This window comes from Neobacillus vireti (assembly GCF_036962465.1).
Classification (GTDB): Bacteria; Bacillota; Bacilli; order Bacillales; family Cytobacillaceae; genus Neobacillus; species Neobacillus vireti_B.
Window position 1 is genome coordinate 1 of record NZ_JBALNF010000013.1, and the last position, 57,671, is coordinate 57,671.

Annotated in this window: 46 protein-coding genes and 1 riboswitch (1 of these 47 running past the window's edge); of the genes, 37 read left to right on the forward strand and 9 right to left on the reverse strand. The window is 37.5% G+C overall.

Features of this window, described 5'->3' with window-relative positions:
* The first annotated feature begins 182 nt into the window (after positions 1-182).
* From V7077_RS04970 to V7077_RS05080, 23 genes are all read left to right on the forward strand, one after another.
* A complete protein-coding gene (locus V7077_RS04970; protein ID WP_335498941.1) occupies positions 183-1,418 on the forward strand; it encodes a HAMP domain-containing sensor histidine kinase in 1,236 nt (411 codons plus the stop codon).
* A 229-nt stretch (positions 1,419-1,647) separates the two neighbouring features.
* Positions 1,648-2,595 (forward strand): VOC family protein, encoded by a 948-nt coding sequence (locus V7077_RS04975; RefSeq protein WP_335498944.1) that lies wholly within the window; start codon positions 1,648-1,650, stop codon positions 2,593-2,595.
* Positions 2,596-2,618: 23 nt separating this feature from the next.
* On the forward strand, positions 2,619-3,725 hold the full coding sequence (locus V7077_RS04980; RefSeq protein ID WP_335498945.1) for an alpha/beta hydrolase family protein: 1,107 nt from the start codon (positions 2,619-2,621) through the stop codon (positions 3,723-3,725).
* A gap of 15 nt (positions 3,726-3,740) precedes the next feature.
* The gene (locus tag V7077_RS04985; RefSeq protein ID WP_335498948.1) at positions 3,741-4,649 is read left to right on the forward strand and encodes a fumarylacetoacetate hydrolase family protein; all 909 of its coding nucleotides are present in this window, start codon (positions 3,741-3,743) and stop codon (positions 4,647-4,649) included.
* A 27-nt stretch (positions 4,650-4,676) separates the two neighbouring features.
* Positions 4,677-5,432: a cyclase family protein gene (locus V7077_RS04990; protein ID WP_335498950.1), complete on the forward strand. Its 756-nt coding sequence runs from the start codon at positions 4,677-4,679 to the stop codon at positions 5,430-5,432.
* A 20-nt stretch (positions 5,433-5,452) separates the two neighbouring features.
* On the forward strand, positions 5,453-6,610 hold the full coding sequence (locus tag V7077_RS04995; protein ID WP_335498952.1) for an FAD-dependent monooxygenase: 1,158 nt from the start codon (positions 5,453-5,455) through the stop codon (positions 6,608-6,610).
* A gap of 71 nt (positions 6,611-6,681) precedes the next feature.
* A complete protein-coding gene (locus V7077_RS05000; protein WP_335498955.1) occupies positions 6,682-7,935 on the forward strand; it encodes an MFS transporter in 1,254 nt (417 codons plus the stop codon).
* A gap of 443 nt (positions 7,936-8,378) precedes the next feature.
* On the forward strand, positions 8,379-10,856 hold the full coding sequence (locus tag V7077_RS05005; RefSeq protein WP_335499574.1) for a GH39 family glycosyl hydrolase: 2,478 nt from the start codon (positions 8,379-8,381) through the stop codon (positions 10,854-10,856).
* 211 nt (positions 10,857-11,067) lie between these two features.
* Positions 11,068-11,853, forward strand: a complete 786-nt coding sequence (locus tag V7077_RS05010) for a sugar phosphate isomerase/epimerase family protein (protein ID WP_335498958.1) — start codon at positions 11,068-11,070, stop codon at positions 11,851-11,853.
* Positions 11,854-11,872: 19 nt separating this feature from the next.
* On the forward strand, positions 11,873-12,967 hold the full coding sequence (locus V7077_RS05015; protein WP_335498960.1) for a Gfo/Idh/MocA family protein: 1,095 nt from the start codon (positions 11,873-11,875) through the stop codon (positions 12,965-12,967).
* A 54-nt stretch (positions 12,968-13,021) separates the two neighbouring features.
* Positions 13,022-14,002, forward strand: coding sequence for a substrate-binding domain-containing protein (locus V7077_RS05020; protein WP_335498963.1), 981 nt, complete (start codon positions 13,022-13,024; stop codon positions 14,000-14,002).
* Between the two features lie 69 nt (positions 14,003-14,071).
* Positions 14,072-15,580 carry a sugar ABC transporter ATP-binding protein gene (locus V7077_RS05025; protein WP_335498967.1) on the forward strand — a complete coding sequence of 503 codons (1,509 nt, stop codon included), beginning with the start codon at positions 14,072-14,074 and terminating at the stop codon, positions 15,578-15,580.
* Complete coding sequence (locus tag V7077_RS05030) at positions 15,577-16,524, forward strand: ABC transporter permease (RefSeq protein ID WP_335498969.1); 948 nt, start codon at positions 15,577-15,579, stop codon at positions 16,522-16,524. Before V7077_RS05025 ends, V7077_RS05030 begins: the two co-directional genes overlap by 4 nt.
* 22 nt (positions 16,525-16,546) lie before the next feature.
* Positions 16,547-18,793, forward strand: coding sequence for a beta-glucosidase BglX (bglX, locus tag V7077_RS05035; protein WP_335498971.1), 2,247 nt, complete (start codon positions 16,547-16,549; stop codon positions 18,791-18,793).
* A gap of 380 nt (positions 18,794-19,173) precedes the next feature.
* Positions 19,174-20,580, forward strand: coding sequence for an MFS transporter (locus tag V7077_RS05040; protein WP_335498973.1), 1,407 nt, complete (start codon positions 19,174-19,176; stop codon positions 20,578-20,580).
* A gap of 68 nt (positions 20,581-20,648) precedes the next feature.
* Complete coding sequence (locus tag V7077_RS05045; protein WP_335498975.1) at positions 20,649-23,327, forward strand: glycosyl hydrolase; 2,679 nt, start codon at positions 20,649-20,651, stop codon at positions 23,325-23,327.
* Positions 23,328-23,409: 82 nt separating this feature from the next.
* The gene (locus V7077_RS05050) at positions 23,410-24,351 is read left to right on the forward strand and encodes a helix-turn-helix transcriptional regulator (protein WP_335498978.1); all 942 of its coding nucleotides are present in this window, start codon (positions 23,410-23,412) and stop codon (positions 24,349-24,351) included.
* A gap of 301 nt (positions 24,352-24,652) precedes the next feature.
* Positions 24,653-26,149 carry an ABC transporter substrate-binding protein gene (locus V7077_RS05055; protein WP_335498981.1) on the forward strand — a complete coding sequence of 499 codons (1,497 nt, stop codon included), beginning with the start codon at positions 24,653-24,655 and terminating at the stop codon, positions 26,147-26,149.
* 266 nt (positions 26,150-26,415) lie between these two features.
* On the forward strand, positions 26,416-27,321 hold the full coding sequence (locus V7077_RS05060; RefSeq protein ID WP_335498982.1) for a sugar phosphate isomerase/epimerase family protein: 906 nt from the start codon (positions 26,416-26,418) through the stop codon (positions 27,319-27,321).
* A 60-nt stretch (positions 27,322-27,381) separates the two neighbouring features.
* Positions 27,382-28,509 (forward strand): Gfo/Idh/MocA family protein, encoded by a 1,128-nt coding sequence (locus V7077_RS05065; RefSeq protein WP_335498984.1) that lies wholly within the window; start codon positions 27,382-27,384, stop codon positions 28,507-28,509.
* A 13-nt stretch (positions 28,510-28,522) separates the two neighbouring features.
* Positions 28,523-28,963, forward strand: a complete 441-nt coding sequence (locus V7077_RS05070; protein WP_335498986.1) for a C-glycoside deglycosidase beta subunit domain-containing protein — start codon at positions 28,523-28,525, stop codon at positions 28,961-28,963.
* A 20-nt stretch (positions 28,964-28,983) separates the two neighbouring features.
* A complete protein-coding gene (locus V7077_RS05075) occupies positions 28,984-29,955 on the forward strand; it encodes a sugar phosphate isomerase/epimerase family protein (protein WP_335498988.1) in 972 nt (323 codons plus the stop codon).
* Positions 29,956-30,011: 56 nt separating this feature from the next.
* The gene (locus tag V7077_RS05080) at positions 30,012-30,977 is read left to right on the forward strand and encodes an ROK family glucokinase (RefSeq protein WP_335498990.1); all 966 of its coding nucleotides are present in this window, start codon (positions 30,012-30,014) and stop codon (positions 30,975-30,977) included.
* 63 nt (positions 30,978-31,040) lie between these two features.
* On the opposite strand, the gene V7077_RS05085 is transcribed toward V7077_RS05080, so the two are convergent.
* The gene (locus tag V7077_RS05085) at positions 31,041-32,582 is read right to left on the reverse strand and encodes a DUF5597 domain-containing protein (protein ID WP_335498993.1); all 1,542 of its coding nucleotides are present in this window, start codon (positions 32,580-32,582) and stop codon (positions 31,041-31,043) included.
* A gap of 132 nt (positions 32,583-32,714) precedes the next feature.
* On the opposite strand from V7077_RS05085, the gene V7077_RS05090 reads away from it, so the two are divergent.
* A complete protein-coding gene (locus V7077_RS05090; RefSeq protein ID WP_335498994.1) occupies positions 32,715-33,536 on the forward strand; it encodes an AraC family transcriptional regulator in 822 nt (273 codons plus the stop codon).
* 72 nt (positions 33,537-33,608) lie between these two features.
* Here V7077_RS05090 and V7077_RS05095 read toward each other — a convergent pair whose 3' ends face one another.
* On the reverse strand, positions 33,609-35,042 hold the full coding sequence (locus V7077_RS05095) for a DHA2 family efflux MFS transporter permease subunit (protein WP_335498996.1): 1,434 nt from the start codon (positions 35,040-35,042) through the stop codon (positions 33,609-33,611).
* Positions 35,043-35,372: 330 nt separating this feature from the next.
* Here V7077_RS05095 and V7077_RS05100 point away from each other — a divergent pair, with 330 nt between their 5' ends.
* The 6 genes from V7077_RS05100 to V7077_RS05125 all read left to right on the forward strand — a co-directional run bounded on the left by V7077_RS05100 (position 35,373) and on the right by V7077_RS05125 (position 41,785).
* On the forward strand, positions 35,373-36,266 hold the full coding sequence (locus V7077_RS05100) for a sugar phosphate isomerase/epimerase family protein (RefSeq protein ID WP_335498998.1): 894 nt from the start codon (positions 35,373-35,375) through the stop codon (positions 36,264-36,266).
* Positions 36,267-36,287: 21 nt separating this feature from the next.
* Positions 36,288-36,692: a C-glycoside deglycosidase beta subunit domain-containing protein gene (locus V7077_RS05105; RefSeq protein WP_335499000.1), complete on the forward strand. Its 405-nt coding sequence runs from the start codon at positions 36,288-36,290 to the stop codon at positions 36,690-36,692.
* A 123-nt stretch (positions 36,693-36,815) separates the two neighbouring features.
* Positions 36,816-38,132: a carboxylesterase/lipase family protein gene (locus V7077_RS05110; protein ID WP_335499004.1), complete on the forward strand. Its 1,317-nt coding sequence runs from the start codon at positions 36,816-36,818 to the stop codon at positions 38,130-38,132.
* Between the two features lie 172 nt (positions 38,133-38,304).
* Entirely contained in the window at positions 38,305-38,427 is a 123-nt protein-coding gene (locus V7077_RS05115; protein ID WP_335499006.1) for a hypothetical protein, read from the forward strand.
* Positions 38,428-38,690: 263 nt separating this feature from the next.
* Positions 38,691-40,358: a glycoside hydrolase family 43 protein gene (locus V7077_RS05120; protein ID WP_335499008.1), complete on the forward strand. Its 1,668-nt coding sequence runs from the start codon at positions 38,691-38,693 to the stop codon at positions 40,356-40,358.
* Between the two features lie 194 nt (positions 40,359-40,552).
* Complete coding sequence (locus tag V7077_RS05125; RefSeq protein WP_335499011.1) at positions 40,553-41,785, forward strand: MFS transporter; 1,233 nt, start codon at positions 40,553-40,555, stop codon at positions 41,783-41,785.
* Between the two features lie 355 nt (positions 41,786-42,140).
* Here V7077_RS05125 and V7077_RS05130 read toward each other — a convergent pair whose 3' ends face one another.
* Complete coding sequence (locus tag V7077_RS05130; RefSeq protein ID WP_335499013.1) at positions 42,141-42,533, reverse strand: C-glycoside deglycosidase beta subunit domain-containing protein; 393 nt, start codon at positions 42,531-42,533, stop codon at positions 42,141-42,143.
* A 1-nt stretch (position 42,534) separates the two neighbouring features.
* Positions 42,535-43,554: a sugar phosphate isomerase/epimerase family protein gene (locus V7077_RS05135; protein ID WP_335499016.1), complete on the reverse strand. Its 1,020-nt coding sequence runs from the start codon at positions 43,552-43,554 to the stop codon at positions 42,535-42,537.
* Between the two features lie 329 nt (positions 43,555-43,883).
* Here V7077_RS05135 and V7077_RS05140 point away from each other — a divergent pair, with 329 nt between their 5' ends.
* Entirely contained in the window at positions 43,884-44,765 is an 882-nt protein-coding gene (locus V7077_RS05140) for a carbon-nitrogen hydrolase family protein (protein WP_335499017.1), read from the forward strand.
* Positions 44,766-44,850: 85 nt separating this feature from the next.
* Here V7077_RS05140 and V7077_RS05145 read toward each other — a convergent pair whose 3' ends face one another.
* The gene (locus V7077_RS05145; protein ID WP_335499020.1) at positions 44,851-45,735 is read right to left on the reverse strand and encodes a TetR/AcrR family transcriptional regulator; all 885 of its coding nucleotides are present in this window, start codon (positions 45,733-45,735) and stop codon (positions 44,851-44,853) included.
* A gap of 188 nt (positions 45,736-45,923) precedes the next feature.
* Here V7077_RS05145 and V7077_RS05150 point away from each other — a divergent pair, with 188 nt between their 5' ends.
* The 3 genes from V7077_RS05150 to V7077_RS05160 all read left to right on the forward strand — a co-directional run bounded on the left by V7077_RS05150 (position 45,924) and on the right by V7077_RS05160 (position 49,795).
* Positions 45,924-47,450 carry an MDR family MFS transporter gene (locus V7077_RS05150; RefSeq protein ID WP_335499022.1) on the forward strand — a complete coding sequence of 509 codons (1,527 nt, stop codon included), beginning with the start codon at positions 45,924-45,926 and terminating at the stop codon, positions 47,448-47,450.
* Between the two features lie 135 nt (positions 47,451-47,585).
* Positions 47,586-47,870, forward strand: coding sequence for a hypothetical protein (locus tag V7077_RS05155; RefSeq protein ID WP_335499024.1), 285 nt, complete (start codon positions 47,586-47,588; stop codon positions 47,868-47,870).
* A 224-nt stretch (positions 47,871-48,094) separates the two neighbouring features.
* Complete coding sequence (locus V7077_RS05160) at positions 48,095-49,795, forward strand: AAA family ATPase (RefSeq protein WP_335499027.1); 1,701 nt, start codon at positions 48,095-48,097, stop codon at positions 49,793-49,795.
* 117 nt (positions 49,796-49,912) lie between these two features.
* Here the strand turns inward: V7077_RS05160 and V7077_RS05165 are convergent, their stop codons facing one another.
* Positions 49,913-51,274 carry a hypothetical protein gene (locus V7077_RS05165; protein ID WP_335499029.1) on the reverse strand — a complete coding sequence of 454 codons (1,362 nt, stop codon included), beginning with the start codon at positions 51,272-51,274 and terminating at the stop codon, positions 49,913-49,915.
* Between the two features lie 346 nt (positions 51,275-51,620).
* A riboswitch (glycine riboswitch) is annotated at positions 51,621-51,699 on the forward strand.
* A gap of 162 nt (positions 51,700-51,861) precedes the next feature.
* On the opposite strand from V7077_RS05165, the gene V7077_RS05170 reads away from it, so the two are divergent.
* Both V7077_RS05170 and V7077_RS05175 read left to right on the forward strand, forming a co-directional pair.
* The gene (locus V7077_RS05170; RefSeq protein WP_335499031.1) at positions 51,862-53,226 is read left to right on the forward strand and encodes an amino acid permease; all 1,365 of its coding nucleotides are present in this window, start codon (positions 51,862-51,864) and stop codon (positions 53,224-53,226) included.
* A gap of 220 nt (positions 53,227-53,446) precedes the next feature.
* Positions 53,447-54,208 carry a L,D-transpeptidase family protein gene (locus V7077_RS05175; protein ID WP_335499033.1) on the forward strand — a complete coding sequence of 254 codons (762 nt, stop codon included), beginning with the start codon at positions 53,447-53,449 and terminating at the stop codon, positions 54,206-54,208.
* Between the two features lie 126 nt (positions 54,209-54,334).
* Here the strand turns inward: V7077_RS05175 and V7077_RS05180 are convergent, their stop codons facing one another.
* From V7077_RS05180 to V7077_RS05190, 3 genes are read right to left on the reverse strand one after another with little or no spacing between them, the layout of a single operon-like run.
* Positions 54,335-56,161: a DHA2 family efflux MFS transporter permease subunit gene (locus V7077_RS05180; protein ID WP_335499035.1), complete on the reverse strand. Its 1,827-nt coding sequence runs from the start codon at positions 56,159-56,161 to the stop codon at positions 54,335-54,337.
* An 8-nt stretch (positions 56,162-56,169) separates the two neighbouring features.
* Positions 56,170-56,823: an HlyD family efflux transporter periplasmic adaptor subunit gene (locus V7077_RS05185; protein ID WP_335499038.1), complete on the reverse strand. Its 654-nt coding sequence runs from the start codon at positions 56,821-56,823 to the stop codon at positions 56,170-56,172.
* Between the two features lie 4 nt (positions 56,824-56,827).
* The gene (locus tag V7077_RS05190; RefSeq protein WP_335499041.1) at positions 56,828-57,274 is read right to left on the reverse strand and encodes a MarR family winged helix-turn-helix transcriptional regulator; all 447 of its coding nucleotides are present in this window, start codon (positions 57,272-57,274) and stop codon (positions 56,828-56,830) included.
* A 175-nt stretch (positions 57,275-57,449) separates the two neighbouring features.
* On the opposite strand from V7077_RS05190, the gene V7077_RS05195 reads away from it, so the two are divergent.
* Positions 57,450-57,671, forward strand: partial view of a hypothetical protein gene (locus tag V7077_RS05195; RefSeq protein WP_335499043.1) — the 5' portion only. The gene runs 147 nt beyond the window's last position; only the first 222 of its 369 coding nucleotides appear in the window; its start codon is at positions 57,450-57,452; the stop codon falls past the right edge of the window.

A 57,671-nucleotide genomic window follows, 5' to 3' on the forward strand; every position in this document is an offset into this window, starting at 1 on the left:
CGCCTGGAGCGGAAATCAAGGTTTAAGATTAACACAGCCTTTTGTTAATGGAAAAAAAGAATCATTCAAAAAAGTGATAATTGATATAGAACGAGTATCCAAAAATGTAGTAAAATAATAATCTGGACATTTATATTAGACATTTTTATTTGTGTTTTTAACCGTACGGAAGGGGTTTCATTTTGATTGAATCTTTACTGTTAAATTTTCTGTTTTTACTTTTTCCGGTTTTACTATTTCTGATTTTTTTTGAAAATAAGCTGCATACATATAATAAAAATATCCTTATCCTTCTCTCATCCATTTCAATGGTATTGTGCATGGCCTTTCCAATTAAATTGGAAATTGGATTTATTTTTGATTTACGTTTTATTCCTTTTATTATCGTTGCGCTATTTGGTGGATATAAATATACGATTCCTTTATATATGGTGTTAAACATCTATCGAACTATCATTGGTGGAGCGGGCATACTGCAATCCTTTCTTTTTTCCACTATTGTTTTTATATTAATACCTCTATTAAATAAATGGTTTTTGAGGCAAAATGCTAGGAAACGAATCTTGTGGGCCGTTTTGGTATCCATTTTTACAATGGTGTTCTATTTAATTACTCTTGCTGCCCAATTACCAGCTTTGAACCAAGAATTTTGGATATTAACGATTAATGCTTTACCTACTTACACATTAGTTATGGGTGTTATTATGGTATTAATAGAGAAAATTATTGATAATATTAATACCCTTAAATTATCCATACAATCCGAGCGTCTTAATGTCCTAAGTGATTTATCAGCTAGTGTCTCACATGAAATCAGAAATCCGCTGACCGTTACAAATGGATTTTTACAACTGTTAAATAAATCTGAAACGCTGACCTCGGATGAAAAAACCTATATTGAGTACGCCTTATTAGAGTTAAAAAGAGCAGAAAATATTGTGAGTGACTTTTTAGCATTTGCGAAGCCGCAGTCGGAGAATATGATTTATTCGAATCTAAAGGAAGAAACAGAGTATGTAAAAAATATTATTACTCCCTACGCGAACATGCACCAAGTCGACCTTAAATATACATTTTCTAACTCCTTATCTTTTAAATATGATAAAAATCAAATTCAACAGTGTTTAATCAACTTATATAAAAACGGCATTGAAGCCATGAAAGAAAAAGGCGGGGTTCTTACAATCGATGTTTTCGAGCAAAAAAAAGATATTGTGATTAAAATAGAAGATAATGGGGTTGGAATGACAAAAGAGCAGGTTTTACAATTAGGAAATCCTTATTATTCTACCAAAAAGGAAGGAACCGGTCTTGGAATGCTGATGGTATATAGTACGATCAACAAAGTAAATGGAAAAATACTAGTAGATAGTGAAATTGGCAAAGGGACGTCTTTTACCATTTCTATACCTGTTTAACTTCATTTTTCTTAGAAGGTGCGAAATTATTTTCGTACCTTTTTTTTCGAGGTAGACAACAGAAAGAAACTGTATAAGTATTTAATATTTTCAGAAAAAGATAAAAATTGATATTAATTTTGATAAAAAAGTGAACGTTTCTAAATTTGAATTTCTTTATAATAATCATAAATAAACCGCTTTCATCCAGATGGTTTGTTGATGATTATTTTATTTGGAGGAATTAAACATGTATAAAAATCCACACTTTTTTTCTCATCTAGCGCACGTTGAAATCATTAGTCCAAAACTAGAAGAATCAGCTAAGTTCTTTAAAGATATTATTGGGTTAGAAGAGTCCGGCCGATCAGGTAATTCCGTTTATTTTCGTGCATGGGGGGAGCATTACCATCACAGTTTGAAAATAACAGAAGGAAACGAACCAGGACTAGGTCATATTGGCTGGCGTGCCGATAGTCCGGCAGCACTCGAAGAAGCAGCTGCCCATATTGAAAAACTTGGACAAGGAATTGGCTGGATAGAAGGGGACCTTGGTCATGGACGGGCCTATCAATTTACTTCTCCTGATGGTCACTTAGAGGAGATTTTCTGGGATGTTGAATTATATGAAGCGACAGATCAGAATCGCAGCAAATGGAAAAACCGTCCGCAAAAAAATCCAGGCCGCGGCATTTCACCTCGCCGCATTGATCACATTACCCTTTTTAGTAATGATGTAGCAAAAGACCGCGAATTCTATCAAAACATTGGATTCCGCTATAACGAAGGGATCTTTTTAAACGCTGATGAACCTGGAAGCCCTGAAATCGGTGCTTGGTTATCTGTCACCAACCTTTCCCATGATATTGCCTTTTTAAAAGGTCATAGCGGAAAACCTGGCGGGTTTAACCATGTATGTTATGCGGTTGAAAGTAGAGAAGAAGTTTTATTAGCTGCCGACCACATCCTGGAAAATGGCTATGAATTAGCAATGGGCGGGCCAACACGGCATGCTCTTGCCGAAGGATTTTTCTTTTATGTAGATGAGCCAGGCGGCAATCGTTTTGAATTATATGCAGGAGCGCATCTAGTGTTTGCACCGGATTTTGGTCCATACAGATGGAGTCTTTCGGAAAATCCAAACGATGCATGGGGCCGGGAGATGCCTTGGGATGCATCTGGTAAAGTAATTAAATAAGCACAGCAGGAGGATAAATAGAAATGTGGCATTTCTTTCCGGATAATTATATGTGGTCTTATCAAATTGTGAGAATGATTAGTCAATCTTATTTTGGCGGTGGCGAGGTAAATGAAATTTTAGATGCAGCCAGCCGTATGAAATTAGGAGATTATGAGAGTTTCCATCACGAATGGATGAGACTTGGGAATAAATCATTGACTAAAGCAAATGATGCAATGGACAAGGGATCTAAGGAAACAGCCCGGTCTGGCTATTTACGGGCAGCAAACTACTTTCGAACGGCAGAATTTTTCTTGCAGCCGGATGATGAACGTAAGCTTCCAACCTATTTAAAAGGAGTAGAATCATTCAGAAAAGGCGGGGAACTGCTTGCCTCCCCGCCGAAGGCTGTTACGATTCCTTATGAGCATGCTGTGCTGCCAGGTTATTACTTTGAAGCACCTGGTCAAAGTAACGGACCATTAATGGTCATGTTTGGCGGATTAGATTCAACGGCAGAGGAATTATATTATGGACCTGCGCAGCTATTAAATGAACGTGGTATCTCACTTTTAGCCCTTGATGGTCCTGGTCAAGGTGGAGCGTTACGAATCCATCATATTCATTCACGCCATGATTACAATACAGCTGGTACAGCGGCTTATGAATGGGCAGTTGAAAATCTAGATGTGGATCCAGATCGAATTGGAGTAATGGCTGTTTCGATGGGTGGTTATATGGCAGCAAGATGTGCCGCTTTCGAGCCAAGGTTTAAGGCCTGTGCGATTTGGGGAGCTGTTTATGATTACAATGATGTCTGGTCCAAACGCCCAGATCATCATCCACTAGCAAAAATTCTTCAGCATATTTTTGGTGTGGAAGATATGCCAGCTGCAAGAGCAAAACTGCAGCATTATAATCTACGTGGTGTAGCGGAGAAAATTCAAATGCCAACTTATATTGTCCATGGTGAGGACGATCGGCAGAATACAGTTGAAAATGCCTACAATGTTTACAATGATCTAACTTGCCCTCGTTGGTTAAAGATCATTCCGACTAGCAGCCCAGGTTCATCTCATTGTCAAGTTGATAATATCACAGAAACCTATGAGATGTATGATTGGTTGAAAGAACAGTTAGCGAAGTAGTAAGGAGGTGGAGTCATGAAGTTCGTTACCTTTTTAAATCCGGATGGACAAATCCGTTCGGGATGGCTGGAAGGAAATAGAGTAATCGATATGAAGATTGCCTCCAAAGGTGAATTACCCGATAGTATGTTAGAATTTATCAAAAATCACGAAAAGTATATGTCAATAATAGAGGGATTAAGTGGTTCAGGGAATCTTCCATTCTATTCGATTGAGGAAATTCGGTTAACCGCTCCATTGCCGAATCCAATCACTTTCCGAGACTTTGTTGCCTTTGAAACCCATGTCAAAAATGCGACAAAACGCTCAGGGGATACGGTGGCACCAGAGTGGTATGAAATGCCGATCTTTTATTTTTCTAACCCTCATGCTATGAAGGGACCGGGGGAAGAAGTAAAACGACCAGCTAAATGTATACGTTTAGATTATGAACTCGAGCTTGCTTGTATTATTGGAAAAGAAGGAAAAAATATTAAGGCAGATGAAGCAGAGGACTATATTTTTGGCTATACCATTTTAAATGATTGGTCCGCACGGGATCTCCAAATGAAGGAAATGAAAGTGCTTTTGGGTCCGGCAAAAGGAAAGGATTTCGCGACTAGCATGGGTCCTTATATTCTATCGAAAAATCAATTAGAACCATATAAAACAAATGGACGATTTGATCTAGAAATGACAGCTGTAGTAAATGGTGAAATTCTTTCTCAGGGGAACTTTAAGGATATTTATTACACATTTGGCGATATGATCGAGCGGGCGTCAGAGGAAGTCACTTTATATCCAGGAGATATTATTGGTTCAGGTACAGTCGGTTATGGCTGTATTATGGAGCTCGGTCCAGAAGTGCATCGCTGGCTTGAGCCTGGGGATGAAGTAGAATTAAAGATTACCAGTCTTGGCACATTGAAAAATAGAATTATTTAAGATGTATGAACGGAGAGGAACTTTTTTATGGCTAGAATTGTGGATTTAAGTGTTTCCATTGAAGAGGATTTAAAAGATCCTCTTCCGTTTTCGATTCGTTTTGAAACACATGAAGAAGGGGCAGAATTTGGAGCGAAGCTTGTCGGTGTCACACCGGAGGATTTTCCAGAGCGAAAAGGTCTTGCCGGAGAATTTCTTACGCTGACCAGTCATGCTGGTACACATGTCGATGCACCTTGGCATTATTGGCCGACATCTGAGGGAAAACCTTCCCGGACAATCGATGAATTACCGCTGGAATGGTTTTTTAACGATGGAATCGTTCTTGATTTTACAGACAAACCACCAGGTTATGCTTTGACAGTAGAAGATATTCAGGAAAAACTTAGACAAATAGATTACGAGTTAAAACCGTATGATATTGTCATGATCCGTTGTGATGCAGACAAAAAAAGGTATCAGCCTAATTATAGTGAAATCCATGTAGGAGTTTCCGCAGAAGCTACCCTTTGGCTGATCGAACAAGGTATTAAAGTAATGGGAACAGACGGATGGGGCTGGGATACACCATTGACCGTACAAGCACAAGATTATAAACAGAATCCACGTCCTGGTGTCCTATGGGCAGCCCATTTTGCCGGAAAAGAAAAAGAATACTGCCAAATTGAAAAGCTAGCTAATTTAGATCAGTTACCAGCGTTTGGATTTAAAGTATCTGTTTTTCCTGTGAAAATAAGAGGCGGCAGTGCAGGCTGGACTCGGGCTGTTGCGATTATTGATTAAAAGAGAGAGGGGTGTTTAAAATGACAAATCAATTTGTTAAAAAAGTACTTATAGTTGGCGGTGGAATTAGTGGTTTAGCAGCAGCAACTGCCCTTCATAAAATTGGGATTAACGCAGAAATCGTGGAGAAGGAATTGGAATGGAATGTATACGGTGTTGGAATTATTCAGCCGCCAAATGCTCTTAGGGCTCTAAATGAAATTGGCTTGGCTGATGCATGTATGAAAGAAGGATATTCCTATCCTGGTTTCGATTATTACACAGGTCAAGGCCATTTTATGTTTAAGGGAGACTCGCCAACTATTGAAGGATATCCGGGCGTTAACGGAATATCGAGAAGGAAATTACATGAATTTCTTTTAGATGCTGTTGAAAAAATTGGGACCAAAATATATATGGGTTCAACTGTTAAAAGAGTGGAAAATATATCCAATGGTGTAAAGGTTGAGTTAAGTAACGGCGTTTCAGCAGTTTATGACTTGGTCATTGGGGCGGACGGAGCAAACTCACAAGTTCGAAAATTATTATTTGGGGATATTGTTCAAAAATACAGCGGTCAAGGGGTATGGCGTTACACCCTGCCACGTCCGAAAGAAGTGGACCGAGGCCTGTTCTATTACGGACAAAAAGCAAAAGCTGGCTTGGTTCCGATGTCAGAGGATGAAATGTATTTGCTTGTCACGACGCATGAACCAGGAAATCCAAGGTTTCCAAATGACCAACTCCATGTGTTGCTAAAAGAGAGACTGACTGAATTCGGCGGTGCGATCGCAGAGGCGGCGAATCAAATTACCGATCCCAATCAAGTGGTTTATCGGCCAATTTTTACACATATGTTGGCAAAACCATGGTATAAAGAGAATATTTTACTTGTCGGTGATGCTGCCCATGGTACAGCTCCACATCTTGGACAAGGTGCCTCTATTGCTATTGAAGATGTCATTGTGTTGGCTGACATTTTGAAATCTAACCTTGGGGTCGAAGAGACGTTTAAGATTTTTATGGAGAAGCGGTATGACCGCTGCAGACTAATTGTTGACAATTCAGACCAGTTAGTCGAATGGGAATTACTCACTTGGAGCGGTCAGATGAATGAGAATGTTAATGTTGGTAAGTATGTCTATGAAACACTTGCAAAAATGAATGAACCGTTTTTATCAGAGGTAAACACAATGTAGAAACGTGCACAAGATTGTATGCGTTTGCGTTTTGAAATCAATCAAGGAATAAGATTGAAGGGAGCAGTTGGATGGAGAAACAGAGAGGTTTTTTTCGTTACGAAAATTTCCTAGTCATTACCATGTTTTTTGTTGTTGGTCTTGTATTCTTAGATCGGTTAAGTTTAGGGTTCATTTTCCCCAAAATTGCTCCTGAGTTGGGATTGTCCAATACACAACTAGGAATAACCGTGTCTGTCACTGGACTGTTTTTTGGCCTTTCGACTTTGATTTTTGCCAGTCTTTCCGACTTTTTAGGTAAAAAGAAACCCATGCTAGTCATTTTTGTGTTTCTATTTTCGATTGCTACCTTATTATCAGGTATTGTCGGTTCATTTGCTACATTACTAATAGTACGGGGTATCATGGGACTGGCGGAAGGCCCGGTGATGCCGCTGGTTCAATCGATTGTGATACAGGAGTCTTCTGAAAAAAGAAGAGGTTTAAATATGGGAATCGTGCAAAGTTCTTCTTCCTTAATTGGAGGGACATTAGCACCTGTTCTTACCGTAGCTCTTGCTGCTTCTTTTGGCTGGAGATCTTCCTTTTATATCATCGCAATCCCGGGGATTCTCATGGGTCTAATCATTTGGAAGTTCTTAAAAGAGCCAAAGCCAAGTGTGTCCCCTCATGTGGTACCAATTAAGTCTAAACCAACTAAAGCTGATTACATTCGAGTTTTTAAGACAAGAAATGTTTGGTTAAGTACAATTGTTGGTATTTGCAATATGATTTATATTTTATCACTAACTGCTTTTTTACCGACCATTTATGCGGAAGCTACTAATTATGGGGAAGCACAAATTGGCATGTTATTAGGCCTGATGGGTCTGATGATGTTTATTGGGCAGTTCGGGGGTGCAGCTATTTCAGACCGTATTGGTCGCCTGCCTGCAATTAAAATATTCTCTTTATTAGCTATCTTCCTTCCAATCTCAATAGCTCTTTCTTACCACAACTTCGGAGTTCTACTCATCTCCATTCTTGTTTTCTCTTTAGGAAATGGCTACCAGCCATTAATTATGAACATTATTCCTGCTGAGTCTGTTTCAAGGGCATTTTCAGCAACATCAATAAGTTTTGTTATTTTAACTAGTGAAATTATCGGCGGCAGTTTTGGGCCAACTGTGTCAGGAATCCTGGCTGACCAATTGGGACTGATGGCCCCATTATGGGTTACGGCAGCCGCCGCTTTTGTTGGGTTCCTTTTCACGTTTGGAATAAGAGAAACGGCACCAATTAAACTAAATCATTTGAGCAATAAGGAGATTCAAGCCCAAATTTAAAATTGGTAAGGAAGGTGAGAAATCCTTCCTTTTTTTATTTATAGAATAAAGCCATTATAAATGTTTTTTGTAATGATTAAAAAAATGCATTATTTTTTTAATCTGAAAAGATGCCATAATTACGTTAAAAAGAAAAAAGGATATAAAAGTATATGGAAATTGGGAGAAAATAAAATAGTTTTACTTTTAGATAAAGAGATATATTTAAATGGGACCGAATAGTAAGCATTTTTTATTTAGGAACCTTTATACAGAGGTTTCTATTTAATGTTTAAATGTTAATTATTGACGTTTAATAAAAAATATCGAATAGACTTCTTTTTGTGCTATATTTACATATAAAAGACTTTTAAATAGTTTTTGTTTTTAAAGAGGTGAATGAAATGAGTGGTACACATATTTTCCAATCTTCCATAGATTCCAAATTGATAACGGTTTCCGTTATGAATAATAAAAGTAATCTAGAGCATGCTCATCGAGACATTGAATTGATCTATATGATAAAGGGGCAGCTTCAAGTGAAAATCTCGAATAATACCTATCACTTGAATCAATCCGACTTTATCTTGGTAAATTCAAATGAATTTCACTCTTTTCAATCTGAAAAGGATAATTTATTTGTTGTTTTTCATTTTAATTATTTGGAATTGAGTTCATTACTCGCTCATAAAAATCTCGTATTTAATTGTAATTCAATTGATTGCAGTCATTCTTCAGACAAGGAATTTATAGTCGTTATTGAAGAACTTTTGTCGGTTTATATGCAGCAACATCAAGATTCAGAAGTGGAGTCTTTAGAAAAAACATTTAAACTAATTTCATTATTAAAATTAAAATACTTAAAGAGCAGCAATCAGCTTGAAATACAAAGCTATTCGACTAGTAAAGGACAAAATGAAAGATTAGCTGAAATCATGGAGTACATTCAAAGTAATTATCGAGAGCCCTTAACGTTAGAGGAAGTTGCGGGTCTTCATTACATCTCAGTTCCCTATTTGTCCAAATTTTTTAAGAAACAAACAGGAAAGACATTTTCTCAGTATTTAAATGAAATCCGTCTGGCGCATGCAGTTAATGAGCTAGTTAACTCTAATAAGCCTATTACACGTATTGCTTTAGATAATGGATTTCCCAATTTAGCAGCATTTAACAGAGTTTTTAATGAAAGCTATCAGTTAAAGCCAGTCGAATATCGAAAGCAAATGTCAGGTGCAGCCGATAAAGAAGTAGTTTCCACAGTAGAAATAAGTAATCAAGAAAGTAAGGAGGCATTTACTGAGCTCAGGCAATATCTTAAAAGTTCGGAAGACCAAAGGTTTCAAACACTCCCTTCATCTACAGACGCGCTTAATTCAGAGATTGTTAAAATAGGAAAGTTAGAGGTCAACACAAAGTATTGGAATAAACTTTTAAATGTAGGTTATGCAAGAGATCTTTTAAACTCAGATATGCAAGAACAAATTACCCAGTTGCAGAACGAACTTCGCTTTACTTACGCAAGATTTTGGGGATTGTTTGGGGATGATATGTTAGTAGAAGATCGGTCTGGCGGAACCATCACCTTCAATTTTTCAAATCCAAATAAAATATTGGACTTTCTAGTAAAGCATAAATTAAGACCTTTTATTGAATTAGGTCCTAAACCTAAAATTATTCAAAAAGCAATTGGGGAGACAATTGTTGTCCAAACCATTAGTGAAAGGTCGTTAGAAGATTGGAAAAACCTTTATAGGGCCTTTCTTTTACAATGTATTGAACGCTATGGAATTGAAGAGGTCGAAACCTGGTATTTTGAAATGTGGAAACCACATATGGATGTATTTAACACTAGTGTACAAGATAAAAAGGATTTTTTAGATAAAGTCAGAAATAATCAATTTGTCGATCTGAGCCAATTGAAAGAGTATTTTAATATCTTTAGCGAATTTAAAAAGAATACGACAGAACTTATTCCTTTAGCGAAGGTTGGAGGATGTGGATTAAGTATGGATTTAGAAGGTGACAAACTTGATCTGTTACTTGAACAATGGAAAAAAGAAGAAATTCAGCCTGATTTTCTTTCCATATCTCTATATCCGATTGAAATAGATCGTGATAAATACAGGGTACCAGTAAAAAATTTACACTCTAACAATCCTAATTATGTATTGGGTAAGTTGAATGAAGTGAGAAAAGCTTTAAAAAAAGCAGGCTTTGATGGTCTTGAGCTTAATGTGACTGAATGGAATATCTCGATTTCTAATCGTAATTATTTAAATGATAGCTGTTTTAAGGCAACGTACATGGTAAAGAACATTGTTGAAAATCTAAATCAAAATAAAGTAAATATGCTTGGGTATTGGTTGTTCTCAGACATATTTAGTGATTTTAGAGATTCTAAGAACCTGCTGCATGGTGGTGCAGGAATGGTAACGAAAACAGGAATAAAAAAACCGAGTTATCACGCCTTTGCTTTATTAAAACAATTAGGTGAAATTCTTGTGGCAAAGGGTGACCATTATATTGTTACAAAGCGCTCAGGAGATCGATATCAAGTTATTTGTTTTAATTACAAGCATTTTAACTACTCCTATTATTTGCATCCCGAAGGTAGTATGGGAATTGATGAACAATACGATATTTTTGAGAATAACGAAACACTTAACCTCTCTCTAGAAATACAAGGATTGGTCAATGGAAGGTATCGGATAAGGGAACTTAGGTTAAACCGTAATCATGGAAGTGTTCTAGATGAATGGCTAAAATTTGGTGCAGTTGATGATATGAAACCTGATGAGGTTGAATATTTTAAGCAAATTTGTGTTCCCTCTATGAAAGTAGAGCATCATGTTGTGGAGAATCAATCGATTGTGTTAAAAGGTAAACTAAAACCACACGAGGTAAGATTAATTGAGTTTAATTTGTTATTTAACGATCTATAATCTTTTAAGAGATTAAAAATCTGCTACAGATTTTTAACCTCTTTTTTTATTTTTATGTAAAAGAAGAGAAAAAAGAATGAAAATTAACGTTTAAATGGATAACAAGAAGAAAGATGAAATTGAATACAATGCTTAAAATATAAATGTAAGCGTTACTTAAAAATATTGTTAATTCGATAGTAATAAAAATATAAGAAAGAGGTCCTTAAATATGAAGCTTGGAATTATAGCTGCGCCAATAGAAGAAAGTTTCAAAAAAGCAAAGCAAAGAGGATTAGATTTTATAGAAGTGTGCGTAAATGAAGGTCAAGATGTGGATGCGTTTTATCGTAACCGTGGGAACTTGTTAAATTGGAAAAAAGAATATGGCATTAGTATTGGCTCAATCGGTAGGTGGAAATCATTACGTATTGATATTCAAGGAAGGGTCATCGAAGAAGAATTAGAAAGATGCTACAAATTGATTGATGTGGCAAGTGAATTAGGATGTACTAACTTTGTAAGTGGCTGTAACTATGTGGAAGAGCTTTCATTCTATGAAAACTGCACAGCTGCTATTCAGTTTTTCTCACTATTGATTGACTATGCAAAACCAAAGGGCGTAAAGGTTTCTACCTATAATTGCCGAAAGGTGAATTATGTCAATACTCCAGACGTTTGGAAAATTGTTCATGGACATTTGAAGGAACTTGGAATCAAGTTTGATCCCTCGCACAGTCGATATTTTGGCGGCGATTACCTTCAGGAAACTCTTGATTGGGGCGACCGTTTCAACCATGTCCATTTAAAAGGGTCAATGATCATAAATGGTGAGCGAGTTGATGATCCGCCGGCAGGGTTAGACCAAACAGATTGGAAAACTTTTATTTCATTATTAAGAGTAAAAGGTTATACAGGCGGATTGAGTATCGAACCACATTCGCCTGTATGGACTGGGGAACTAGGGGAAAAGGGAATCGATTTCACGATTGAGTATATGAGAAAACTTGCATTTTAATTAGGGGGGGAATCGTCAAATGGACAAAATGAAATTACGTTATGGTTTAATCGGGGCGGGCAGTAATGCGGAGAGGAAGCATCTGAATAATTATATGACGCTTACCAATATTGAAATAGTCGCCATTTGTGATGTGAATATCGAAAATGCACAAAGACTAGCCCAAAAATATAATATACCAAACGTCTATAGTAATTATGAGGATATGTTGAACAATGAAGAGCTCGATTTAGTAAGTGTTTGTACGCCTAATTACCTGCACGCGGAGATTTCTATTTATGCACTGGAAAAAGGGGTCAATGTGCATTGTGAAAAGCCACTTGCTATTAATGCAAAAGAAGCACAAAAAATAGTTGAAGCTAAGATTAAATCGGGTAAACAGGTAATGGTTGGCTTAAATAATCGTTTTACCAATGAGGCGGTTTATTTAAAAAAATATATAGATGCAGGTTACTTAGGAGATATTTATCAAGTAAAAGCTGGCTGGGTTAGACGGGCCGGTATTCCAGGTCGGGGCACATGGTTCACAAATAAGGATTGTGCTGGCGGAGGAGTGATGATTGATTTAGGTGTACATTATCTTGATTTAGCATTGTATCTTATCGGGATGCCGGAACCATCGTATGTTACGGGAGCCATTCACCAAAATTTCAGTCATACCACTACACGTAACCGCAACGGTTATAAAGGAAACCCAAACGGAATCTTTAATGTTGAAGATACAGCTATAGGGTTCATAGGTCTACAAAATGGGACAACAGTTAATTTTGAATTTAGCTGGGCTTCCAATATTGCACAAGACAAAACGTTTGTGGAAATATTAGGGACAAAAGGCGGAGTAAGCCTTATTAATGGTGAGGTAAAGATACATTCTGAATTACTGGATACTTGCGTAGATATATCGCCAATTTTAAATCCTAATATTAAATTGAAAAATGAGTTTGAGCATTTTGTAAATAGCCTTTTAACAGGTGAGGAATTAATCGCACCTGCAGAACATGGTGTTTACATGATGAATATTATTGACCATTTTTATAAAGCGGCCTATAAACAGAAACCAGTAACCTTTGAAACTAGTAAAGACAATATTCTTTTGTTCTCTTCTTCATTTTGAAAAATAAAATAGGTAGTAAAAAGTTTTAATTCTATTAAAAAGGGGTCTTTATGAATGAAACCATTTAAGGTATTATCCTCCCTCGCCATTACTGGAATGTTAACAATTTCATTAGCAGCTTGTAGCAGCAGCAGTACAGATAAAGCTTCCACTACTAAAAAGGATAACACTGAAAAAATAACGATTGGCATGTCATTCCCAGCAGCAGACCATGGTTGGATGGGGGCCGTCATCCAAAATGCCAAGGATGAGGCTAAAAAACTGGGAGTTGAGATGGTTGTTTCACAGGCAGATAATCCGAACAAGCAAACGAATGATGTAGAGGACTTAATAACAAAAAAGGTAGATGCCATTGTCCTTCTTCCAATTGAAACAGACTCGATGACACCCGTTGCAAAAGAAGTAAAGGATGCCAATATTCCATTATTTGTTTTTGACCGTGAATTAAACGATAAGAATTATACAGGTTTGGTAAAAGGGGACAATACTGGAATAGGTAAAAACGCCGCTGATTTTATTGGAAAAGAACTAAATGGCAAAGGGAAGGTAGCGATTATTTCATCAGATCCAAGTTCTGTTAATTCGCTTCGTGTTGGCGGTTTTGAAGATGAAATCAAAACGAAATATCCTGATCTCAAAGTGGTAGCAAATCAAAGCGGAAGCTTCCAAAAAGAAAAAGCCTATCAAGTAATGCAAAACGTCCTACAAGCTAATTCAAAAATTGATGCTGTATATACAATAGATGACGAAATGGCAATGGGTGTATTGCAAGCGATTAAAGAAGCTAAACGGGAAGATATAAAAATTGTTACAGGTGCCGGCGGATTTAAGGATTTCTATCAAGCTATTAAAGATTCCAATGACCTCGAACTGGCTACCTTTACCTATTCACCGCTTATGATTAAGACAGCCGTTGATCAAGCAGTTGATATGGCCAAAGGTAAAGCGCCTGAAAAACAAGATACAGTCCTGCCAGCTGAAAAAGTGACAAAGGACAATGTCGATAAGTATCTCGATCCGAACGCAAACTATTAAAATGTGAAATACAGAATTGGCTGTCCTCATTATTTGGGGGGCAGCCTAATCGTGCATGGAGGGGTTTTAATGGAGATTGCGCTAAATATGTCGGATATAAAAAAATCTTTTAATGGGGTACCTGTTTTAAAAGGAATCAATTTAGAAATTGGGAAAGGTGAAATTCATGCTCTTTTAGGGGAAAATGGAGCAGGAAAAAGTACCTTAATGAATATATTAGGGGGAATTCTTCAGTCGGATCAGGGATCTATCGAGTTATATGGAAACAAAGTATTCATTCCTAACCCTCATACCTCTAAAAAATTAGGAATCGGTTTTATTCATCAGGAATTAAATTTGGTAAGTGATCTAGCCATCTATGAAAATCTTTTTTTGGGAAAAGAATGGACAAATGCACTGGGTTTTCTGGAGAAAAGGAAAATGGTTCAAGAAACTAGCAGGGTATTGGATCTTCTTGATGTTCATTTAAATCCAAGAACGCTTATTTCTGAATTGGATGTTTCGATGAAGCAAATTGTAGAAATTGCCCGTGCCCTTCTTCAAGACAGCAAAATCATCATTATGGACGAGCCAACCACCTCTTTAACAGACAAGGAAATCACTAAACTGTTTACAGTGATGAGGAATTTAAAAGAATCCGGCTATTCGATTATTTTCATCTCTCATAAACTTAAGGAAGTATTATCCATTTGTGATCGTTATACTGTCCTCCGTGATGGAGAACTTGCATCTTCCGGCGATATAAAAGATGTTACCGAAGAGGTCTTAGCAAAATATATGATTGGCAAGGAAGTTAGCAGTACGGAGCAATATGTATCTAGAGAAATTGGTGAAACATTGTTAGAAGTAAAAAATCTATCTGCTCAACACTCATTTCATAACATTCATTTTTCATTAAGAAAAGGAGAGATCCTCGGGTTTACGGGCTTATCCGGCGATGGACGAACGGAACTATTTGAAACTGTTTTCGGTTTCCGTACCAGATATTCTGGTGACATCTTGGTAAAAGGTGAAAAAGTAAAGGTAAATCATCCGAAGGAAGCGGTGTCAAAGGGAATTGGATTTGTTCCGAAAAATAGAAAAGAAAATGGGATTGTGAAAGATTTAAGTGTACTGCAAAATATGACACTATCTTCGCTAAAAAAATTTACAACCCCCCTCTTTGTTAATCAAAAAAAGGAAGAGCAAACTTATCATGTCTATCAACAACAGCTTAATATTAAAGCTGTAGATATTCATTCATCCATTGCTAACTTGAGTGGTGGGAACCAGCAAAAGGTTATTTTAGCCAAGTGGCTCGAAGCTGGCACAGAAGTCATTATTTTAGACAATCCTACCCAAGGTGTCGATATTGGAGCAAGAAATGATATCTATCAATTAATGGTTGAATATACGAGAAAAGGCAAATCATTTATTATCCTGACTAATGATTTCAGTGAAATTAGGAGAGTTTGTGACCGGGTATTCGTCATGTATCAAGGGGAAATCACGGCAGAATTAGCAAGAAAAGAAGCATCCGATGAAACGCTTATGATTTATGCTACGGGAGCCAAAATGAAGGAGGTTTTCACTAAATGAGTTACGTTCAAAGGTTCTCTTCCATTTGGAGTAAATATAGTTATTTAATCGCCTTTTTAATTATTTTTATTATCTCAAGTATCATAAATGAAAATTTTTTAGAGTCTGATAACTTAATAAATATTCTAAGGCAATCCGCGATTATTGGGATTATTGCTCTAGGTCAGACGATTGTCATTTTGTCCGGGGGATTTGACTTATCCGTCGGTGCCACACTTGCATTGTCAGGATTTTGCGGTCTATCAGTATTAAACTCCACCCATAGCATTTTCATCGGTATTATTGCAACAATTCTTTGTGCCCTGCTGATTGGATTAGTAAACGGTTTATTGGTGACTAAGGGAAAAATCGCCCCATTTATCGTGACACTTGGTGTCATGGCGATGGCCCGCTCTCTGACTCTCTATTTTGCAAATGGAGGAAGTATAAGCGGGACTATATCGAGTTTTACAAATATCGCGAATGGAACCATATTCGAAATTGCCTATCCCATATACCTGTTTATTTTGATAACCATTTTTGTTTACATTCTATTAACTAACATGAGATTTGGAAGGTATTTATACTCGATTGGAAGTAACGAAAAGGCGTCTATTTTGTCAGCCATTCGAGTTGATCGGATTAAATTAATGGCCTATATGCTTTGTTCTGGTTTAGTCGCCATTGCCGCAATAATTGAATCTTCACGTTTGAATTCCATTTCATCGTCAAGCTCCGGATTAAACTATGAATTGGATTCAATTGCAGCGGTTGTCATCGGTGGTACGAGACTTTCTGGGGGAAAGGGCAGTATTGTAGGGACCTTTTTTGGTGTATTAATTTTAGGTGTGTTAAATAATGCGATTAACTTAATGAATGTTTCACCCTACCTACAAGGCCTTGTTAAAGGAATGATTATTATTATTGCTGTATTACTGCAAAAAAAAGAAGCAGTAAATGGATAGAGTAGAAAAGAGGTTGTATTAAATGGTAAAAGTTAGGGATCAGAAAAAAACAATGAACTCAGATTATGAAAGTAAAATACATGGATTAATTTGCAACATGACACTGGAAGAAAAGGTGGGCCAGCTAACGCAATTTCTTCCATCCTTATTTGGCGCATTTGGATTGACAAAAGACGAAATCATTGCCAAATTGGTCGAAGGTGAGATCTCATATGAGGAATTCCAGGCAATTGAGCGAAACTATCATAAAGATGAAATTAGAGAGGGTCTCCTTGGTTCTATGGGAGGAGTTACAGGTGCAGAACTTTCCAATGAATTACAAAAAATTGCCGTCGAAGAGTCAAGATTGGGAATACCGCTTCTTTTTGGCTTGGATGTGGTCCATGGCTACAGGACAATATTTCCTATTCCTCTTGCAGAAGCCTGCAGCTGGGATCTAGAATTAATAGAAAAAACAGCAGAAATTGCCGCAAAAGAAGCCTCCGCTGCCGGAATCCATTGGACCTATGCACCAATGGTAGATATTACAAGGGACCCGCGCTGGGGAAGGGTTGCAGAAGGTGCAGGAGAAGATACATATCTGGGAAGTATGATTGCTGCTGCTAGAGTCAGAGGATTTCAAGGAGAGGACCTAACTAAACCTGAAAGAATACTAGCCTGTGCTAAACATTTTGCTGCTTATGGCGGTGCAGTTGGCGGCCGGGATTATAATACAGTGGACATGTCTCTTCAAACTCTTCATGAAGTTTACCTTCCTCCGTTTGAGGCTGCGGCAAAATCGGGTGTCGGAACCTTTATGAGTGCTTTTAATGATTTGAATGGTGTCCCTTGCACTATAAACAAATACTTATTAACGGATGTTTTAAGAGAACATTTTGGTTTTAATGGGTTTGTGGTAAGTGACGCCAACTCGATCGCTGAAGTAGTCGTTCATGGAGATTCAGAAAATCGGAAAGAAGCCAGCAAAAAGGCACTCCTGGCGGGCTTAGAAATGGATATGAGTCAGGGGACGTATAAGGAAGATTTACCTGAACAAATCAAAGACGGTTCCATACCTGTAGAGTTTTTAGACGAAGCCGTTAGACGAATTTTGCGCGTGAAATTCCAAATGGGCCTTTTTGACAATCCATATAGAACAAATAATGAGATTGAAGAAAAATCCTTATTGGCGCTTGAACATATAGAAATAGCGAGAGAAATGGCAAAACGTTCAATTGTCTTATTAAAAAACGAGGATGATATTCTGCCATTAAAGAAAAACCTTAATAAAATTGCTGTAATCGGTCCACTGGCTAATAATAAAAAGGAGATGCTCGGTACTTGGGCGATTACTGGTAATGAAGAAGATGTGGTTACCATTCTTTCAGGAATTACTTCTGCGGTTGAAGAGGAATCTGAAATAGTCCATGCCAGGGGATGTGAAGTTATAGGAGATGATGGGACGGACTTTAAGACAGCTGTCGAAATTGCCAATGAATCGGACGTGATTATTGCAGTTGTTGGTGAAAATGCCGATATGAGCGGTGAAGCTTCCAGTAGAATGGATTTAAATTTGCCAGGCCGGCAGGAAGAATTATTAAAAGCATTACACCAAACAGGTAAACCTGTCGTTGTGATCCTAATTAACGGAAGACCATTATCGATCCCATGGGCTGCTGAGAACGTAGCTGCCATTGTAGAAGCATGGCAGCTCGGCATTCAGACTGGCAGTGCTGTTGCGGATGTGTTGTTTGGCGATTACAATCCAAGTGGTAAATTAGTGGCCACTTTCCCTTATTCAGTTGGACAAGTACCTATTTACTATAATCATCCGCGTACAGGCAGACCGGCAAGTAAGATTAAGTTTACTTCTAAATATATTGATGGACCATATCAACCCTTGTATCCTTTTGGCTTTGGTTTAAGTTATACGACATTTAATTATGAAAACCTTTTTGTAAATTCTCCAGAGGTTACTAAAGATGGTCTTATAACGATTAGTATAGATGTTTCCAATACAGGGCAGCGTGCTGGTGAGGAAGTTGTCCAGCTTTATATTTCTGATGTCGTTGCCAGCAGGGTAAGACCGGTTAAAGAATTGATAGGCTTTAAAAAGATCAATCTGCAGCCAGGAGAACGGCATACTGTTACTTTTGAACTAGATATTAATAGTCTTGGTTTTTTTAATGAGGCAATGGAGTATATAGTAGAAGCTGGTTTATTTAAAGTATTCATCGGGTCAAACTCTCAAGACGGGCTAGAAGGTGAATTTAGAGTAATAGAAAAATAAATATGAATGGATCGACAACCTATTGCTTATTATAGGTTGTTTTTTTTTTCGCTTATAAAAATAAATTATAGGTACCCTGTCCTAGGTGATTATTAATCTGTTTTTAACAAAAATGTGATAAAATAGCTAAAAAACTCTAACTAAGGTCTTATACTAAAATAAATGTCAGATTTTATTGAAAAAAGGTTAAGAATTATACTTACTTATTTAATCTTTCCTTAGGAACTCATAACAGCAAACCATAAAGGATAAAAAATTATACTTATGTGTTTAATTAATTGAAGGCGGTTACATAGGAGTTACGGTACGATAATTGTAACAGTAGCTACTGAATGTTTTACGATTTGTACTTGAGGTATTTTGAACTAGGAGGATAAGAGATGGCAAATGGAGCAGTTCCACAAACAAAAGAAAGTTTGGTAGTGCCTCAGAATAATAGTAATCTTAGTTTTCTTACAAAGTTAAGTTATGGTTTTGGTGAGTTCTCTGCCAGTGTCGTTTGGAGTTTAGCGTCTTCCTATCTATTGTTTTTTTATACAGATGTTTTTGGCATCGCTGGCGGTGCAGCAGCTGTAATCTTGCTTGTAGCAAGGGTATGGGATTGCTTTGTCGACCCAATTCTTGGTTTAACCATGGAACGGACAAAGAGCAAACATGGACGTTTTAGACCCTATATTCTATACGGTGCATTAGCACTTGCTGCTCTAAATATATTAACCTTTTACACTCCAGATCTTTCAGGAACCGGTAAGGTTATTTACGCTGGTGTAACCTATCTATTATTAGGTACGGTCCACTCGGTAGTAAACGTACCATATGGTGCCCTTGCAACAGTCATGACGCGGGATACTCACCAAAGAACCAATTTAAATGCTTATAGAGGAGTTTTTGGACAAGTTGCCGGTATCCTTACAGGTGCCGCGGTAATGCCTTTAATTACTCTATTAGGACATGGTAACCAGCAACACGGTTTCTTTTATGCAGCAATCGTTTTGTCAGCAGTATCAGCACCGCTTTTATTCTTAACCTACAAGAATTGTAAAGAAGTAATTGAGCCAGCAATAGATGAAAGACCATCAATAAAAGAATCTTTAGTTGCTGTAGGGGCCAATAAACCATTATTATTAATCATAGTAAGTTTATTTGTAGTATTATTGGGTGTGTTTGGAAGAATTGGTACTGTAACTTATTACTGCATTTATGTGTTAAATCGTCCGGATTTAATTGCGGTTTCTTTTACGATTCTTTCAGTATGTGGAGCAATCGGTTCTTTCATCCTACCGTTTATTGCAAAGTTTTTTGAAAAGAAGACTCTCTTAATCGTTGGATCTACAATAACGGGGATTGCATTTATTGCCATGTATTTTACACCTGCAACCAATATTAACATGATTATTGTATGGACAATCATAGCAAGTTTACCAACAGGTTTTGCCAGTCCAATGGTTTTCAGTATGGTGGCCGATAGTATCGACGATTATCAAGTAAAAACAGGTATTCGGGCTGACGGTGCGATTTATTCCTTTACAAGTCTTTCAACCAAAATTGCAAGCGCTTTAGTAGGGGCAGTCAGTGCAACGATACTAGGAGCAATTGGTTATGTTGCAAATAAACAACAAACTCCTGAAGTCATTCATGGTATAAACATGTTAGTAAATTTAGGGCCAGGTGTGGTTTATCTTTTAGCAACCATTCCGTTGTATTTTTATAAAATCTCCAAATCGAAAGCAATGGAGAATACAGATGAACTTTTAAGAAGACGAACTGGAGCTGACTTTGTAAAATAGTATGTCATGAGCTTATAAGTTGCACTAGAAGTGTAGCTTATAAGCTATTTTAATAGGAGGTTTTCATCATGGATAAGACTGTACAAGATCTAGTGAATCATCAAACCGAAAATTATATTCTGCCTTTTCTCTGGATGAAAGGGGAAGAAGAACAAGTTATCAGAGAAGAAATCGCTAGAATTTATGAATGCGGAATAAGAGGGATCTGTGTTGAAGCGCGGCCGCATCCTGATTTTGCAGGTCCTGGCTGGTGGCATGACCTTGATATCGTCATGGACGAGGCCAAACAAAGAGGAATGAGAGTTTGGATATTAGACGATGCCCATTTTCCAACTGGTTATGCCAATGGATTAATTGAAAAAAAATATCCGAACCGAAAGAAAACGTATATCAATTATAATACGGTTGATGTATTAGGTGCACAAAATGAAGTAACGATACATATTAGCCCGATGTTAAAACCGAAAACCTCATGGTTAGATATTGGTAAACCAATAGACAAAGAGGAGCAGAAAAATAATAAATTAATTAGTGTGACAGCAGGTAAACTGGTGATAGATGGAATTATTAGTGAAGAATTAATCGACTTAACTGATCGTGTTCAAGGTGATTTTTTAACCTGTATCTTACCAGAAGGACCATGGAGGATTTTCGTCGTTTATGAAACGAAAACAGATGGGGGCAATCCGAAATATATCAATATGATAGATGAAGAGTCCGTCAGTACGCAGCTTGAAGCAGTATATGAACCACATTTTAAACGTTACAAAGATGAGTTTGGGAAGACATTTGCTGGATTTTTCTCAGATGAACCCGCATTCGGAAATGTTAACGGATTTGATTTTAATGAGTCAATAGGAAAGAAAGATATGCCCTTACCATGGAGTGAAGAAGCAAAAACTTTGCTTTCAAAAGCTCTAGGGGAACATTGGAGGGTGTTCTTACCTTATTTATGGAATAGCTCTGAAGAAATGAACATTTGTGTCAATACTCGTTATACCTACATGGACGTTGTTACTCGCTTATATGAAAAGAACTTTAGTAATCAATTGGGCAAATGGTGTGAAGCACATAATGTTGAATACATTGGACACGTGATTGAAGATAATGATCAGCATAGCAGGTTAGGAAGTGGTGCGGGACATTTCTTTAGAGCCTTATCAGGGCAGCATATGTCGGGAATTGACGTAATTGGCGGTCAGGTGATTTTTGGCGGTGCCGGACTAGAACGACGCGGAATCTTTAAGGGTGATGGAGAATTCTATCATTATACACTTGGAAAACTAGGTTCTTCCTATGGTCATCTCGATCCGAAGAAAAAAGGGAGAACCATGTGCGAATTATTTGGTGCTTATGGATGGAAGCTTGGTGTTAGAGATATGAAGTATATCTTAGACCATTTAGTTGTCCGTGGCATCAATCACCTTGTTCCACATGCATTTTCAATGCGTGAATATCCTGACTTCGATTGTCCACCGCATTTCTATGCACGTGGTCATAATCCGCAGTTTAAACATTTTTCTTATCTGATGCACTATGCCAACCGGTTATGCCATATTTTTAATGGCGGCAGGCATATAGCCCCTGTTGCTGTTTTATATCACGGTGAGAGTGAATGGACAGGCGAATATATGAAAATGCAAAAGCCCGCTAGAGCCCTTACTGAAAATCAAATTGATTTTGATTTTGTTTCGATTGATATGCTGAATAACTTAGAAAACTACAATGGAAAGGTAGAGAATAAGCTATTAACTATTAATGGCGAAGAATTTAAATGTTTAGTTATTCCTTATAGCCGATATATAACAAAAGAGTTAGCTGCTTTTATTAAAAATGTAGATGATTTAGAGATTATCTTGGTAGATGGAAAACCTGAAGGGATTGCTAATGTTGTAGATGGACAGGAAGTATCTGAACTTTTAAGAGCAGTGGAAAAATGTAAGGTTGTACCTTTAAGTGAGTTGGCTACAGAGCTTAAAGAAGAAGGAATATTTGATCTTCAATTAAAGAAACCATTCAAGGACTTAACCTATTATCATTATGAAAAAGAGATTAGTATTTATATGTTTCAGAATGAATCAGCACATGAGACTTTCAGTGGTGATATTGAGCTTTCTGGTGGAGAATTTGCTATAATCTATAACGGACTTGAAAATAAATTTGAGAAGATAGAAGTTCTGAAAGTCAACGGAAAAAGTATTATTAATCTGGAGCTAAAACCATATGAATCATGTGTACTATTTGTGAGTGACGTAACTCTGGACGGAGAGTATGAAAAATATCGACCTTATACAACAAAACTTAATCAATGCGAAGAAACGATTGATTTATCTAAAGGCTGGAATTATTCTTTGGTAAAAAACATTGAATATCCAAACTTTGGGGAAGTAACACATATGAATGAATTGATACCAATATCTAATATAGACCCTGCTTTTACAGGAATTATTAAGTATGAAAAGACATTCGAGCTTGCAGAAGTTCCAGGACAAGGGATTTTAACCTTTGAATCAATTTATGAAGCCGTGGAATTATCAATTAACGATGAATTTGTTGGGATGAAAGTTTGTCCACCTTATATTTACGATGTTGCTGACCATTTAAGGAAAGGTACCAATACCATCCGTGTAGAAGTAGCAACTACATTGGACAGGGATCGTTTTAATCATCCAGAACCGCCATTTATTGTTTGGCATGATCCTATAGATCCAACCGGTATGTTTGGAAAGATTACATTGTCCTTTTAATGATGATGCTAAACAAGGTGTGTTACTTAAAGAGGCCCACCTTGTTTAATAGTACTATGTCTTAACTGTAGGGGAGGCGCTAATGAAATATCCTTATGAAAGTGCAGTCATAAACGAAGAGGTCCCGATGTTAATGTTAATGACAAGTGTGAGATATGTTGCGATGCACTGGCATGACCGGATAGAATTTTTATTTGTTTTGAGAGGTCAAATTCATGTTTTTGTGGGGGGCGAGGAATATTCTCTAAAAGAAAATGATTTGCTCCTGATTAACAGCAATGAAATTCACGGTGTAGAAGCAAGTGAAGACAACCGGGTGTTATTACTTCAAATTCCACTAACTTTTATTGAAAAATGGTACCAAAACATTGAAAAGGAATCATTTGAATGTCAATCCTTTCATAATGAGGAGCAAGAAAGGTTTAATGGTATTCGTCTGCTGATGATCCACCTTATGCTGACATTAAGGAAAAAAGGATTAGGGTATGAAATCAAAATTCATTCATTACTATTAGACATAGTTTACAGTCTTGTTAGTCAATTTAGAGTGACAAATCATAGGCAACTCAACCGAAAAAGCAGTAAAGATATAGAACGTTTGACAAGAATTACCGGTTATATTCAAAAAAACTATATGCATCCAATTACCTTGAATGAAATCGCTGAGAATGAAGAGTTGACTGTTCCTTATTTATCACGATATTTTCAGCAGCATATGGGACAGTCTTTTGTAAAATATTTAAACGGGATCCGACTGGAACAGGCTGTACAATACCTACTTGATACGAATTGGCCAGTTATTCAGATTGCAATGGAGTCTGGTTTTTCAAGCTTGAATACGTTTCATAAGCTATTTAAAGATACCTTTCAAACAACCCCCTACCAGTTCAGAAAAAATCAGCAGAAAACCTTGAGTAACTCTCTTAAAAATGAGGTAAGAGGCATTGAAAGTTATGAATATACCGAAGAAGATGATTTTAACGAGTTGGAAAAGTATAGTCAGAGATTAGAACTAATTCATTAGACCAGGAATTATTAATTAGTAGAATTGAATAGGGCCAGCTCACCGCAAAGACGATAAACTTTGCGGTTTTAATTTTGAAAATTATATATTTTCAGAAAATATCAAAAATTAATATGATTTTTCTTAATAAATTGAACGTTTTCTAGTACCTTCCTCCTTATAATAAGCGGTATATGAACCGATGGTTAGAATAATATAACCATTTGTAAAAAGGGGGGAACCTACAGAGGTTATATTTTAATCGTGGATCCTATTTAAAAATGACAGCGGTTTCACACGAGAAAAAAATGGGGGTTTTTGAATGCAAAAAAATAAAAAATTATTAAGGATAATGCTTGCTTGTTTTTTACTGATTCTTTCAGCATGTAGTTCGAATAAGGAGAGTTCTACACCTGAAAGCTCAGCTTCAAAGGAAAAAATATCTGAAGTGAATATGGTCTTTTTTGTAACAGAAACACCCAAAGATATCAAACTAGTACAAGATGAAATTAACAAGATATCCGAGAAAGAAATCAAGGTTAGGGTAAAATTAACACCTATTAATATAGGTAATTACGTTCAACAGATGAATTTAATGTTATCTAGTAATGAAAAAGCAGATTTAATGCTTGTTACCTCCTTTTTTGGCTACACATCACAAGTAGCGAAAGGACAATTATTACCTTTGGATGATTTGGTAGATAAATATGGTCCAGATATAAAAAAGACCATGGATCCAGATTATTTGAATGCTGCTAAGGTATCTGGAAAAATGTATGCTGTTCCTACTCTCCGAGATATGGCAGGAGCACCTGGAATTAATATGCGCAAAGACTTGGCAGATAAATATAACATTGACATTAAAAAAATCAAAACGCTGGATGATGTAGAGGCTGCACTGTTAAAGATTAAAGAAAATGTGAAAGGAATCACTCCATTTGTTTCTTTTCAGCCTGGAGCACAGGCAACTGTCGTTTATAACTGGTTCGATCCACTAGGTGACACGATGGGAGTTCTACCTAACTACGACAATAATATGAAAGTAGTAGATTTATATGAAACAGATGAATATGCGCAGTTTGTTAAGACAATGAGAAAATGGTATCAAGAGGGACTTACATTAAAAAATGCAACAACGAATACAGACCCTGGAACAACGTTAGTTAAGGCCAATGCAGGTTTTAGTTATTTCAGTCCTCAAAAACCTGGTATTGCTTTACAAGAATCACAAATTACTGCTAAGCCAATGGTGACAACTTCACTTTCGAAACCAGTAACAACGACATCTGCCGTAACCACCATGATGTGGGGAATTCCACAGAGCTCTCAGGTCCCGGAAGCAGCAATGAAATTTCTTAATTTAATGTATGGAAACAAAGATATCGTAAATTTGCTAGACTGGGGTATTGAAGGAAAGCATTATGTAAAAGTATCGGATCATGTGATCAAGTATCCTGACGGGGTAAATGCAGGAAACAATGGTTACAACTTAAATATGAGTTTTGCAATGGGTAATTCTTTCCTATCTTATGTATTCGAAGGGAATGATCCAAACCTATGGAGCGAAACGGAGGAGTTTAATAAAAGTGCGATTAAATCTAAAGCACTTGGATTTAATTTTGATAGTTCATTCGTTAAAACGGAGGTTACAGCCGTTACTAATGTCGTTGCTAAATACGCACTAGGACTCGAATCAGGTTCATTAGATCCTAATAAGAGTCTACCTGATTTCATTAAAGGTTTAAAGGCGGCTGGCATTGATAAGATTATTGCAGAGAAACAGAAGCAATTAGATGAATGGGCAAAAAACCAGAAATAAGAACGTTATTTTAAACCAAAAAAGGTGTTAATTTTGCACCTTTTTTGGTTTTTTATATAATTTCGGAAAAGGTTAAAAATAACACTATCATATTTAATCTGTTATAAATACAGAAATGTAGAATCTTTGAAAAAGGACGAAAATTTATACCTTACTAGGATAATTAATGTAAGGGAATATCTTAAATTACGGGTTAAGATATATATGTAAGCGAAATCATTTATTGATTCTAAGATTTTAGTATAAACATAGGAGGATATGACCCGATGAAGCTTGGATTTAACAGCGCAATCTTAAATGAATGCACCTTTGAAGAAGTCATTGACTATGCAGCTGAAAACGGTTTTTCATGTGTGGAGCTTTGTGCATGGCCAAAAGGGAAGGCAGCCCGTAAATATGCAGGTGTTACCCACCTAGATGTTGATCACTTAGATGTGGATTACATCAAAAATTATACGGAAGCAAAAGGAATCAAAATTTCTGCAATAGCTTATTATCCTAATGCTTTGGATGAGGACTCAGAAAAAAGTGATTACTATGCAGCACATATCAAAAAATGTATTGAGGCAGCACACAAGCTTGATATTAACATGGTAACAACCTTTATTGGCAGAAACCAAAAGAAAACTGTTGAAGAAAACCTAGATCTTATGACTGCGGTTTGGAAGCCTATCGTGGAATTCGCAGAAAAATTAGGAGTCAAGATTGCAATTGAAAACTGTCCGATGTTATTCACTACAGATGAGTGGCCAGGCGGACAGAATCTAATGACGACACCAGCTATTTTCCGCCGTGTGTTTGAATTAATCCCTAATCGAAACTTTGGATTAAATTTTGATCCTTCGCATTTTGTTTGGCAGCAAATGGATTATATTAAACCAATATATGAATTCCAAGATCGGATGTTCCACATCCATTTCAAGGATATTAAGGTATATAAGGACCGCTTAAATGATGTAGGTATTATGGCAACACCACTTGAATATATCTCGCCAAAATTACCTGGCCTTGGAGATGTCAATTGGGGCCAATATGTATCTGCCTTAACTGATATAGGTTATCGTGGCTACGCAGTCATTGAAGTAGAGGACAAGGCATTTGAAGATTCACTTAAATCCAAAAAAGATTCAATTAACATTAGTAAAAACTATTTGAGTCAATTTTTTGCTTAAATAGATTATCAACTTATATATCTATTAAATAATTTTAAACAAAAAAGGAGAATGAATATTATGGGTAAATTAAAAATTGGTATTATTGGATGCGGCGGTATTGCAAATCAAAAGCATTTTCCAGCATTAGCCCAATTTAAAGAGATTGCTGAAATGGTTGCATTCTGTGATATTAAAATTGAACGAGCTGAAAAAGCGGCAAAAGAATTCGGAACACCAGATGCGAAAGTATACGAAGACTATAAAGAGCTTCTGAAGGATGAAACTATTGATCTTGTGCATGTATTAACTCCAAACGTTAGCCATAGCCCAATTACAGTTGCTGCATTCGAAGCGGGTAAGCACGTTATGTGTGAAAAGCCAATGGCGCACAATACAGAAGCTGCTCAAAAAATGATGGATGCCTGGAAAAAATCCGGCAAGAAATTCACAATTGGCTATCAAAACCGCTTCCGTCCAGAAGTTCAATCTCTTTATAAAGCTTGTGAAAAAGATGAGCTTGGTGATGTTTATTTTGCAAAAGCACATGCCCTTCGTCGCCGCGCAGTTCCAACATGGGGAGTATTTCCTGATAAATCACAACAAGGCGGAGGTCCATTAATTGATATCGGTACTCACGCACTTGATATCACTTTATGGATGATGGATAATTACAAACCAGTTTCAGTAACAGGTTCTGTGTTCAATAAACTAGGTCATCTACCAGAAGCAGTAGAGGGAAATATGTTTGGCCCTTGGGATCCAGAAACATTTGAAGTAGAAGATTCAGCATTTGGTTACATTAAAATGGAAAATGGAGCAACAGTTTTCCTTGAATCTTCTTGGGCACTAAATGTACTAGAATCAAGAGAAGCAGCTACAACACTTTGTGGAACAAAAGCAGGAGCACAAATCAATTCTGGCATGAGCTTCCGTAATAATGAGTTAGTTTATAACTCTGCACGCAATGGTATGTTAACAGAAGAGAAAAACTCTGCTGGAGGAGCAATTGCTTTCTTTGAAGGTGGATCCAATAAACCAGAAGTATTAGAGGCAAAACAATGGTTAGAAGCAGTTAAATATGATAAAGAACCATTAGTAAAACCTGAACAAGCATTTGTTGTGACGAAAATTTTAGATGCTGTCTATCGTTCTGCTGAAACTGGAAGAGAAGTTGTTTTTGAACAGGAAACCGTTGCTAGCAAATAGGAGGTGGACTTAAATGGCATTCAGTATGAAATTACCTTTCGTCGATGTTGTTTGTGATGAAAGTTTAAAAAATACCTATGTGAATGGGGAAAAGTTGGGATATGAATTCCAAATTCGACTAAGTAACTATCGCGGACATTTCTTATCCTGTATTGAAGAATTTGTGGTTACTGTTGATGGTCAAGAAGTGAATTCAGATAATATCACCTTTGGACTTAATGAAAAGGAATTTACCCTTAGACAACTGCCAAGTCTTATTACGGAGTTTTGGAATTTGATTGAACCAGCTACGATTCATGTATTTGCACCCGGTGGTTTAACAGAAGGGGAACATCATATTGATGTGAAAATGATGTTACGTATTCCATATATGGCCGTTCCTGGAAGAAAGACCGAACGAGAATATGCAGTATTAGATTCCTGTGGAAGCAAAACATTACAGGTGAGAGATTAAGAGAAAGGAGGTAAGATCAGTTGAGTAATATTAAATTAGGTGTTTCTCTGTATAGCTTTACAGATGAATATGTAAAAGGCACATTTACATTAGAGGATTGTATTCGCACCGCAGCTGAATTTGGAGCGGAAGGATTTGAATTGGTAGGTACGCAAATGCTGCCATCTTACCCATATGTAAATGATAAAGTTTTAAATGAATTTAAGGCGCTGACGAATCACTATGGGATTGAATTTATTTCTTACGGTGCTAATGCAGACCGTGGTGTAAGATTTGATCGTGATTTAACGGAAGAAGAATTGCTTCAATCGTCAATTATAGATTTGAAAACAGCGAATAAATTGGGTTGTAAAATCATGCGTGCCCAATATGGCATTGGACCGTCTGTTTTTGCTAAATTAGCGCCATATGCAGAGGCTTATGGTATCAAGGTAGGAATTGAAATTCATAATCCTGAAACACCAACATCACCAAGCATCCAGAAATTCACTGAGGTTATTGAAAAAACAGGATCACCATATCTTGGATTTGTCACTGATTTTGGTACTTTTGCTACTCGCCCCAATAAACCGCATTGGGATGAGGCATTAGCGAATGGAGCACCTTTAGAACTATTAGAAATGGCAGCTCAATTACGTTATGATGGTGTGCCGATGATGGAAGCAAGACAACGGCTCCTTGATGCTGGTGCAAATGGTGCTGTCATGGGTGCTTTCCAAGGAATGTATGGTTTTGTAACCTTCTACAACGAACCGGATTATGAAGGGTTAAAACAAATCATGCCACATATCATCCACTTCCATGGTAAATTCCATTATATTGATGAGAATTTGGAAGAAGCAAGCATTCCATATGATAAGATTTTACCGATTATTCAAAACTCTGATTTTGATGGTTATATAGTATCAGAATATGAAGATCATATATCTGGAAGAGCCGTAGAAATGACCAAACGTCATTTACAAATGGAGCGGAAATTATTAGCTAAATAGATTATAATAATACAGGTGGGTATTTCACCTGTATTATTTTATAAGGCGGGGAAAAGATGAAAAAACTAATTGGTATTGATCTAGGCGGCACGACGGTTAAATTTGCAATCTTGACTGAAGAGGGCGATATTCAACAAAAGTGGAGTATTGAGACGGATATCCAAAATGAAGGAAAGAATATCGTTCCAAACATTATAGAATCGATTAAACATCGGCTTGATTTGTATGGGCTTTCAGCTGCTGATATTTTAGGAATCGGAATGGGTTCTCCTGGGACAGTTGATCGCGCCCAAGGGACAGTCATTGGGGCATATAATTTAAACTGGAGTACATTGCAGCCAGTAAAACAACAGATTGAAGAAGAAACAGGTATTCCTTTTAGTATTGATAATGATGCCAATGTAGCAGCATTAGGTGAACGCTGGAAGGGTGCCGGAGAAGATGGTGCTGATGTTGTCTTTGTTACACTTGGAACAGGTGTAGGAGGCGGTATTATTGCAGATGGCAATCTTATTCACGGTAAGGTTGGTGCTGGCGGAGAAATTGGCCATATCATCGTAGAGCCAGATGGATATCAGTGTACTTGTGGAAATCAAGGCTGTTTGGAGACCGTTGCTAGTGCAACAGGTGTGGTTCGGTTAGCAAGAGATTTCTCAGAAAGATATGCTGGAGAATCTGAATTAAAGTGGTTAATTGATGATGGACAAGAAGTGACGGCTAAGACCATTTTTGATCAAGCTAAAAAAGAAGATAAATTAGCTCTAATTATTGTTGATAAATTTTATTATTATTTGGGACTAGCTTGCGGCAATATTGGAAACATCTTAAACCCTGAAACGATTGTAATTGGCGGGGGAGTGTCTGCTGCAGGTGACATGCTTTTAAATGGGGTAGAAGAATATTTCCAAAAGTTTGCCTTCCCGACAGTTAAAACAAGTACGAAACTGAAGCTTGCTCAGTTAGGGAATGATGCAGGAGTAATTGGAGCGGCATCGTTAGTTAAACAAACTAGTAATAGTTAAAAAATAGGCCAATACATACAATTTATAATTATATCTTGTATGTATTGGCTATTAAAATATATTTTAATATTCATATACTTGAATTCTATAAGCTAAAGGCATATCTTTCGACTGGAACATTAATTTTTCATCACCGTTTAGCACTCTTCCAGCGTTCCATTCACCGTTAATAAATTCACCTTCTTCCAATCTTATAAATTCCACATGTGTATTTTTTCCTGGTTTTGCAAAGAATTGAACCTTCATCATTGTTCCAATCACGACGAACTCATTTTCCGAAAGTTCGAAAATCATCCCCCCTGAGGTTGGCTTATATGGTGCTTTCGGTGAATAAGATACGAGAATATCATAAGCACCAAAATGAAACAGCTTACCAAAGTCATGTTCATTTCTTTTAACAAAGCTCTGTAAATGACTGGTGCCTCTATATTTAAAATAAAGCGGTTTAATATTTTCGATTATGGAATAGCTCTTGGCTAGATATGCTGCACTGCCTTCAATTTCAAAGGCAGACGGATCAATATTTAATGCCATCATTAATTCAAAAGGTGGTTTGTCGATATTTTCCGGATTCATCATGAGATCTTCAATGCCGAATGGGGCAAAACAAATTGCGTTACATCCGCCAATAGCATATAAGGCATATGTCGCAGATACTGCATCTTTGCGGACTTCCGGAACAAATAATGGATTGCCATTCTGACTATATTCATCCAATACATCAGCTACATAGGGAACATAAATATCCGGTGCCAGACAAAATAGTGATGGAGCCATTAATTTCCACATTTTATCCATCTTCATGACAGGACCGCCGCTTGGATAGGTTCCCGCACGCCACGGGAATTGTTCCAACCAGGCATTGGCGTAGCAAGGGAGAGGATACGCCTGTTGACCGGAGTTCGTAATTCGTTCTACTGCAGATGAAAAGTAGTATGCCATAAAGTATTCGCAGGCATCATAGCTAAATGCCTCTTCCCATGTGCCAGAAACATGGAATTCTTCGGCAACGGATTGAGGAATTTCTTGAGAAAAAGCTTCATTTGCTGTAATAGAATAATCCCGATCCGTCCCTAAAAGCCCGATTTCATTTTCAACCTGCATGACAATAACTGTATTTTCTTCTGAATCAATCGATTTGATAAATTTCATTAAGTGATAAAATGCATTTGCATCTTTTTCAATTGCGGCTTCACATAAAGGTGAAATGGTATTTATAGGTTCACCGCTTGGTTTACAAGCACGGAAATAGGTGTTTGTATCCTTTTTTATCCAATGTGGGACATAAAATGATTCTGCATTTTTCCATAAACCAAACCAAAGGAAAATAAGATGCATGTTATTTTCACGCGCTTGGTTGATCAGTCCTTCTACGAGGGTAAAGTCAAATTGATTCTCTTCGGGCTCAATTAATTCCCAGTAAACAGGGACAATCACGGAATTCAGATTTAATGTTTTTAAATTAGGCCAAACCTGTTTTTCCATATATTCCAGGTTCGAGGCACTGGAATTATGGATTTCCCCGGCTAACGCAATAAAGGGTTCGTCACGAACAAATAATGTTGGAATATTATTATACTTTTTAATATGAGGCAATGTTGACATGATAAAAGCACCCTTTCATAATAAGATTATATTAATATCTTAATAAATCTTATTGTTAGAATAAATCTTAAAATATTATATTGNNTATATTGTGTATGAAAATATTAAGATGAGAATGGGGCTTTTCGAATTATGGAAAAGGTTTTTTTTACAAAATATACAGAACAAAACATAAAACTTCCTTTTGTTTTATATGCACTGGGTTTAAACCATAGGCAGGAATACATAAACAGACCCTCGGGTTTGCCGCTTTTTCAGTGGATCCAAGCTGTTAAGGGAAGCGGCTTGCTAGAAATAGACAATAAACAGTATGTGGTAGAGGAAGGGAGCGGGATAATCTTCTTCCCAAATGTTGGTCATAAATATTATGGAGTGAGCAAAGAATGGATTGTTCATTTCATGTGTTTTACAGGCTATGGAATCAAGGGATTTTTTGAAAATATCGGGATTGAGCAATCGGGTATTTATAAACTAAACAATCCTGAAAAAGTAGCGGAATATATGGAAGAATTATTTTTAATTCATACTCGCGATAGCCGAATGGAAATGTATGATTTTTCAAGAGTGCTTTATGATATCTTACTGGAGTTTCCAAAATCAACTACGATTCCAAATGAGAAATTTATTCAAAACCAGAATAACAAAGTACATCTCGTAATGGATTATATAAACCAACATTATAACGAGCCCATTGTGTTATCTGATTTAGCAGAAAAGGTTCAATTGTCAAAAGAGTACCTTTGCCAGTTATTTAAAAAGATAAACGGATTTTCTATTTTTGACTATATTACAGATGTTCGTTTAGCTAATGCGAAAACCTTACTCATTACAGAGAGGAATGAGAAAATCAAGAATATTAGTAGATTGTGCGGATATGAAGATGTTAGTTATTTTGGGATGGTATTTAAGAAAAAAGAAGGTTTGACGCCTGCGAAATTCCGAGAACTACATTAGAAGCATGGAATAATTCAAAAAAAGGACAACCTGTATAGCCAGGAAGTCCTTAGACAAAATTAGAAATAGTCATTAATGCATTGGATTCATCGCCGAATGGTTGACGACAACACGGCGGATAAAGAAGGCCAGAGCAAGACCGACCAACGTCACGACCATCGCAAACAGGAACACATGCTGTGAGCCCGCCGTCATAGCGTTAGCCACCTCGGTCTGCTGAGTCGGTGCGGAGGAGTCATGCAAATACTTCTCCATTCCAGATGTAAGAATGATGATGGCGATCGCTGTACCAATTGCACCTGCGACCTGCTGTAACGTGTTCATGACAGCTGTTCCATGTGGGTATAGCTCCGGTGGAAGCTGGTTCAGGCCGTTGGTCTGTGCTGGCATCCACACCATGGAAATGCCGATCATTAATCCGATATGCAGGACGACGATAAAAGCAACCGATGATGTCGGCGATATGGTGGAGAAAAACCATAACGTTACCGCGACGACAATAAGTCCGGGGATAACGAGCCACTTCGGTCCATATTTGTCGAATAAACGTCCCATCCGCGGTGATAAGATGCCGTTTAACGCGCTGCCCGGTAACAACATGAGCCCGGCAGTAAACGGAGTCAGTTTCATACCATTTTGTAGAAACATTGGCAGAATAATCATGCTCGACAAAATGATCATCATACATGAGAGCACCATCAGTAATCCTACATTATACATTGGATACTTGAAGACCCGCAGGTCCATCATCGGATCGCTCATCGTCGTTTGCCGCAGTATGAACAAAACGAGCCCGATTAACCCGATCGCAATTGAAGTAATCACGACTGTGCTGGTCCAACCCTCGGATCCTTCTCCTGCTTTGCTGAAACCAAACACAACTCCTCCAAAGCCGATGGTTGATAACACCACTGACAGTAGATCAATCCGAGGCTTCGTTACATCGGTGACGTTTTCCAAATATTTCAAGCCTACCAACAACCCAATCACTAAAAACGGCAGCGAGAGCCAGAAGATATAGTGCCATGTAAAATATTCGATTAGGAGGCCCGCAACAGTTGGTCCGGTTGCCGGCGCGAACATAATGACAAGTCCGACGAAGCCCATCGCCGCCCCACGCTTCTCAGGTGGATAAACAACGAGGATCGTATTGAACATGAGCGGAATTAAAATACCCATTCCTGCCGCCTGTAGAACACGAGCAACCATTAGCATTTCAAAATTGACCGCGAGCGCCGCAATCAATGTGCCGATGATAGAGCTCACGAGCGATCCGATAAACAATTGCCTCGTTGTAAACCATTGTAGCAAGAGTCCTGTCATCGGCATCAGAATGCCGAGAGTAAGCAAAAATCCCGTCGTCAACCACTGTGCAGTCGCGGCTGAAATTCGAAATACATCCATTAAATTACTAATTGCAATATTAAGAGCCGTCTCGCTGAACATGCCAACAAAACCGCAGATAAGCAGTGACGCCATAATAGCACGTGTATTGTATTGCCTCATTAACCATACCCCTTCTCTCCTGAAAAATTTCTATATACGTTCCCCTGTAATCGGTCCGTTATTTGATACAATACAGGTCAAAATTCTCCTAGTCAATAAATGAGTTTTTTAATTTTTTGTAAAATAAATGTTTTAAAAATATTTTTTTAAAAGTAAGAATAAAAATTACACTTAAATTTTTATCCTATTATGTTTACTCCTAAAAGTAGAGGCGAAATGAAATAAAATTAATATCTATAAAGTTAAATAAGTAAAGGTTTTTAATAGAAATAAACTTTATAGTTAAAATGAAAACGGTAACAACGCTATAGAAAAGGAGAGTAAACTGGAATGAATAATGAAGCTGGAAGTCGTAGGAAACCAAAACGAGGAGTTTCTCTTTATAGTTATGCGGGTGAATTTGGTGTAACCATGACATTAGAAGATATGTTTGCGGAAATGAATGATATTGGTGCAAGAGGATTAGAAATATTAGCAAACTCGCATATTGAAGGCTACCCAAATCCTGGTGAGGAATGGCTGGAAAATTGGGATCGGTTAATCGAAAAGTACAATATTATACCTGCAGAATACGGACACTGGGTTGATTCACGCTTGTATGAGGGAAGACATCTTACTTCAGAAGAATCATTACGAATGTTAGAACGAGATTTCAAACTTGCTAACAGACTTGGATTTACGGTTCTTCGGACAAAATTGGGTGTAATCGATGATGAACTTACTCCTGTAGAAAACTGGCGGGAATTTATTGAAATGGCACTTCCGCTTGCAGAAAAATACAATGTCCGTATGTGCCCGGAGATTCATGCACCAACACTCTTAAAATCTAAGATGGTAGAAGATTATGTTGAGTTTATTAAAGAGACAGGAACCAAGTATTTTGGATTAAACATCGACTTCGGTGTATTTGAGACTAAGGCCTTACCTGCAAGTGAATGGGGTCCCGATGATTTTATCATGCCTCTATCTGAACATAGTCCAGTAGAGGATATTATTCCATTGTTACCTTATGTGTATTGCTGCCATGCTAAATTTGTAAAGATGACAGATGATTTTCAAGAGATGACCATTCCTTATGAAAAAATCATTAATACATTAATGGAGCATAACTGGGATGGCTATATGGTAAGTGAGTATGAGGGGCCAAACAAAGACGTGACCGGCTATGCCAAAGAACAGGTTCGGAAACAACATGTAATGATGAAAAGAATTCTAGGAGAATAAGAGAGAAGGAGATTACTTAATATGTTAGAAAAACCTTGCATACAATCGAGAGGCTTTAAAAATGTTGAGGAAAATGGAAAAATTATCGGCTTCCAGGTTAATATTAGATCTCTGTATTATCGAGGCCTCTGGCTTTCACAATTGCGGCCCGCTACGGTTTCAGTAGATGGTGAAACTTTTTCAGGTGGTCAGATTTCATGGACGATCAATGGTGTAACCTATACACAAGCTGAAATGGCTTCACTTGGAGATGTTCACTGGGGTATCTTAGAACCAGCAACTCTTACAGTTGTAAAAGAAGGCGGACTAAAATCCGGCAGCCATGATATTGAAGTAAGCTACACGTATAGCTGTTCCTATTTTCCACCAGTAGCAGATACGGTTCTTGGTGCAATTCCACACAAGAGAAAGTTAACTCTAGTGTAATCCTTAGAATAAATGTTCTAAAAGACGACGTTATCTTCTTTTAGAACATTTTCTGTTTTTATTTAGGGGGTAGGTTGGGCTCATGAATAAAATTATCTGGTTAAGTGAGGGGGGAGAAGAAATATGGATTTAGCTAATACAAAATACGGACCTATATCAGGTATTAAACAAAATGGGTATACGGTTTTTAAAGGAATACCTTATGCAAAACCGCCGATTGGAGATCTCCGATTTCGTGCACCAGAGGAGATCGACCCTTGGGATGGAGTATATCAAGCAGATACCTTTAAAAATAAATGTATGCAAAGTGAACTGCCAAAGGAAATCTCATTTTATATTAAAGAGTTTTATTCAAATCCAGAGTTTATGCCGGAATGCAGTGAAGATAGTCTCTATTTAAATATCTGGACCCCGGCGAATGTTACGTCGGAAAAATTACCGGTCGCCTTTTGGATCCATGGCGGCGGCTTTTTAGGTGGATTTGGCTCGGAAATGGAATTTGATGGTGAAGCATTTTGTAAGCAAGATGTCATTTTAGTAACCATCAATTATCGGCTTGGATTGTTGGGTTTTCTAGCACATGAATGGTTAAGCGAAGAAAACGAAAAAGGTGTATCGGGTAATTATGGAATTATGGATCAAATTTTGGCATTAAAATGGGTCTATGAAAATATCGGTGCCTTTGGAGGAGACCCTGAAAATATTACTGTATTTGGACAATCTGCAGGAGCAGTTAGTGTGCAAACACTAATCTCATCACCACTTACAGGTAATATGATTAATAAGGCGATTCTGCAAAGCGGCGGAGGCTATAAATCTCCGATCATAAGAAATACAAATTTGAAGGATGCCGAAAAAATTGGCGAAGAATTCATCAATTTAAGCAAAATAAAAAGTCTGAAAGAGTTACGAGAAAAATCAGCGGATGAATTGCTTGCACTGATTGAAGATTATTATCTTCATAGAAGACAGACTGGAAAAGAGGGGTTATTCTTTTCGCCAATCATTGATGGATATTTACTCGTTGATGGATATGATAGGTTAATAGAAAATGGAGAAATAAAGAATATCCCGTATATGTTGGGATGCTGTAAGGACGATATTTCTATTACTTCTGAAGGTGGGGAACATTCAGCTCTTTACCAAGGGGGTATTGGATTTTCTCATAAGTTAGAAGAAATCGGAAGAAAACCTGCCTATGTTTATTATTTTACAAGGGATCTGCCGGGGGATGACAGTGGTGCCTTCCATTCTGGAGAGCTTTGGTATATGTTCGGGACTTTAAAAAGAAGTTGGCGTCCCAACACTATTGCAGATTATCAATTGTCAGATCGTATGGTCACTGCATGGGCAAACTTTATGAAAAATGGTGATCCTAGCCAAGAATGGACTCCATGTACCTTAAATCATCCTGATGTAAAAGAATTTAATATTGAATAAAAGGAATCTTGAAACGAAGATTGTGTTTTTAAGGAATTAATAATTTCCCCTGTTATGAAAGGCACCTATTTGGACAAGAAGCCTGTGGTATTTATCAATGTGTCCGAAGGAGGTCCAAGTTTGGACAAGAAGACCAAGGAATTTATCTAAGGTGTCCGAAGGAGGTCCAAGTTTGGACAAGAAGACCAAGGAATTTATCCAAGGTGTCCGAAGGAGGTCCAAGTTCGGACAAGAAAGCCATGGAATTCATCAAAGGTGTCCGAAGGAAGTCCAAGTTCGGACAAGAAGACCATAGGATTTATCTTAAGTGTCCGAAGGAGATCCAACTTCGGACAAGAAGACCATAGAATTCATCAAAGCTGTCCAAATGAGGACCATTTTCGAATAAAAAGCCATGGAATCCACCGAAAGTGTGCGATGAAGCATCATATTCAGACAGTAAGTCCATTAAATCATTCGAAATTTGTCCCAATGGGCGGCTAAGTGAGCGAAGTAGGTATAAAAATGAACAAATATTACGAAAAGGCAATAATGAAATAAGTTGGAGTGATTTTAAAAATGCAAAAACAATTAATAAATCCAATCTTACCAGGATTTTATCCAGACCCTTCTATTTGTCGGGTGGAAGATGATTTTTATATGGTTACTTCGAGTTTTTCTCTCTTTCCAGGCGTACCAATCTTTCACTCTACCGACTTAGTAAATTGGGAGCAGATTGGTCACATCCTTGATCGAAAATCCCAACTGCATGTGACGGCAGATCATATGACAGCGGGAATCATGGCACCGACATTAAGATATAACAACGGTACCTATTACATGATTACGACGAATGTTAGCGATAAGTGGAATTTTATTGTGACGGCTAAAGACCCACGTGGTCCGTGGTCCGATCCAAACTGGTTAGAGGGTTGCCCGGGTATTGATTCATCATTATTTTTTGATGATGATGGAAAAGCATACCTAACGGGTACAAGAGAGGATACTAATACAGATGGTACACGCTCTCAAGGGATCTGGGTTAGTGAAATTGATTTAGACCGGATGTGTCTTGTTGGAGAGGCACGGACAATTTGGGGGGGAGCCCTAAAAAATTGTGCTTCACCAGAAGCTCCACATCTGTACAAAAAGGACGGATTTTATTATTTAGTGATTGCTGAGGGGGGCACAGAGCATTTCCATGCCGTAACGGTAGCCCGAAGTCGAACGATCTTTAATGATTTTGAGGGATATGCGGGGAACCCAATTTTAACCCATCGTCATCTAGGCAAGCATTATCCGATTTGCAATGTTGGACACGCGGATTTGGTTGAACTAAAAAACGGTGAGTGGTATACCGTCATTCTTGGTTCTCGTTTAATTGAAGGCTATCATAAAAATCTTGGACGAGAAACCTTTATTGCACCAGTCGTATGGGAAGAAGGCTGGCCCGTTATCAGTCCTGGAACAGGTAAAGTCGAATGGAGTTATCCGGCGCCAGATCTACCTGCAGCTTCAAAACGAGTAATTCCAGTGAGGGATGACTTTGAGGCTGAGGAACTTGGTATGGATTGGGTATTTTACGGGACCCCTTATGAGAATTTTTACACGCTTTCAGACAGTAAGCTGACAATGAAACTTCTTCCTCGTTCAATTAGCCAGGAGATACAAAAAATCGACATAACTGCGACAAAGGTGGATAAAAATGTCCCAACCCTTGGGTTTATTGGCCGCAGACAACTGCATGCAAATTTCAGTATGGCAGCAAAGATGAACTTCCTAGCTTCCGATGAGAATGAGACTGCTGGACTAGCAATCATGCAGGCTTGTAATCATCAATTCAGGTTGGAGCGTTCGATGGAAAAAGGAAAGCAAATATTGAGGCTGATCCAGTGTACAAGCGAGATAAACGGATACCCTCACCAGCCACACTTTCAATGTATGACTACAGAAAAGGATCTTGCTAAAACGGAAGTAGAAGGTGAAGAAATCATCCTCAAGGTTACAGCAGAGGGTCAATCGTATAACTTCTATTTTGGTAAAGAGGAAGAAAATCTCCAGCTGTTTTATGAGAACGCCGATGGCAGGAAATTAAATCCTGAATCAGTGGGTGGAATGGTCGGGACCATGCTTTGCATGTTTGCCAGCTCCAATGGAAAAGAAAGTAAAAATAAGGCGGAGTTCGAGTGGTTTGATTACACTGAAACCGAATTAAGCTTGAACGGTAAAACAGTTCTTCATGTCTGAAACGATTGATTATAGTATCTTTAGAGATTAAAAATCAACATTAGATTTTTAATCTCTTTATTTATGTTTGAAAGAATTAATAAGTTAGGTTAAAAATTGCTTCGCAAATAGATTAAATAAGTGAAATTAAAAAAGTGAACAGGAGGTGTAAAATTTAATTATAAGGTTTTAATTTTTAGAATAGGAGAAATTTGATGCAACGGTTTACGTTTCTTAGAAAAATCAATGTGCCATTATTTATTTTAATGGTGAATATTTTTATCGCCCTGCTGGGGGTAGGGTTAGCCATTCCTGTCCTTCCGAAGTTTATTTTAGAATTTGGTGCGACCGGGAAGGATCAAGGATACCTTGTAGCTGCAACCGGGCTGACCCAATTTCTTTTTTCTCCATTAGGCGGGAAACTATCAGATAAATATGGGAGAAAAATCATTACCATCGCTGGTTTAGGAATTATCATGCTGTCACAGCTTATGTTTAGTATCGCCTCTGATTTATGGCTCCTCTATTTATCCCGCTTAATCGGGGGGATCGGTATTGGAATACTAGTACCTGCGAATATGGCGTACGTGGCGGATGTTACAACAATTGAAAATCGTGGAAAAGGGATGGGGTTACTCGGTGCAGCCATTTCACTAGGTTTTGTTATTGGACCAGGGATTGGTGGGTTCCTTGCAGAGTATGGGCTGCGAGTACCATTTTATGCATCTGCCATTGCAGCAGGAATTGCCATGATCGTTTCCGTCTTGTTCTTACCAGAGTCGTTATCAAAAGAACAGCAACAAGCCTATAGAAATTTAACTTCGGAAAAAGATGGCATGATTCATGAAATTAAACGATCATTTAAAGCGCCTTATTTTGTCTTGTTATTACTCGTTTTTACGATGACATTTGGATTGGCCAATTTTGAAGCAATTTATGGGTTATATGTAAGTGAAAAGTATGAATATACCCCTAAAGATATCTCGATAATTCTGACTGTTGGTGCACTTGTTGGGGTCATCATTCAGGCTGTGGTGGTAGATTGGCTGCTTCGCCGCTTCGATGAGATTAAAGTGATCAATACATGTTTCTTTCTTTCGGCTGTTTCAATGATTCTCATCTTGTTCTCGGGGAACTTTATTTATATGTTAGTAATGAATATATTATTTTTCTTGCTTACTTCGATTCTACGTCCAGCGATTAATACCAAGTTATCAAAAATGGCTGGAAATGAACAAGGTTTTGCGGCAGGTATGAATAATGCTTATAGCAGTTTGGGTAATATTATTGGGCCTTCTTTAGCAGGGATATTCTATGATGTTTCCTACAATATTCCGTTTATCTTCGGAGCATTTATTTTAATAGGAAGTATTTTTATGTGTACAGCTTGGAACCAAAGGGCTAGAAAGAAAAATGAGTTTGTCCCTTCATTTAACGGGCCCAAATAAGCTTCTTAGAAAATAAAGGCTCTGGCATATCTCATGTTGATTTCACCGTGTTAGAAAAATAAACGGAAAAATTCCGTTTATTTTTCTAAATACCCATATTTACTTAAAAATAAGGGGAGTTTTTCCGTTTATATTATCCAAATCTTTGGATTTTGTCTTCTTTTAGAGCAGTTAATCGGAATATTTCCGCTTATATCAACATCTTAAGCCGCCTCCATATACATTAGGCGGAAATTCTCCGTCTATGAATTGTCATACCTACACGAAAATCAAAAATAAATGATAACAAGAGACAAAATAAAATCACCCCCATACTTGGTAAAAGCATGGGGGTGATTTTTGTAAATAGGATCTATTATGCGATCTCTACAGTTCTAACCTTTCTTCCCGCTAGCGGTACTGGAATATAGGCCGTACGGACGATTACATCTAAAGCAACTTGATGTGTCCCCTTGGATAAACCGCCATCCTTCCGAACTCGAACCGATAATGGCTCGCCATATTCCCATTTATAGGTCGTCACGGTTTCCATTTCATCTAATGTAAACCAGTCCACCTCGTCTACCGAACATAAAATATTCTCACGTGGAACCTTTTCGCCGTCTACTTCCACACCAATATCATTTACCATGGACAGTGGAATTCCTCGATAGTAGGTAATGTTGGTTTTTAATTCAAATCCAGTAATTTTACAAGCTTCTTCAATGTTTTTACAAGTATTTTCTAGGAACACATTATTATCAAACATCTTAATATACCTCCTGTCCTTCTAGGTCTTTAATAACATTTCGAATTAGTTCCTGATGGGCTAATACTTGTTCTTTCTCCACCATTGAATGTCCGGGAAGTACCCAGCGGTTTCCTTCATATTCTGTTGAGACATAACCACCGTAACCTTTTTCATGCAGGTATTGGAGAAGGCCTTTATAATCGATTGAATACTCTTCGCCAGTTTCAGTCATTTCAAATAATTTAAAGTGGAAATGTTTAATATAAGGCATGTATTCATCTAGAACGCTATATGGCTCATTTTCATAGCCATCTGCGAAATGAGCGAAAAAGTGATCAGCATCTGATTTTAATAATTTTTTTAGATCATCTGGAAAACCGCCATTTTCCAAATATACTTTTCGAGGATCTTTACCTTGAGCAAAAATATCATTAATATAATCAATTACTTCTTGGTTTGTCCCTAAATGTTTGCAATAATCAGCCATCACTCTTGGCAGCCTTTTACAGAATATACCTGCATCAATGACAAGTCCTACATAAGGAGAATTCAATCGTTTCATTTCATCGATAAATTCTTGTGTTTTTGGAACGTCAAAGCTCAAACCTGCATGTATTTCCAAAGCCAAGGTAACATTATATTTTTCTGCATATGGCAATAATGGCTCAATAACAAAAGCTGGTACCATTGAAACTAATCGAATTAATTTAATCCCTAAACGGTTTGCTAACTTAATTTCTTGAATTAACAGATCAACGCACTCTTTTGGCGTTAATTCTCTATTCTTGTAAAGGTTGGTATTCAGGAAAACATCGGCAATTACTGGCTTCATCTTATATGTGCTTACTAATCTATCCCATTCTGCTAAAGTTTCTTCTGAGGGATGGGGGGTGTTATGCAGCATCTGATCGGGAATGATTTCAATTCCTTCTACTTTATTCTCAGCCAAAAATTGAAAAATATCTTCTAAGCTCATACGTTTATTTAAATATTCATCTTGCAAACTATATAAGCTTACGCATGTTTTGATGTTGCTCATTTAAACTATCTCCCTTCATCTTGTTTTTTAATTGATTTCGCTTACATAATAATCATAACCTTTTAACGTCATTGTTCCTTTTTATTAATTATCTTAAGAGTGATAGATTTTCATCATATTTTTTTGTTTCTTTCTTATAAAATAAAAAAGGTTAAAAATGATATTGTCATTTTTAACCTCAATAAATTTTAATGGCAGTGATTGACATTAAGGCTTTCCTATTTTAAAGTATAATTTTCACATAATCTATTTAATAAGTTAGTCCTTGTTTACTATATATTTTTTGAAAATAATAGGATTAAAGACTCGATTAGAAAGAGGGGGTTTTTTTGCAGTTTAGGGTATCGGCGGTTCAATATCATCTCCACACGATTCATTCCTTTGAAGAATTTGCCAATCAAGTGGAACACTATATAAAAACAGCTGAGGAATTTGGTTCAGATTTTATAGTATTTCCAGAATTTTTTACTACTCAGCTTATGTCAATTGGCAGTACTTATGGGGAAGCGTTGACCATTCAGGATTTACCGGACTTTACGGAACAATATCGTTCATTATTTATTCTGTTAGCCCAACAGTACAAAATGCATATTATTGGCGGAACTCATGTTATTCGCAGGAATAATCAACTATACAATGTTGCTCATTTGTTTTACCCAGATGGGCGTGTTACTGAACAGGCCAAACTTCACATTACTCCAACCGAACTACATGAGTGGAATATGAGTGCCGGGGATTCATTAGAGGTTTTTGAAACTGATAAGGGTACTATCGCTATGTTAACCTGCTATGACATTGAGTTTCCAGAAATCGTACGAATGGCAAAAGCAAAGGGAGCAGATGTCATTTTTTGCCCATCTTGTACAGACGACCGCCATGGTTTCCATCGAATTCGGTATACTAGTCATGCGAGAGCTATAGAAAATCAAGTGTATGTTGTAACGACAGGCACGGTCGGTGCACTGCCAACTGTTGATTTCATGCGGGCGAATTTTGGGCAGGCAGCTGTGATTACTCCAAATGACATTCCTTTCCCTCCGCAAGGTATCATGGCAGAAGGGGAAATTAACCAGGATATGATTGTGACGGCAGATCTTAATTTAGAATTACTTTACAAAGTTCGTGAAAAAGGATCTGTTACGACTTGGCGCGACCGCCGGACTGATCTCTACCCCGATTGGGAAACAGAAAGACCGCTCGTGCACAGTTAATTGGAAACAGCTTGGACATAAAAAAAGCTTGTAGTTTGGAATCGTACCTAAACCAACAAGCTTTTTTATTACGCTATTAAATTACCTAATTAGGGAAAAATTCTTCCAAAAGTTGTTCGAGCTTTTGCATTTCTTGCTTAAAAGGGGCACTTGGCGATTCATTTAAGGAAGCAAGTGCACTTTTAATAAGAAATTTTCGCGGTGTTTTTGAATGGAGCATTTCTTCTTGGATAAAGTCCAATAGTTCATTGTTTTTGAATTGAGCTTCTCCGACACTCACACACTTTTTTAATCGCAATATGGCATGGAATAATTTTTTCTCCATTTCATGTGAAGATGAATTACAATCAGGCAGCCATTTTTCTAATATTTCAGGTTCCAATAATTGCGCGCCGCTATTTTCTACCTCTTCGACCATTTTTTCAATCCGTTTTACCGAATACCGAATGACCTGTTTAATATTTGCATCGGATTCTTTTGCCAAAAAGTGAAAATGAATATTATGCTGCATCAATCCCATAAACATAATGGCACAATCCAATAAGAAAGGCCGCTTGTTTTTACCAAATATATCGACAAATCGATTAAAAATCCAATCAAGATACATAATTTGCATCCGTTTTAAAAATTCCTTTAAGGTAGGATCATTTGAGACAAATACCTCTTCAAAAAGAGCAAAAAGTTTATTCCTCCGATTAAACGCCATTTGGAGTTCAATTTGACGGGTAAAAATTTCAATATCAGAGATATCCTGTCCAATTAAAAGTTCATTTCGTTCATGCTCGATTCTCTGACTTAAATAAGTAAAGATTGCCATAAGTAATTCATTTTTTGAGGAAAAATAATTGTAGAAAGTACCCTTCGATATCCCGCTATAATCGATAATTTCTTGAATCGAGGTAGCTTGAAAGCCTTTATCGATAAACAATTGATGTGCCTTATTGATAACATGTTGTTTTCTTTCGTTCATTACATTCACCTTGAATTCCATTAGACTGCTAGTATAAAAATAATTGTACCCTAATTATCGGCCGAAGACAAATCAGTAATTTATTTGAGATTTTTTGATTGCAAAAAATGAACTATCGGTATATGATATTGTCTATGCGAAACAAGGGTACAAAAAAATGAACTATTAGTTTACTAGGGGGAATTAAGATGGAAAGTACCATTAAATATGATCGCCCGCCATATGGGATTATCGCTATATTGATGATCGGGGCATTTATTTCAATGTTAAATGAAACACTACTGAACGTGGCATTGCCATCCATCATGAAGGATTTAGAAGTAAATGCATCTACCGTACAGTGGCTGGCTACTGCGTATATGCTCGTAAATGGGGTCATGATACCAGCTACCGCGTTTTTAATTCAAAAATATACAGTAAGAAGATTATTCCTAACAGCCATGGCTTTATTTACGGCTGGGACGATTATTGCTGGATTCGCGCATGCTTTTCCACTTTTATTAGCAGCGAGGATGATTCAAGCTGCTGGTTCAGCGATTATGATGCCATTATTAATGAATGTGATGCTAACAAGCTTCCCGCCTGAAAAAAGGGGAGGTGCAATGGGATTATTTGGTTTGGTGTTTATTTTTGCACCAGCAGTTGGACCAACCTTATCAGGTTACTTAATTGAGCATAATAGCTGGAGAATTCTATTCCATCTTGTATCGCCAATCGCCGCTTTAATTCTTATTATTGCTATTTTCTTATTAAAAGATAAAAAAGGCAAAGTTGATCTTCGTCTTGATAAGTTATCATTATTATTATCAAGTGTCGGATTTGGTGGATTACTCTATGGCTTCAGTTCGGCCGGTGATAAGGGCTGGGATAGCCCGCAAGTCTATGCGACGATTATCATAGGGGCAATAAGCTTGGTGTGGTTTGTTCTTCGTCAAAATAAACTTGAAAAGCCAATGTTGAATTTCAAAGTTTATAAATATCCGATGTTTGCTCTATCATCTGTCATTTCCATCGTAATTGCCATGGCGATGTTTTCAGCCATGCTGCTTTTACCTATCTATGTACAAAGCATACGTGGTATTACACCGTTAAAATCAGGATTATTAATGCTTCCAGGTTCGATTTTAATGGGAATTATGAGTCCTATTACAGGGAAATTGTTTGATAAATTCGGCGGCAGAGTTCTTGCTGTTATCGGTTTATCCATTACTATCTTTACAAGCTATATGTTTAGTACATTAACATTAGATACTACCTATACGGAATTAATGCTTATTTACTCAGCACGTATGTTTGGGATGTCGATGGTTATGATGCCGGTCATGACAAACGGATTGAATCAGCTTCCTGCACGGTATTATCCGCATGGTACGGCGATGAATAATACGCTACAACAGGTATCAGGTGCAATTGGTTCAGCTTTATTGATTACGATCATGTCAAATCGCACGAAAACACATGCCACTGAACTGGCTAATTCTGCAATGAAACATGTTACAGGAAAACCGACGGCGGAAATGGTAGCCCAAATGAAGCAGCAAATTGCCATGAAGGCAATGTTAGAAGGAATTAACGATGCATTCCTTGTTTCTGTTGGAATTGCTCTTATTGCTTTAGTACTTGCCTTCTTTATTAAACGGGCGAAACAAGCTGAGGATCCTGAAGAATTTAAGACTTCAGAAAAGAAGGTTATCAATAAGCTTGCAGAGAATTAACAAATGGAAGGTGCCCTATATCGGGCATCTTTTTTATGTCGTTTATTATTATGAATATTCTGTGAACAAAAGTTTCCAAGTACTCTCACCTGCCTCTGTTACAAGCATATGATGTATCAAGGTGGTGATGAAAAAATGATACTATCAGATTGGATGCTTTATACCATGTGGGCCGTTTTTGGACTAATGATTCTCGACCTTTTATTAGGATTCTTAAAGTCATTCTGGAAAGGCACACTCACTTCAGATTTTATTTTAGGATATTTGAAGGATTTATTATATTACGTTATTCCATTAAACTTCCTCATATCTATGTTCCCAATTGACCCTTCTGGGTGGATTTTAATAGCATTCTTTTTCGTTGGCGGTTTAGCAGTTGCAATTAAGTATTTATTAGACATTATAAAAAAATTTAAATAATCCCGTTAGAACCCTCCCATCCCTTTTGGAGGGTTTTTACATAAACTCAATTAGGATGGCAGACTCTGAAAACCAGCTGATAAATTTACCTTTTTGGATAGGTATGACTAGCAGAAAGTAAGAATAAATATCAGTATTCTAGATTAAATAATTTGGAGGCCTAACATTTAATTCGGTCTATTAGCGCAAAAACATTGTGAATATTCAGAAAGGAATGTGGAGCCATGAGGAAATATCGGTGGGTAAAATGGCGTAAAATCATCCTCTGGGTCGCAGCTGTGGTCATTTTAAGCATTTATTTGCTTAATAGTGGGCCGACAGTTTGGGGTGTCGTGATAAGTATTGTCAGTTTGTTACTACAGCTGCTCTTTGCCATGCTATTCATGATTATCCAGTTTGTTGCCTTATTTTGGTTCCTTGCCCGCGGCAGAACCTATTGGATCCTGCCAGGGGAAACAGGCTCCACTTGGGATGATTACCGGGGTAACCCCGAAATTGTCGAAAATGCCAAGCGGATTGTTACCCTCTTAAAGGGGGTAAAAGAATTTAAGGAGATGGGTGGGGAGGCCATTCGCGGCTTACTGCTATGTGGACCGCCAGGGACTGGAAAATCCTACCTTGCCCAGGTAATTGCAAATGAAGCCCAGGTACCTTTTGCTTATGCCTCGGCCCCAAGTTTTCAAAATATGTTCTTTGGTGTGGGTAATCTGAAAGTAATGGGGCTATATAAGAAAGCCCGAAAGCTTGCAAAAGTTTATGGTGCATGCATTATTTTTATAGATGAAATAGATGCGATTGGTATGAGCCGACAGGCAGGAGGCGGCGCTGGGGGAATGCTCGGCGGAATGATGGGGATGGGTGGTTCGGGTCTTTTAAATGAACTGCTCTTGCAGATGGACCCGCCAAATATTGATAATGGCTGGTTTTCTAAGCTGCTTCGGTCGGTTGGACTTCGCAAGAAAAGGGCGGACCGGCCTGCTGTATTAACGGTTGGGGCAACCAACCTTCCCGATGTACTTGACCAAGCACTGCTTCGTCCGGGCCGTTTTGACCGAAAACTCTGGGTTGATTCCCCTGATTATGATGGCCGTATTGACGTTTTTCAATACTATCTTGAAAAGGTGAAAAGAGACTCTTCTATTACTCCTGAACGTGCGGCACTTGATACCATTGGCTACTCTCCGGCACAAATTAAGCATATCGTAAACGAAGCAGTCGTTATCGCTCATCAACGCGGAGCCCAAGTTGCAAGTTATGAGGATTTCCGTGCAGCGATGGAAACCTATGAATGGGGGCTTAAACAACCGCTAAGGTCCATGAGTGAGGATGAAAAAAGAAATGTTGCTTATCATGAGGCTGGTCATGCGGTCGCACAGTTCTTGCTTAAACCTCATGAGCGAGTTTGGAAAGTAACCATTATCCGCAGGGGTGGTGCGCTTGGTCTTGCAGCTACAAAACCAACGCATGAACGGTATAATCGGACCGACAAAGAAATATTAGCGGAAATCCAAGTATGTTTGGCAGCACGTGCAGTGGAAGAGGAGTTTTTAAATAAAAAATTAAACGGAGTTACTTCCGACTTAAGACAGGCAACAGAATTGGCAGGTGCTTATTTAGGGATTGTTGGGATGGGGGAAGAGTTATTCAGCTGGCTCGCTGTCGGTTCGCGCACAGATGGTCTTAGAGCGCTGCGTGGCAAAATCAATGAACTGCTAAAGAGTGAAATGACGAAAGTAAAGAAACTGGTAAATGATAATGCTGATTTTGTTCACCGAATTGCGGAGGAGCTTTTAAAGCGTGGCGATCTAACAGGAGAGGAAATCGAGCAAATCTATGTCGGGCTATATGGTCAAAGCCGAGCAGAAGTCTTAGAGTCTCAAAGTCAAGCCTTATTAGATTCACCTGATAAGGATACAAACGAATAAGCTTATTAAGTGTGGGGCTTTAACAGAGGTTCTTAACGTCAATAATAAATGGATGGTGTCACCCACCATCCATTTTTATACGTTCGAAAGGCCAAGAGAGTGAATTCAGTTCATCTATCATACTTTTTTCATAAAACCTGTCCATGTATTAAAGGTTGGCATAGTAACCACTTGCCCATCCATGATTTCACCTGGTTTATAAATAGTTGTGTAAGTTAAATGATTCCAAGTTGAAAAGCCTGTACCTGACAAAGCTTGAAGAAAACTTGGACGCCATGTTCCGGTATTTAAATAGACCTGTTCCGTTAGTTTCAAACTTTCTTTATCGTTTATTACATCAATGGGGATTTGAAAAGGTATATGGGTATGACCATATAGTACATAGGAATAATGATTAGATAATCTTTCAAAGTCCTTTTTAGCTCCCAAAAGATATTGATCTTGAGACCATAATCTTTTCACTTGATCCACTTTTTCAAAAAATTTTAGCTTCCATTCATAATTACCAACATTAAAAGTTTTTAGAACCGTTCCTAATAACTGAATTAAATCCCCATTATCCAGTGGGTTCAAAAATTGGTCGTTTTTTTTGATCCAGTCCTTAACAAATTCAATCTCCTTAAATTCTTCTCCGACGTGGCGGAACGCTGAATTAATAGCCTGTTGAACTTTTTCTCCATACTTATCGTATCTTAGTACCTGAAAAGAAAGCCAAGGAATAATCGCTGATAATGGCCTTACATCGAAAAGGTTACGGAAATTGTTACATATTTGAAGGATATCTTTTTCTGGGAGGTGCGTGTTCTGAAGTCTCTTACCTACTTCAATGGGAAGCTTTGAAGCAATCTCACAAGCAATAACATCACCGATGGGCGTTTTATAGTAATTATTTTGAGTTTGGTAATCACCTTCAAAATTAAACGGATCCCATTCGTGTCCATGTCTTGCAAACACACCATATTCTTCAGCTTTAAAGTAGTTTGGAAAGGGTTCGATCGGCATGTGGTCTTGGAGGCCTAATAGATCAATAACCGTTTTTCTTAATGATGGATAAACATTACATAGTCGATCGTGATTTCCTTGAATATAAATGATTTCAGGCTTTTTAGGAAACCCTAGCGTTTCCCATTCTTTTCCTGAGAGTATAGAAAATATCTCCTTGTTCTCTTTAATAATTTTGTTTAATATATCAGCGGCAATTTCCTCTGTTTTCTCTGACGGGTTACCCCAGGGGCGGTCCTTTAAATTTATCACTTCGCTAGTATCCTTTTGGGTAAACCATAATTCTGTTCTGATAAGATCGAAGATATCCCCTAATAAGATAATTTTTAAATCTTGTTCTTGTGGTTTAAAAGGACTAACAGCTTCCTTAGCTTGATAGGCAAGCTCTCTAAAGATATCTCTGAAAGTTGCTGATTCTAACTGATGTCTGCCCGCTGTTTGGTCCGAAAGGTGTAAATCGCTAATGAAAATAAGCAAAAATTAAATCTCCTTTCCATTCTATTATTTTAAAAGAAAACAACAATGGAGTTAATAGATGTCTACTTATTGTTTATGTTACTTTAATTAAATTGGCTTGGACAAGCAACAAGTTTCGTGAAAGTTTTCTTTATGAGCAGTGGACATAAACGGTTTCATCTCAAAAACAGCCATTAAAGTGGGGGAGGAAAATTAATATGTTGACAAATATCATTAATACTACTAAAATTAGAAATTATTTAACTATAGTTTGATTGCTGAGTATCAATGCTACATGACTCAAACATTTCAAACGTGAAAATTAAATATTTAGCAAGCTATGATTGCTATGGATCACACTATAGCAGGAGCAGCTTCTGGAGAGACCGCAATACTTGCGGCGCCGAAGGGTTCACAATCTCAGGCAAAAGGACAGAAGAGTACGAAGACTATTTATTATTCTATTTCAATAGAGTAATAGATATTTTTTGTTATTCTTACGCCCTAAGAGATTGGAGATATTCCAGTCTCTTTTTTTATTGGTTTACTTCTTGTTTATTGGTTCACAAGTGCAAGAAGAATATTACTACCATTAGGGGGAGTTTTAAGTGGCACAACAAGAATTAAAAAGGGATTTAAAAAACAGGCACGTACAATTGATAGCGATTGGCGGAACGATTGGAACCGGATTATTTTTAGGTTCTGGCAGAGCCATACAGTTAGCAGGCCCCTCGATTATGTTGGCCTATATAATTGTTGGCATCGCCTGTTTCTTTGTCATGAGGGCTTTAGGAGAACTTCTTTTATCAAAAGCAGGTTATAAATCTTTTACAGATATTGCCGAAGACTACATCGGACCTTGGGCCGGATTTGTAACTGGGTGGACGTATTGGTTTTGTTGGATTATGACAGCCATGGCTGATATTATTGCCGTTGGTGTATATGTACAATATTGGTTTAATATACCGCAATGGGTTCCAGCCATCGTCTGCCTTGTACTATTATTAGGTCTAAATTTATTAACGGTGAAACTATTCGGCGAATTAGAATTTTGGTTTGCTTTAATCAAAGTCATCACGATACTTGCTTTAATCGGAATAGGAGTTATTTTATTAGTCGTTGGGTTCAAAACAAATGTGGCAACCGTTTCAATAAAAAATATTTGGGAATATGGCGGACTATTTCCACATGGTGTGTCAGGTTTCTTACTTTCTTTTCAGATGGTGGTTTTTGCCTATGTAGGTGTTGAATTAGTGGGTGTTTCAGCAGCGGAAACATCCAATCCTCAAAAAAATATCCCGTCAGCGATAAATAAAATTCCATTAAGAATTCTATTTTTCTATGTGGGCGCACTTTTTATCTTGTTATGTATCAATCCATGGACACAGTTAAATGCAGATAACAGTCCTTTTGTAAAAACGTTTAGTTTGGTCGGAATACCGATTGCAGCAGGTATTATTAATTTCGTCGTGTTAACTTCTGCAGCATCGGCTTGCAATAGTGGTTTGTTTTCAACCAGCCGAATCTTATATAATTTAAGTTCTAAATCCCAGGGCCCAGCCCAATTTGCAAAATTAAATAAGAATTATGTACCAAGTAATGCTTTATTAGTTTCAGCCCTTGTTCTATCAGGCGGAGCCCTTTTAAGCAAGTTAATTCCAGAACAAGCTTTTGGTATCGTGACAACGATTAGTGCGATTTGTTTTATCTGGGTCTGGGGGATTATTTTAGTTTGCCATATACGATATCGGAAATTACGCCCAGATCTTCGGAAAAAGTCGACCTTTAAAGCTCCATTTACACCGTTTATTAATTATGCGGTCTTAACTTTATTTGCTTTCATTCTAATTGTTATGTTATTTGCTGAGGCAACTCGCACTGCTTTATTACTGACACCAATCTGGTTCATTCTTTTATTTATCCTGTATTCTCTAAGAAAAGGTAAAGGTAAAAACATAAGAATATCGGCATAAAATGGATGAAAAAAATAAAAGTACTAACCATAGCCATCAGATAAGGTTAGTTTTTCCTAAAAAGGAAATAGAGCAGATTGGTAGGAGTACATTAAAATGTAAGCAGATGTAACATAAATTAAACTAGACTGTAATTAAACTCATAAAGATGTAATGTGGATTTGCCTGCCCTCATAAAATACACGGATCAGTTATTTTAATGAGGGTTGGGGGGATCAATTTGCAGAAAAAATGGTTGGTTTTTGCCAGTTTAGCTTTTCTTTTGTTGTTTAGCTTATGTTATGGTGTACCCTCTAGTTCGGCTGCCAATGTAAGCAAGTTTATTATTATTAATAAAGCAAACAACCGCCTGGCATACTACGAGAACGGCCAGTTGAAAAAACAATTTAAAGTAGGCACAGGGAGAAGTAGTTCACTAACTCCGGAAGGCAAATTCAAAATTGTTAACAAAATTGTTAATCGCCCATACTACAAGGGGCATATTCCAGGCGGTGACCCACGCAATCCACTAGGTAACCGCTGGATGGGTTTAAATGCCCGTGGAACTTGGGGAACCACCTACGGGATTCATGGAAACAATAACCCGAGTTCGATTGGAGGGTATGTAAGCAGCGGCTGTGTTCGTATGTATGATAATGAAGTAGAATGGTTATTCAATCAAGTGCCGGTAAATACACCGGTTGTTATTACAACTTCTAAAAATACCTTTGATGCAATTGCAGTGGCCAACGGATTGAAAAGTGGGAAAGGGGCGCCTTCTGTTCCTGTAAATACGAGCAGTGAAATTCTTAAAAGAGGAAGTCGTGGACCAGCTGTTGTAACGCTTCAGAAAAAACTCACAGCATTAGGCTACAACACTAAAGGGTATGATGGTATCTTTGGGGCAAATACAGATACTGCTGTTCGTAATTTCCAAAGAGCCCATCATCTGCAAGTGGATGGTGTTGTGGGAATTCTAACTAAAAAAGCACTAGGGATTTAGGCTCCCTCGCACGTCCCTGGAAAGCGAAGCCGCTTGGAGTGGAAATCAACAGAATAGTTTAATGTATAAAAAAGAGGCATTCCTAAAAGTTTTTACTTTTGGGAATGCCTCTTTCTATTTAAACTATTATTGATTTTTTATATGTGCCCGTTTTACAAAGAATACTAAAACCAAAGCTACAAAAGCAATCAAAGTTGCCACAATAAAGGCGTCATTAATTCCATCTATGGTTATCTGTTTCATTACTTGACCATAAAGTAAATAGGTGGTAAGTGGTTTACCCGCAGCAGGCATGTGTGTTAAAGCGCCAAGACTTTGAGTGAGTTGTGAAAATTGACCCGCGATGAAGGGATTTGCACTAGTCATGGTACTGATATATTCACCATAATGTACTCCTGACCTAGTTGTCATAACGGTAACAAGGAATGCCGTACCAATACTGCCGGCAACTTGTCGTGCTGTATTAGACGCTGCCGTGCCGTGTGCTCCGAGATGACGAGGCAATTGGTTTAGACCTTCCGTCATGATCGTCATCATAATGAATGACATTCCAAACATCCTAAATACATAAAGGAGGAGGAGATGAGCATAACTTGTTGTCATACTTAATTTAGTAAATTGCCAGGTTGTAATAACCGTTATGGTTAATCCGATAACGCCAAGCCATCTTGCACCGATTTTATCAAAAAGGGCACCAGAAATTGGCGACATTATACCCATCACAATCGCACCCGGAAGCATCAATAAACCAGAATCTAATGCAGAAAAACCGCGAATATTTTGTAAATAAATTGGCAATAAGATCATAGCACCAAACATGGCCATATTAACAATCATACTAATAATAGTAGTTAAGGCGAAAATATCATATTTAAACACCCGTAAATCCAACATTGGCTTCTCAGTCGTTAACTCACGCCAGATAAAGGCCAGTATAAACAAAATTCCTATTGTTAATGAAAGGACAACCGTTGCACTGCTCCAGCCGTCGCTTCCAGCTTCACTAAACCCATATAACAAGAAACCAAACCCTAAGGTTGAAAATATTAATCCTGGGAAATCAAATTTAGGATTCGTTGTTTTCGTTACGTCTTTCATCCACATGAAGCTTAAAATTAAATCTATTACACCAATTGGAATAACAATATCAAACAATAATCTCCATGAATAATGTCCAATCAGCCAACCGGACAAGGTCGGGCCGATAGCAGGAGCAAAGATCATAACAACTCCCATGAGACCCATGGCCTTCCCGCGTTTTTCCGGAGGGAAGAGGGCAAAAAAGACCGTCATCAAAAGGGGCATAATAATACCTGCACCACTAGCCTGGATGACACGCCCAATCATTAACATAGAAAAGTTTAATGATAGGGAACAAACCAGAGAACCTATTGTGAAGAGAAAGATAGCAGCAAGGAAAAGCTTCCTCGTTCCAAATTTTTCAATTAAATAAGCTGTCACGGGAATTAGAATTCCATTCACTAGCATATAACCAGTTGAAAGCCATTGAACAGTACTTGCTGAAACACCTAAATCATTCATAATATGTGGAATAGCAACATTCAGCAACGTTTGGTTTAGAATCGCGACAAATGCACCAAGCATTAAGGCAGTAAGAATTTTTCCGGTTCCTGAAGATTTTTCGGATTCCTTATCTGCTAGTTTGGATCGTGTAACCATTTCTTCTTTCGGCTCGACTTCCGCTTGAACATACTCTAAAGCTGGCTCGGCGATCGCGTTATCTTCAAGCATTTCTTCCACTTGACTTGATAAATCTAGATCTTGCTGAAGATCCCTTTTATCAAGGATTGGCGATGGAGGAACAGCTTCTACCTTTTGATTTTTACCTTTATTTTGATTAATTTTCGATTTTTTTTGTTTCAAAACACCAAAATTGATCAAAAGTAGTACCAAAATACATATTATGGCATAAACCGTGATATATATTGACATTTTATCACCTACTTATGAATTCGCACGGTCACGTTCATACCAGGAACAATTCCTACACCTTTATTATCATCAATGGATACTTTCACAGGAACCACTTGCGTCACTTTCGTATAGTTAGCTGTGTTATTTGAACTAGGTAACAATGAAAAGGTACCTGCAGTTGCTAAACCGATTTGTTGGATTTTTCCTTTTAATGTTGAATTAGGGAAAGCATCAACATAAATGTCAACATCCTGGCCAACGGCAATTTCGTCAATCTTTGTTTCATCAATATTAGCTGTTACCCATAAATTGTTTAAATCATAAACTTGTGCAAGCGGAGTTCCTGCTGCAACAAATGAATTTTGAACAGCATTAGTTTGGACAACTGTTCCGTCAGTTGGCAGGGTTACTTTCATTTCAGTTGGTTCGCCATTGGCTCCGGTGGTAAGAATGGTTCCAATCGGGTTATTTTTTGAAAAATGATCCCCTACTTTACCTGCCCAATCTGTTAATTTTCCGCTTGCTGGGGCAGCAATTGTTACTTGTTGTCCTGTGACTTGCGCGTTATCTGTTGTTAAATAATTAACGGTTTTATTGTAGTAGGCATATCCTGCAAAACCTCCACCTACTAAAACAATTAAAATAATAATGTTGACCAAAAGTAAACGTTTCGTACTCATTCAATTATTCCTCCTCAATGGTTAGCCTTTTTAAAACGAGTTGATGAAGCCGCAACAGATGAGAGATTTCCTCCTCTGGTAGTTCAAGGACTTCTTTGACTTTCTTCATTAGCATCGAATCAGAAGAATTAAATTGTGCTAATGTTTTTTTTCCATCGCTTGTTAAATGAATTGAGATAGTCCTTCTATCGCCGGGGGGGACCACTCTTTCGACAAGTCCGCTATGGACAAGTCGATCAATAACGCCACTAACGGTACTGTTCGTCAGTCTTAATTTTTCAGCGAGTTCTCCCAAACTAATATTAGGGTTGTTGTTAATCTTAAATAATGCCTTTAATTGGACAGGGGTTATCCCTAATCTTTCTGCATCAAATTTAACAAGCTTATTGTAAGCTTTATTTATTTCTAAAAAGCTTACCAAAATTTCATTATTTAATATGTCCAGTTTCAATTCCTCCTTTCTTTCTAAAAACTAATATTAACTATAAGAACATTTCGTATGCGAAATAAATTATAAACAGGGACATGAAGTTATGTCAACAATAAAACGCTGGAGTATCAAATTACCAAAAGAATTCATACAATTTTCCTAAGGAAGCATTTTAACAAATTAGGGGGTTGAGGCTTTGAAGTTTGAAAGGCAAAAAGCCGTAATGTTAGCAGAAACGATCAATGAATTTATAAAATATGTCCGTAAAAGCCATGAGAACAAAAATAGCTTCAGATATAATATCGATAAATTGTATCAAGTAAAACTCCTCGTTGAAGAATATAAGTTCCAGATAATCGCGGACGAATTATTGCGAATCAATAAGTACTCTTGGGATGGAAAGTATACTTATTATCTA

Excerpts from the sequence above, each read along its gene's own strand:
- V7077_RS04975 (WP_335498944.1), top strand. The coding sequence starts at position 1,648 with ATGTATAAAAATCCACACTTTTTTTCTCATCTAGCGCACGTTGAAATC.
- V7077_RS04980 (WP_335498945.1), top strand. The coding sequence starts at position 2,619 with ATGTGGCATTTCTTTCCGGATAATTATATGTGGTCTTATCAAATTGTG.
- V7077_RS04985 (WP_335498948.1), top strand. The coding sequence starts at position 3,741 with ATGAAGTTCGTTACCTTTTTAAATCCGGATGGACAAATCCGTTCGGGA.
- V7077_RS04990 (WP_335498950.1), top strand. The coding sequence starts at position 4,677 with ATGGCTAGAATTGTGGATTTAAGTGTTTCCATTGAAGAGGATTTAAAA.
- V7077_RS04995 (WP_335498952.1), top strand. The coding sequence starts at position 5,453 with ATGACAAATCAATTTGTTAAAAAAGTACTTATAGTTGGCGGTGGAATT.
- V7077_RS05000 (WP_335498955.1), top strand. The coding sequence starts at position 6,682 with ATGGAGAAACAGAGAGGTTTTTTTCGTTACGAAAATTTCCTAGTCATT.
- V7077_RS05005 (WP_335499574.1), top strand. The coding sequence starts at position 8,379 with ATGAATAATAAAAGTAATCTAGAGCATGCTCATCGAGACATTGAATTG.
- V7077_RS05010 (WP_335498958.1), top strand. The coding sequence starts at position 11,068 with ATGAAGCTTGGAATTATAGCTGCGCCAATAGAAGAAAGTTTCAAAAAA.
- V7077_RS05015 (WP_335498960.1), top strand. The coding sequence starts at position 11,873 with ATGGACAAAATGAAATTACGTTATGGTTTAATCGGGGCGGGCAGTAAT.
- V7077_RS05020 (WP_335498963.1), top strand. The coding sequence starts at position 13,022 with ATGAAACCATTTAAGGTATTATCCTCCCTCGCCATTACTGGAATGTTA.
- V7077_RS05025 (WP_335498967.1), top strand. The coding sequence starts at position 14,072 with ATGGAGATTGCGCTAAATATGTCGGATATAAAAAAATCTTTTAATGGG.
- V7077_RS05030 (WP_335498969.1), top strand. The coding sequence starts at position 15,577 with ATGAGTTACGTTCAAAGGTTCTCTTCCATTTGGAGTAAATATAGTTAT.
- bglX (WP_335498971.1), top strand. The coding sequence starts at position 16,547 with ATGGTAAAAGTTAGGGATCAGAAAAAAACAATGAACTCAGATTATGAA.
- V7077_RS05040 (WP_335498973.1), top strand. The coding sequence starts at position 19,174 with ATGGCAAATGGAGCAGTTCCACAAACAAAAGAAAGTTTGGTAGTGCCT.
- V7077_RS05045 (WP_335498975.1), top strand. The coding sequence starts at position 20,649 with ATGGATAAGACTGTACAAGATCTAGTGAATCATCAAACCGAAAATTAT.
- V7077_RS05050 (WP_335498978.1), top strand. The coding sequence starts at position 23,410 with ATGAAATATCCTTATGAAAGTGCAGTCATAAACGAAGAGGTCCCGATG.
- V7077_RS05055 (WP_335498981.1), top strand. The coding sequence starts at position 24,653 with ATGCAAAAAAATAAAAAATTATTAAGGATAATGCTTGCTTGTTTTTTA.
- V7077_RS05060 (WP_335498982.1), top strand. The coding sequence starts at position 26,416 with ATGAAGCTTGGATTTAACAGCGCAATCTTAAATGAATGCACCTTTGAA.
- V7077_RS05065 (WP_335498984.1), top strand. The coding sequence starts at position 27,382 with ATGGGTAAATTAAAAATTGGTATTATTGGATGCGGCGGTATTGCAAAT.
- V7077_RS05070 (WP_335498986.1), top strand. The coding sequence starts at position 28,523 with ATGGCATTCAGTATGAAATTACCTTTCGTCGATGTTGTTTGTGATGAA.
- V7077_RS05080 (WP_335498990.1), top strand. The coding sequence starts at position 30,012 with ATGAAAAAACTAATTGGTATTGATCTAGGCGGCACGACGGTTAAATTT.
- V7077_RS05085 (WP_335498993.1), bottom strand. The coding sequence starts at position 32,582 with ATGTCAACATTGCCTCATATTAAAAAGTATAATAATATTCCAACATTA.
- V7077_RS05090 (WP_335498994.1), top strand. The coding sequence starts at position 32,715 with ATGGAAAAGGTTTTTTTTACAAAATATACAGAACAAAACATAAAACTT.
- V7077_RS05095 (WP_335498996.1), bottom strand. The coding sequence starts at position 35,042 with ATGAGGCAATACAATACACGTGCTATTATGGCGTCACTGCTTATCTGC.
- V7077_RS05100 (WP_335498998.1), top strand. The coding sequence starts at position 35,373 with ATGAATAATGAAGCTGGAAGTCGTAGGAAACCAAAACGAGGAGTTTCT.
- V7077_RS05105 (WP_335499000.1), top strand. The coding sequence starts at position 36,288 with ATGTTAGAAAAACCTTGCATACAATCGAGAGGCTTTAAAAATGTTGAG.
- V7077_RS05110 (WP_335499004.1), top strand. The coding sequence starts at position 36,816 with ATGGATTTAGCTAATACAAAATACGGACCTATATCAGGTATTAAACAA.
- V7077_RS05120 (WP_335499008.1), top strand. The coding sequence starts at position 38,691 with ATGCAAAAACAATTAATAAATCCAATCTTACCAGGATTTTATCCAGAC.
- V7077_RS05125 (WP_335499011.1), top strand. The coding sequence starts at position 40,553 with ATGCAACGGTTTACGTTTCTTAGAAAAATCAATGTGCCATTATTTATT.
- V7077_RS05130 (WP_335499013.1), bottom strand. The coding sequence starts at position 42,533 with ATGTTTGATAATAATGTGTTCCTAGAAAATACTTGTAAAAACATTGAA.
- V7077_RS05135 (WP_335499016.1), bottom strand. The coding sequence starts at position 43,554 with ATGAGCAACATCAAAACATGCGTAAGCTTATATAGTTTGCAAGATGAA.
- V7077_RS05145 (WP_335499020.1), bottom strand. The coding sequence starts at position 45,735 with ATGAACGAAAGAAAACAACATGTTATCAATAAGGCACATCAATTGTTT.
- V7077_RS05150 (WP_335499022.1), top strand. The coding sequence starts at position 45,924 with ATGGAAAGTACCATTAAATATGATCGCCCGCCATATGGGATTATCGCT.
- V7077_RS05155 (WP_335499024.1), top strand. The coding sequence starts at position 47,586 with ATGATACTATCAGATTGGATGCTTTATACCATGTGGGCCGTTTTTGGA.
- V7077_RS05160 (WP_335499027.1), top strand. The coding sequence starts at position 48,095 with ATGAGGAAATATCGGTGGGTAAAATGGCGTAAAATCATCCTCTGGGTC.
- V7077_RS05180 (WP_335499035.1), bottom strand. The coding sequence starts at position 56,161 with ATGTCAATATATATCACGGTTTATGCCATAATATGTATTTTGGTACTA.
- V7077_RS05185 (WP_335499038.1), bottom strand. The coding sequence starts at position 56,823 with ATGAGTACGAAACGTTTACTTTTGGTCAACATTATTATTTTAATTGTT.